This window comes from Streptomyces sp. NPDC002018 (assembly GCF_042890865.1).
Taxonomy (GTDB): Bacteria; Actinomycetota; Actinomycetes; order Streptomycetales; family Streptomycetaceae; genus Streptomyces.
The window spans coordinates 1-57,671 of the sequence record NZ_JBIASO010000028.1 but is presented as its reverse complement, the minus strand read 5'-3'; the positions used below and the strand labels follow the sequence as shown (position 1 = coordinate 57,671).

Here is a 57,671-nt window from a genome sequence, read left to right as displayed (position 1 = left end):
GGCGCCGCCGCCCGACGGCGCGGAGGACGGCGTGGCCTGGGCCTCGCTGCTCCTCGCCAGGGCGCGGCTCGCCGCCGCGGACGAACGCTGGGCCGAGGCGCTGGAACTGTCCATGGAGAGCGGCCGGCTGCTGCTGCGCCGACGCTGGAGCAATCCCGCGCTGCTGTGCTGGCGGCCGCAGGCCGCCGAGGCCTGCCAGGCACTCGGCGACCGCGCGGAAGCGGCCCGGCTGAGCCGGACGGAGCTGGCCCTCGCCCGCCGCTGGGGCACGGCGAGCGCGCTGGGGCTGGCCGAACTGTGGACCGGGCCGATGACGGGCGCGGGCGGCAGACCGGTGGTCAGGGCCCGCGCCGCGACCCGCCTCCTGCGGGACTCGCCCGCCCGGCTGGCCCACGCGTGGGGGCTCGTCCGGCTCGCCGCCGCCGAGCTGGAGGAGGGCGACCGGCGGGCCGCCGCGCGTACCGCCGCCGAACTGTCCGCCTTCGTCACCGCCTATCCGTCGAGCCGGATCGCCGTGTGCCTGCGCCGGTTCGCCGAGCGGCTGGAACGGCCCGCCGGCCCGTCGCCGCCCGCGCCGCCCGCGTCACCGGCGCCGCCCCGCGAGTGGGCGACGCTGTCGACGGCCGAACAGCGCACCGCGACCTTCGCCGGGCGCGGACACGGCAACCGGGAGATCGCGGAACTGCTGTCGGTGAGCAGGCGCACGGTGGAACTGCGGCTGAGCAACACCTATCGCAAGCTGCGCATCACCGGCCGCGAGGAACTGTGCGAGCTGGTAAGGACCATGGAAGGACGGCCGACGGATGCTTCGTGAGCGGGAGACCGAACTGGCGTGTGTGAGCGCGGCTCTGAGAGCCGCCGAAGAAGGCACGTCGTCCTCGATACTCCTGTCAGGACCCCTCGGTATCGGACGGTCCGCCCTGCTGCGCCGGATGCCCGCCCTGTGCGCGGGCGAGGACGTACGCGTCCTGCGCGCCAACGCCGCTCCGATGGAACAGGACTTCGCGTCGGGTGTGGTGCGCCAGCTCTTCGACAGCCTGGTGGCCGGCGCCCCGGAGGAGGACCGTACGCGCCGGTCCCGGGGCACCGACCGCCTCACCGCGCCCGGCACCGCGGACAGCCGGGCCGCCGACGTGCCGGACGAGGTCCCGCCCGGTCCCTGGCCGCTGCCCGCCGGACTCGACCCGAACGCCCGGCTGCTGATCCTCGTCGACGACCTCCAGTGGGCGGACGTTCCCTCGCTGCGCTGGCTCGCCGGGCTCGCCCGACAGCCGCTCGGACCGCGTGTCGTACTCGTCTGCGCGCTCAGGGACGGCGAACCGAGGGCCCGGCACCCGCTGGTGCGCCAGATCGCCCACGCCGCCGTACGCGTGCTCAGGCCCGCCCCGCTCTCGCTCGACGCCACCCGGGCCCTGATCCGTGAGCGGGGCGACGGTCCGGGGCACGAGGAGTACGCGCGCGCCTGCCACGAAGTCTCCGGCGGCAACCCGCTGTTCCTGATGTCGGTCCTGCTGGGCACCGCGGCGCGCGGCTTCCCGCCGACCGCGGACCACCTCGGACAGGTGCGCGCCCTGCGCCCCGCCGAACTGCGCGAACGCCTCGCGAGCCATCTGCGCACCCAGGCACCCGACGTACGCGACCTGGCCACGGCGATCGCGGCCTTCGGCGACCCCGCCGACCCCGCGCTCGTCGCCCAACTGGCCGGACTCGACGAGACCGGGTTCGGCGCCGCGCGCCGCGCGCTGAACGAGACGGGACTGCTGACCGGCGCCCGGGAGCCGTGCTTCACCCACCGGGTCGTCCAGGACGCGATCGAATCGTCGATGACCCCGGCGGAGCGCGAACGTGCGCACGCCGACGCGGCTGATCTGCTGTACCGCAGTGGCCGCCCGGCCGAACAGGTCGCCTCGCGTCTGATGGCCGTCACCGGCCCCGGCCGCTCCTGGTCCGTGCCGGTGCTGCGGTCCGCGGCCGACACGGCACTGCGCCGGGGCGCGCCCCGGACCGCCGCCCGCTATCTGCGCCGCGCGCTGCTCACCCACCGCGCCCAGGACACGGGCCGGGCGCGGCTGCTGGTCGATCTGGCCACCGCCGAGCGGGGGTTCGACCCGGAGGCGTGCGCGCGCCATGTCGTCCAGGCGACACCGCTGCTGGCCACCGCCAGGGACCGGGCCGCGGCGGCGCTGCGTATCCCGCCGGTCCTGCTCGGCCCGGTGCCCCCCGCGACGGCCGGTCTGCTGCGCGCCGCCGCGGCCGAACTCGGCGCGCCCGCCACCCTGGACGAACCGGCGCGCGAGCTGGCGCTCCGGCTCGAAGCACGGCTGCGGCACGCCGGCCACGAGAGCCCGGGGGAGCTGGCCTCGGCGGACGAACGCCTGCGTGAGCTGGGGGAGGACCCCCCGCTCGGCTCGGCCGCGGAACGCGAACTGGTGGCGGTCCTGCTCTGCGCGGGCACGCTCACCGGCCGGCTCACCGCGGCCTGGGCCGCCAGGACGGCCAACCGCGTCCTGGAGCGCGAACCGGCCACCTCCGCGGGCGCCCGCACCGCGCTGCCGCTGGTCGTGATCACCCTGTTCGCCGCGGAGTCGTTCCGGGGCGTCAGTTCCTGGCTGTCGACCGAGCAGCAGACCCGGCGGCAGAACACGACCGGCGCCGACGGCGTACTCCTCTTCGCGGAACGGGCGTTGGTGCTCGTCATGCAGGGCAGGCCCACCCAGGCGCGCGAGTACGTCGAACGCGCCATGGCGGTGGCCGACGCGGAGTGGCGCGAGACCGCCGTTCTCGTTCTCTGCGCGGTCGCGACCGAACTGCGCGACCCGGCGCTCGGCGAGCGGATCCTGACGCGGGCGCACGGCGGCCGGCCCACGGGCCTGGCCATGACGGCGTCCCTGAGGATCCTCCAGGCATCGGTGGACGCCCAGCGCGGCCACCGCGCCAGGGCTCTGGAGAACCTGCTGGCCTGCGGCCGGCGGCTGGAGGCGTCCGGCTGGCAGAACTCGGCGCTCTTCCCGTGGCGGCCCCAGGCGATCGGCCTCCACCACCGGCTCGGTGACTCACGTGCCGCGCTGGCACTGGCCGAGGAGGAGCACGTCTGGGCCACGGCATGGGGAGCGCCGACGGGGCTCGGCCGTGCCCTGCGGCTCAAGGGCTGGCTCCTCGGCGGTCAGGGTGTGCCGCTGCTGCGCGAGGCCGTCGGCGTCCTGCGCGGCTCCACGCACAGCCTCGAACTCGCCAGGACACTCCTGCTGCTGGGCCGTCGGCTCGGTGGCGGGCCGGAGGCGGAGGCCGCCCTGCGCGAGGCGGGCGTGACCGCCGCGGCCTGTGGCGCCCCCTGGCTGGTCGAACAGGCGGAGCACGGGCTCGGTACGCCCGCTCCCCCGCCGCGGACCGCCGTGCTCACCCGCAGCGAACGCCGCGTTGTCGCCCTTGTCGGCCGTGGCCTCACCAATCAGGAAATTGCGGGTGAACTCGGTGTGAGTTCCCGGGCCGTTGAGAAACACCTTACGAATTCCTATCGGAAACTCGGTATCTCGGGCCGGCGTGAGCTGGCGGATGCTCTTCCCGCGTAGCATGCGAACACATATGTGTTAACGGCATGCTACGGACGGTGTGACCCGTGCGGCGGCTGCGTTCCATGGTTCGGTCACGGCCGGCCGGACAAACCTCAGGAGAACCTCAAAGGAGGCTCAATTGCGGGAGGGTCGCCCGGTCGGCCCCGTCCGGCATGCCGGGATTTACCCATCCCGTCTCATGGCCCTTGCGGACCGAACCTCCGCCGGGTACGACCACAGCTTTAGCCCGATGAACAGGGGACCTTGTTGACGCACGAGCGCGGAGTTACCTAGTCTCAATTCGGTAAATGGATAACCGGTCAATCAGCACAGGTAAGACCGGATATCACAGCTGTTTGACGCCTGGCGTCGTTGTCAATTCCCAGAGAACCGGGGGGACCCGAAAGGATGGCGGTCTCGTGGCGATTGCCGCGCTCGTAGACTCGGCGCAGCTCAACCCCAGCGAACTCGTACCCGACCACCAAGACCGCGGAGGTGCGGAGCAGTTCGACCGGGCGGGGCTCTGTATGGCCTCGCTCGACCCGGCCCTGACCGTCCAGCAGGCGAACCAGGAGTTCTTCCTCCGCTTCGGCGACTCCTCGGCCGATGTCTGCGGACGCAGCTTCCGTGAACTGGTGCACCCCAGTGTCCAGCAGCCGCTGATGCGTCAGTTCTCCCGGCTGATCGAAGGCAAACGGCAGCGGTTCGCCTCGCATGTGGTGGCCCTCGGGCCGGAGGACTCCGCGTTCGCGGGCACCCTGACTGCCGCGGCCGTCAGCGGGGACACCCCCGACGTGGCCGCGATCCTGGTGCTCATGCGCTCGTCGGAGACCACCGCCGACGCGGGCGTGCTGACCAACCGGAAGAAGATCCTGACCGAGATCGACGCGCGCATCCTCGAAGGCATAGCGGCGGGTCTGTCGACCATTCCGCTGGCCTCACGGCTCTATCTGAGCCGGCAGGGCGTGGAATACCACGTGACCGGTCTGCTGAGGAAGCTCAGGGTGCCCAACCGGGCCGCCCTGGTCTCCCGCGCCTACTCGATGGGTGTTCTCAACGTCGGCACCTGGCCGCCGAAGGTGGTCGAGGACTTCATCAAGTGACGCCACCGGGCCGCCAGGAGCGGCCCGGTGGTGCCGGTTCCGGGTCCCGCACGGCCCTTACCGCCCGCACAGAACCGTGGAGCCCCGTGGAGGGGCTCCGTGGCCCTGTGCGGGCTCTCGCGTTTTCTGCGCACACGGTACGGACGACCGCATGGTACGGACAAGGCGGCGCGGACCTTTCCCCGGGTATGTCCGCCTCCGTCGTTCCGGTGCCTGTTTGATCGAGCGAGGAGCCCATCGCAATTGCGTTCCGACGACCTGTTTTCCCGGCCGATGATTCGAACAAATTGACCGCCGCGTGGTTTTGCTCACCCGGAGATGTGGTTTTGCTGCCCGATTCGGATGGGGATTTCCGACAGGGCTTGACGGTCGGCCCCCGGGTGCTGCAAGCCGCGATCCGGTGCGCCATGCGCGTAGACGTGGTTTTCCCGGGGGAGTCACGACCGGTCTTTCCCGCACATCGCCCGCTATTCCCGGGAGTGACAGCCGAATCCGGACCGACGGCGACCGGAGCACCGTCGGCCCGCGCGTCGCCGCTCAGCCCTGGACGGCCTGATAAAGGCCACGGCCGGCACGGTGGGCCCGTGAGGAACCGACAAGGCGGTCGAGCGTGCTGCGTACGGCGTTGATGCTGCCGGGCGACTCGTCGCGCCCCAGCGCCTGCGCCACGTCACGGGCCCGCACAGGAGTGTCCCCGGCGTTGGCCAGCACCGTGAGGATCTGCTCCGTCAGACCACCGGCGGGCTGGTCCGCGGCTTCCTCGGCGGCGGCCGGGACCGCCTTCTTCGCGGTGCGCCGCTTCCGCTCCTTGGGGGCGTCCGCCGGTGCCTTCCGGCTCGTACGGGCCCGGGGAACCTTGGTGGGCGCGGGCTCCGATGCCGCCCCGGCCTCCGCGTCGGACTCCGTGCCGCCCTTCGCGCCCGCCGTCCCCTCGGCGGTCTCGTCAGCCGTCTCCTCGCCCGTCGTCGCCTCCGCCGCCGCGTCGGCGGAGCCTTCGGCCGATTCCCCGGCCGAGGTGCCGTGTTCCGTCCCCGGCTCGGTGCCGGCCTCCGGCGACACCGTCGGCGCCGGTACATGGGGAGCGGTCGACAGCGCCTGGAGGGCCGTCAGTGCGGTACGTACCGAGTCCAACCGCTCGGTGACCGTCGTCAGCTCGTTCTGGAGCGTCTGCTGTTGTGCTTCCAGCCGCGGTAGTTCGCTCAGGAGGAGCGCCGTGGTGGCCTCGATGCTGCCCGGTGTGCCGGCTACGGATGTCATGGTGTCGCCCTTTCGTTCCGGGTCACCATCCGACCCCCTCGGTGACCGCTGTACAGCAGACTAGAGTGTGTTGCGTTGGGGCGGCCAACAGACGGCGCGCCGTCGTTGTCGTCGTGCCACTGTCGTGTGCGGACATCCTCGCGTAACGGAACAGCAGTCCGGGTGACAAACAGCGCTGTTACGGTGGGGGTGCGCGGTCACCGCTGCCCGCCGGTCCCTCGTCTTTTTCCGCCCTGACCGGTCGGTCCCTCAGGAGTCCAGTGCGCGTCCCGTTGTCCTCCGTCGGTTCTCCGCGTGCCCGGCGCGCCGTTCCCGCCTGGCTCTCCCACCCGTTGGGCTGGCACTCCGCACCCGTCCCCCGCGCCGCGATGGTCCGTGGTGCTCTGGGCGCGGGGCCGCTGCTCGCCCTGGGCGTGAGCGCGGGACACCCCGGCCCGGCCGTCCTCGCCGGACTGGGTGCGATGCTCGCCGGTGTCAACGACCGGCCCGGTACCCGCCGTACCGGCGTTGTGCACATCGGACTGCCCGCGGTCGCGGGCGCGCTGGGGCTGCTGGGCGGCGGTCTGCTCGCGGCCACCGGGAGCCGCTGGGCCGCCGTGCCCGCGCTCCTCGTCGTGGGCTGGCTCTCCGGCGCGCTGAGCGTGGGCGGTCCCGTATGGTCGGCCGCCGCCATGCAGTCACTCGTCACCGCGGCGGTCGGCGCGGGAATGCCCCTGCCGGGACCGGCCTGGCTCAAGGCCTGCTGCTTCCTGGGCGGCGCGGGCTGGCTCCTGCTGCTCCGGCTGCTGCTGCGCACCCCACGGCCGGGCCGGCGGCACGGGACCCGGTGGGACGGTGAACTGGAGGCCGTCGCCGAGGTGTTCGACGCGCTCGCCGACGCGCTGGGCGCCCTCGGCGGCCCGGACGCCGAGCCCGCGCGCCGCGCGCTGACCGCGGCCCAGCACCGGGCCGACGAGGCGCTCCGCCTGATGCGGCTGCTCTCCTGGCCGGCGCGGCGCACCGGGGGCCGGGGCTCCGGAGGTGGCTCCGGGCAGGGCGCCGCCGCCCAGGCGTACCGGATCACGGAGCGCTTCGGCGCGGCGACCGCCCTCTGCGAGGCGGGGATCGCCCTGCTGTGGGAGGGCAGGCCGCTGCCCCGCCAGGTGTCCGAGGGGCCGCGCCGGCTGGCGGTGGCGGTACGCGAAGGATCCGCGCCCGGCGCCCTGCCGAGCCCGGCCGCCGACTCGGTCCAACGCGGCGCGTTCGACCGCGCGTTGCTCGCCGCCGCGGTGACCTTCGACCGTACGTCACCGGGCCGGGGGCGGGGCCGCGAACAGGGCTGGGGCCAGGACCGGGAGGCGGAGGACACGCAGGTCGGCACACCGGCCCCCGGGCGGACACCTCTGTCGCGCCGTGAGCGGGCCCACAGGGCGCGTCGCGCGCCGGGCCGCCGGCCGGTACGGCCGTGGCACGGACGTGTGTTCGCGCCCGCCCGGCGTGAGTACGGGCTGCGCGTGGCGCTGTGTGTCGCGGCGAGCGCCGCGGTCGCGCTCACCCTCCACCAGGAGCACTGGTACTGGCTCCCCGCCACCGCCGCGTTCCTGGTGAAGCCCGACCTGGGCCCGCTGTTCTCGCGGGTGGTGAACCGCGTCGCGGGCACCGCCACGGGAGTCGTGGTGTTCACCCTGGCCACGGCGGTGCTCGGCGGCAGTTGGTGGCCGGTCGGTGTGGTCGTGGCGGGCGGCGCGCTGGTCCCGGTGGCCACACGCCACTTCGGCTTCCAGACCGCGGTGGTGACCCTGCTGGTGCTGTCGTTCGTCCACACCGCGGGGGACACCGAGGCGACGGCGGCCCGGCTGCTGGACACCGCCCTGGCCTGCGCCATCGTGCTGCTCGTCGGCCACCTTCCCCCGCTGACGGACCCCCGGGTGCGGGTCGGCCACCGCTTCGCCGTGGCGCTGCGCCGCACGGAACGCTATCTGCGCCACATACTCGACGCGCCGGGTGCGCCCGGCGCCGTACCGCGCGGGGCGGACACCGTGGGGATCGCGCTGCGGCACGCCGCCTACCGGGCGCTCGCCGAGGCACGGGCCACCGCGGAGACGGCCGTCGCGGAGCTGCCGGGGCCGCACCGCGCCCACCGGTACGACTGGCTCGCCGCGCTGGCACGCGCCGAGCGGATCGTCGATGCCGCGACGGTGTGCGCCGTACGCGTCGAACACGGCGTGCCCCGGCCGCCGGCCGCCGAGATACGGAAGGTGACCGAGGCGCTGGCCGCGATGGCCGACTCCCTGGAGAGCGGCCGGGACACACGCCCGCCCGCGCTGCCCCCGGCCCCGCGCGACTGCCGCTCACTGGGAGATGTCATGCACCACCTGCACGGCATCCGGCTTCTGACCACCGCGGCCTGACGGCCGGCACCCCGCAACCGGCCTGGAACGAACCCGACAGGAATGAACCCGACAGGAATGGAATGGGCCCGACAGGAATGGACCCGGACGCGGTGGCGTGCCTACCGCCGGCGCAGTCCGTCGGCCAGGACCCGCAGATAGCGCTCCGCCGCCTCGTCGGGCGCGCTCCCCGCGATCCTGGCCGCGTAGCCGATCCCGCACAGCAGACTGCGTATGTCGGCGGCGTCGACACCGTCCCGCACCGCCCCCGCCGACCGCGCGCGGCGCAGCAGTCCGTCGGTGAGCGCGTCCAGCTCGGCCTTGAGCGCGGCCGTGTCCGGCTGCTCGTCGGCGGCCGCCGCGAGCACCTCGCGCACCCCGTTGTGTTCGACCTCCAGCCGTACCTGCGCGTACAGCAGCCGCTCCAGGGCCGTCCACGGGTCGGGCTCGGCCACGGCGGCGCGCGCGATGTCCAGCAGCTCGTGGAACGGTTCGAGCGCCAGCGTCTCCAACAGGGACCGGCTGCTCGCGAAGTGGCGGTAGACCGTACCGACGCCGACACCCGCTCTCCGGGCCAGTTCATTGAGCTGGAGCGGCAGTTCACCACGCTCCAGCAGTGCCCGCGCCTCGACCAGCAGTCGCGCTCTGATACGCAGCGAATCCGCCCTGCGCGGCGGTGGTGTCACGGTCCTTGCCACGCCTCCATTCTACCGAATCGGATCAGCCATCCCAAAGGATGACCCATCCGCTGACCGGCTGTCCCGACCGACGCGGGCACAGAATGCCGGGTCGGGCAGGGTGGGGCCTCCCTAGCGTGGGTGACCGGAAGGGAAGGAGGCCCGGGGATGCTCAAGGGGCTCAACGAGGCCATGGAGTACATCGAGCGGAACCTCGACCAGCGGATCGAGATGTCCGAACTCGCGCGGATCGCCGTCACGTCGGAGTACCACTTCCGTCGGATGTTCTCCGCGCTGGCGGGCATCCCCCTGTCCGAGTACATCCGCCGCAGGCGGCTCACCGTCGCCGGCGCCGAGGTGCTCGGCAGGGAGCACACGCTGCTCGACATCGCGGTGCGGTACGGGTACGGCTCGGGCGAGTCGTTCGCCCGCGCGTTCCGTGCCGTGCACGGCGTCGGCCCCGGCGAGGCGAGACGGACCGGCGCCACGCTGAGTTCCCAGCCCCGGATGTCCTTCCGTCTCATCGTCGAAGGGAGCAGCAGCATGCGGTATCGGGTCGTGGAGAAGCCGGCGTTCCGGGTGGTCGGCAGGAAGGCCCGGGTCCCCCTGGTCCACGAGGGCATGAACCCGGCGATCGCCGCGTTCGTGCGGAGCATCGGGAAGGAGACACTCCGGCGGCTGGAGGAGTTGTCGGACCAGGAGCCGCGCGGGATCGTCGCGGTCAGCGACAAGATCGACGACAGCCGGGCGGAGGGCACCGAACTCGACTACTACCACGGGGTGGTGACGCAGGCGGAGACTCCGCAGGACATGGAGAGCCTCACCGTCCCCGAGGGGACCTGGGCGGTGTTCGAGAGTGCGGGCGAGTTCCCGCGGGCGCTCCAGTATCTGTGGCGGGACGTGTACACGCAGTGGTTCCCGTCCAATCCGTACCGGAGTGTGCCGGGCCCCGAGATCCTGAGCGTACGGCTGTCGCAGGACGCGAGCACGGCCGAGGCGGAGCTGTGGATTCCGGTGGAGCCGGACTCACGCTGAGGGGCTGGTACCTCACGCTGAGGGACCGGTACCCCTCACGGTGAGGGACCGGTACCCCTCACGGTGAGGGGCTGTTGAGGGGGTACGGGGGCGAGGCGCCGCGGGTGCGGGCCAGGGCTGTGCGGGTCCGGACGCGCGGCGGCGTCGACCCCGGGCTTCACGGTCCCGGCCCGGGGTCGGGCTTCACGCTCTGGACGATTCCGGCGCGGGCGGCTTCGAGCTGAGCGGCGAAGGCTATGCCGAGGAACAGCGCGACACCCGTCAGATTGGCCCACAGCAGCAACGCGACAAAAGCCGTCAGGGGTCCGTACAAGGCGCCGAAGGAGCCGCTCTTGGCGACATAGAGAGCGAGCAGCCAGGTGGCCACGACCCACAGCACCAGATGGACCGCCGAGCCGAACGCGAGCCAGGTGTAGCCCGGTTGGTCCCGGCGAGGAGCCCAGCGGAAGATCACCGCCGAGGCGATCCAGGCGAGGGCGACCCCCACCGGCAGTTGCAGCACATCCCACCAGCCGTTGGTGGCACGGGACCAGCCGAAGGCCTCCACCACCGACTCTCCCACGGCCTCGCCCGCGACGAGCACCAGAAATCCCAGGACCATGGGCATACCGGCCGCCAGGGCGAGCAGCAGGGACCGGCCGTACTTCCTGAGGAACGGCCGGTCGCGCTCGATGCCGTAGATGCGGTTGGCGCCCCGTTCGACCTGCGCCATCGCCGAGGCCAGATTGAGAACGGCGAACGCCAGGCCCAGCCACATGGCGACGGCGCTCCAGACGCCGGAACCGGCACTGCGGCGCGTCCCGGACAGGGCGTCCCGGACGAGGTCCGCGCTGGCGCCGGGCACGATCCGGCCGAGGGTCAGCTCGATGATCCGGCCCAGGCTCTCCGTGTGCACGGTGGTGGCCACGCCGACCAGGGCGATGGTGAACGGCACCATGCCCAGCACCACTTGGAACCCGAGGGAGCGTGCGCTGGTGAAGCCGTCGGCGTAGCGGAACCGGGAGAACGCGTCCATGAGCAGGCGGCGGCCTCCGTACCGTCGCAGCGCGGCCAGCGCCTCGTCCCCGGAGAGTTCGTCCCCGATCATGTCCCTGGTCTGCGGGACGTGCACAGCGGTCCCCATGAGGTCGCGTCTCCTCGCGTCGTTCGCCCGGCGACAGCGTGACCGCCGCCGGGAACACGGTCCGCCTTACCTTCTCCCCGGGTACGCGGGATTCAGCCGTCCGGAACCCGGCCGACGGCCCCGGGCGGAACGCGTCAGCCGGAGGTCGCCGCGTCGAACAGTGCCAGGGCGGCCGCGCGCGCGTCGCTCACGGGCCGCGGGTCGTCGAGGGAGGTGGCCAGTGCCCTGGAGCCCTCGAACAGCACCGCGAGCTGGCGTCCCAGGGTCTCCGGGTCGGTGGCACCGGCCTCGCGCACGGTGTCGGTCAGCCGCCGGGTGAAGATCTCCTTGTGCCGGATCACCGCCTCGCGGACGGCCGGCAGCGTGTGCGCCGTCTCGACGGCGGCGTTGTGGAAGGGGCAGCCGCGCAGCGTTATGCCGCCCGGAGGGTCGGCGAAGACGCCCAGCAGCCGTTCACGAGGGGGGAGATCGGAGCGGGTCAGGACCAGCTCGCCCGGCGGCGCGGCCTCCTCCTCGAAGCGCCGCAGATACTCCTCCACCAAGGCGTCCTTGCTCGGGAAGTGCTGGTAGAAGGTCCGCTTGGAGACATGGGCGACCTCGGTGAGGCGCTGCATGCCGGTGGTGTTGATGCCCTCCTCGTAGAAGAGCTCGACCGCCGCCCGCAGGATGCGCTCCCGGGCGCCCCGGCCGCCGAGCGGCTGCTTGGTGACCTGGTCCGACGTGGTGTCCATACCTCGAAGCATACCGATCGTTTTACTTGGAACCGGGGGCGGTGTACGGTCGGCCCTCGGTATACCGATCGTTTTACTTCTCTGTTCCCCGTGGGAGGACGCCATGCAGTACACGACCTTCGGCCGCACCACCGGCCTTCGGGTGTCCGAGGTGGCACTCGGTACGGGCACCTTCGGTACCCGCGCGGCCGCCGGTACCGAGCCGGCCGAGGCACGCCGTATCCTCGATCGCTTCGAGGACGCCGGCGGTACCTTCATCGACACCGCGGAGAGCTACCAGGCCGGCCAGTCCGAGGAGATCCTCGGCGAGCTGCTGACCGGCCGGCGTTCACGGTTCACGCTGGCCACGAAGTTCGCCTACGGCGCCGGCCGCGAAGCGGGCGTCATGGCCACCGGCAACAGCCGCAAGAACATGGTGCGGGGTGTGGAGGACAGCCTCCGGCGGCTGCGGACCGACTACATCGATCTGCTGTGGGTGCACTTCCCCGACACGGTCACCCCCGTGGAGGAGATCGTTCGCGGACTGGACGACCTGACGCGGCAGGGCAAGATCCATTACGCGGGGCTGTCCAACTTCCCGGCCTGGCGCACCGCCCGCGCCGTCACCCTCGCCGAGCTGCGCGGGGCGGCCCCCCTCATCGGGGTTCAGTTCGAGTACAGCCTGGTGGAGCGCACCGCGGACCGCGAGATCCTGCCCATGGCCGAGGCCCTCGGACTCGGCGGGGCCCTGTGGTCACCGCTGGGCGGCGGGCTGCTCACCGGCAAGTACCGCACCAGCAGCGAGGGCCGGCTGACCGACTGGAAGCGGATCGTCCACACCGAGGACAGCCGGCAGAAGACCGCCGTCGTGGATGCCGTCCTGGCCGTCGCGGAGGAGACCGGCGCCCGCCCCGCACAGGTCGCCGTGGCCTGGGCGCGCGAGCGCGCGGCACGCTCCGTGACACCGCTCGTTCCCGTGATCGGACCGCGCACCCTGCCCCAGCTGGAGGACTACCTCGGCGCTCTCGAAGTCCGGCTGGACGCCGGACAGTACCGGCGCCTCGACGAGGTCAGCCGCGTTCCCCTGGGCCAGCCCCACGACGTGATCGCCTCCGAGCGCTCCGGGCTGCTCGGAGGCGATGCCGCGCGCTTCCGCGCGCCGGTCGTGCCCGTCGCCTGATCACTCGTCCTCGGAGCCCTCGTCCTCCTCGCCCTCGAAGGCGTCCCCGATCTCGTCGATCACCTCTGCGGCGACCATGCCGCCCACCACGCCGACCGCGGCTCCCGCGGCGGCACCGGCGATCACCGCTCCGGTCCCCGGACCGGAGCGGTGGTGCGCGCCATGGTGTCCGTCGTGAGAGGACTCATGGTGCGGGTACGGGGCGGGCGGGTACGGGGCGGAGTGCTCGCCGCGGCTGCCCACGAGTTGCTTGATCCAGCCGTCGACCTCGCTGTTCCAGTCCAGGGAGGACACGTCCTCGTGCGCGACCGTGAAACGGTTGAGCGTGTCGTGGCCGCCGGAGAAGAGGCCGGCGCGCCTGTCCGCCTCGATGACGACCTCCATCCCTTCGGACGTGGCCAGGAACGTCACCTCGATCTCGTTCAGCGCGTGCGCGTACTGGGCGGGCGGGGCCAGCTCCAGTTCCTGGTAGAAGGGGAGCCGCTGGCCGGTGCCGCCGATGCGCCCCAGCTCCAGATCGGCCGACCTGAAGCCCCAGCCGAGCTGTCCGAGCGCTTCCAGGACCGCCTCCTGAACGGGCAGCGGGGAGACGGCCAGCGGGTCGAGATCGCCCTTGTCCCGCGCCCCCGCCACCGCCAGCTCGGTCCGTACCCCCAGCACCACCCCGAGGGACTGGCCGTGGAGTTCGGTCAGCGGTGTCTCCCACGGGACCGTGACCGAGAACGGCACGGTGAGCTCCGCGCCCTCGGTCAGCCGGAAACCGCCGCCGACCGTGATCCGGTCGAAGACGACCGCGCCCTCGCTCTCCTCGTCCTGTCCCTCGGACTCGACCCCGGCCACCAGATCGAGAGTGATCCGCTCGATCTCCACGTCCGACTGACCGCCGCGCAGACTCACCTGACCGGACAGTGTGCCGCCCGGTACGACGGACGGGGCCGCCAGCACGGTGTCGACCGAGGGGCCGCCGACCCCCAAGGATCCGAGCAGCTTCTTGAACACCATCGGGCGTTCACTCCTTCATCTGGTGCGTACATGAGGCGTCGGTCCGCCCCGGGACGGACGGGCCGGGGGGCGGGACGTCATCAGAACTACCGCGGACGGCCGGGCGGTTCCCCATTTCCAGCCATGTACGGGCTCGTACGGGCGCCGCGCGCGGCCCGCCCGTATCCGTGTCCGCGGGCCCTCACGGCCAGTTCAGCGCGGCCCCAGCCGGCGGTCGAGCGAGCGGCTCACATACGGACACAGCTCACGGGTGGTGGCCAGAAACGATGTCAGTACCGGCGACCGGTCCTCCGCGCGGAACGACATCACCAGGTCGGGCAGCGCCACCCGGGGACTCACCTCGCAGAACCGGACACCGGGCCGCGCGGCCACCCGCATGCACGCCGGGCCGAGCCCCACCCCGATCCCGCACGCGGCCAGCCCGATGATGGTGTGCACATCCCTCGCCTCCGTCGCCCGTCCCAGCGCCGGCGCGTCGTCGCCGAGCAGCGCCCGCAGCCCCGCGTGGACGGCCGGTTCCTCGGCGGGCGGCGAGAGGATCAGATGGCGCTCCCCGAGCTGTTCCGCCCGTACGCTCGGCTGTCCCGCGTAGGGATCGGCGGAGCCGACGACGGCGAGAAGCCGGTCCCGGCCCACGGTGACCGAGACGAGCCCCTCCGAACCGGCACCCCGGGGCGCGCCCCGCCCGATGGCCACGTCCAGCTCGCCCGCGATCAGGGCCGCGGCGCTCCGGGCCGTCGACATCTCGTGCAGCCCCAGCCGTACACCCGGACGGTCGTGGGCGAACCTGCCCAGCACCGACGGCAGGAGCTCCAGCAGCGCCGAACCGACGAATCCGAGCCGCAGCCGGCCCGTCTCACCCCGTGCGGCCCGCCCCGCGTCCGCCGCCGCGGCCGCCATCTCGGCCAGTGCCCGGCGCGCCCTGGCCAGGAACGCCTCGCCCGCCGCCGTCGGAAACACCCCGCCGGCCGTACGGTCGAACAGCCGTGCGCCGAGCTCCCGTTCCAGCGCGGCGATCTGTTTGGACAGCGGTGGCTGCGCGATACCGACGGCCGCCGCGGCCCGGCCGAAGTGCTGATGCTCGGCCAGGGCGAGCGCGTAGCGCATATGTCGTGCTTCCACCCCCCGACCCTATGCGCGTGTGGACGTGCCTCCGCGCGTGCCCGCCGCGCCCACGGCGATACCCCACGGCTATCGCGGACGGCGTTGCGAGATATGCCGGTGGATGGCCCGCCGTCGCTCGGGTCGACTGGCTCCATGATCCTCAAGACCTATGCCCGGGTGTTCACCCACTCCATCGACGCCACACTGACCACGCTGCGCGCACTGGTCGGCCGTCAGGAAGACCTCCGGGTCGCCTTCGGTGACCTGGAGATCGCCGCCATCGGCGACTTCTGTGTCGTCGCCGGTACCGACGAGGCGCTCGCCCGCTACCTCGGTACGGTCGGACCGCTGATCGTGGACGATCTCGAAGCGGCCCGGACAACGGTCCTGCGGTCGGGTGCCGAGATCACGGTTCCCCACTTCGAGAGCGCGACGGGCACGGGCTTCTACGCGCGGCACCCGGACGGGGTGGAGTTCGAGTACGTCCAGTGGTACCCGGAGACCGCACGGAAGGTGTTCGGAACGCCCCGGGACACCGGACTGCGGACGCCGCGCGGTCAGCAGGTGCCGGGGCGGGCGTGAACCGTGATCCGGGCCTGGGTCACCGTACGGCTCCCGCACTCCTCGAAGTGGGCCCGCAGGGTCTCACGCTTGACGGCTTCCCCCTCGGCCGTCTCCAGCGGCTGGCCCGCCAGATCATGGACGGCGATGATCCGCCGGGCGCCCAGGACGGCCGCCCGGATCCGCTCCGGAGTCAACTCCGTGCCGTGCAGGGTGTCCGAAGCGACGGGGGAGCGCTCCAGCGCGAGATCCGACAGCCCCCGGAACGCCTCGGGGCGCGCGAGCGTCCATACCCGCCGGCGTGCGGGCATGAAGAGCACTCCGTCACCCGGCCGCGCCGCCTCCCGTACCGCCCGCGCCACCGCGTCGGCGTCGTTCTGACGGCTCTGCGGAGTCCGCAGATACACGCCCACCGGGAACAGCGCGGCCAGTGCCACCCCCGCCGCCGTCAGGGACACCGCCCCGCGCAGCGCGCGGGAGCGGTGGGCATCGCGCCGGATCCGGTCGAGCGCCGCACCGATCAGCAGGGCGAGCCCGATGGTGTACGAGAGGACATAGCGGTCGACGTAGAGCGGCCGCAGCGGGGTGAGCACGAGGAGCAGTACGGTCGGGAGGATCAGCAGCGGGAGCGCGAGCGTCCGCAACGCGACCGGCCCCCGCGTACCCGGCGGAGTACGGCCCAGCGTCCGGGCGCACAGCAGACCGAGCAGCGCCGCCACCACGAAGCGCGTCGTCTGCCAGGGGTCGGGAAAACCGATCCAGTTCACCTGGTCAGACTGGGTGGTACTGAAGACGGCGAGCGGAAGCAGCCCCGCGGTCACGCATCCGGCGGTGACGCACCACGCCCGGGTCACCGCGCGCGGCAGCCCGGAGCGGAACACCGTCGCACCGTGGGCGAGCAGGGTCACGACCGCCAGCTCATGGAGCAGACAGGCGGTCAGCAGGACCGCGCCGTAGGCGGCCCAGCGCGGTCCGCCCCCTCGGCTGATCGCGGTCAGCAGCAGACAGGTGGCCCAGGTGATCAGCGCGCACACCAGCGCGTACGAACGCCCCTCCTGCGCGTACCGCTGCACCGCCGGGATCAGCGGGAAGACCAGCCCGGCCAGCATCCCGGCGCGTGGCCCGGCGAGTGTCCGCCCGAGGAGCGCGACCCCCGCCGAGGCCGCGGCCACCGCCAGCACGGACGGCAGCCGCAGAGCCGCCTCGCCGCCGTCCCACAGGACGAACATCCCGTGCATCAGCAGGTAGTAGAGCCCGTGCACGGCGTCGGCGTGACCCAGCGTGTGCCAGATCCGGGTGACGCTCCGGTGCGCCACCTCGTAGGTGACCGCCTCGTCCGCCCACAGCGTGCCCTGCCGGTCGATCCCCCACAGCCCGAGCACCAGCGCCAGGGTGAACGGGGCGAGGACGAGGGCGACGGTGTGACGGGACGCCTCGCGTCGCGCCGGCGCCCCGAGCGCGGCCTCCGGGCCCGGACCGAAGGAGGGGGAGGTGTGCTGTGCGGAGGAGATGACGGGCTCCGTTCACCGGTTCAGATCTGTCCAGTCGTGGCCCGCCGGGCCCTGTGGCGCCGTGCCGCGTGGAGAGGCACGGATCGTGGGGAGCCACAGATCGACCATGCGTGGCGCGCGGGATGTCCGCGAGCAGGAGGCGGCCAATGGGCCGCATCGGGGGGTGCCCACGGTCCGGCGTCCCCGGCGTCCCCGGCGTCCCCGGCGTCCCCGGCGGCCGCGGCGGCCGCGGCGTCCCCGGCCGATCCGACCGCGGCTGGAATCCCTCCTCCGTCCGCGAGAGCTTCAAGGATCTGCCCCAGGGCAGACCCGAGGCCCAGGCCGCGTACGAGAACGGCTGCAACGGCGGGCTCGACGGCTCCGGCCGGCGGGTCGCCAACCCCGCCGGGATCGACCTCGCCGACGGCACCTTCGCCAACGTCGGGCTCAGGGACAACGGATGGGTGAGCGTCACCTATCTCTGGACCGGCCCCCAGACAGGCAAGTCCTTCCCCACCTGGGGCACCGACGTACGGATCAGGCACCAGGCCACCACGGCGTCCCCCGAGGTGGCGCGGGCCAGCGGTGGACCCTGAGCCGTCACTCCGCGGAGGTCCGCAGAGCGCTGGACTTCGTATGCGCCGACGGCGGCTCGACCGCGGGCACACCGGTCCTGGCCTCCGCCGCCGGGACGGCGACCCGGAGGTCACAGCCCGGCGGCGCCGGCAACCACATCGTGATCGACCACGACGGCGGCTGGCAGACCTACTCCTTCCATCTGGCCTCGTACTCGGTGCCGAGCGGCGCGGTGGTCGCCCAGGGGCAGCAGATCGGCGTCACCGGCAGCACCGGCAACTCCTCGGGCCCGCACATCCACTACGAGCAGTTGCTGAACGGTACGGGCCAGAACATCGTCATCAACGGGGCGGGGCTGCCCTACCCCTCCCAGTACAACCAGACGTATCTGACCAGTGACAACGGCTGCGGGGGCGGCGGCGGCAACTTCCGCACCTGGGGTTCCGACATCCGGGTCAGGGCCGACGCCTATGTGACCTCGCGACGGGTTCCGTGACGGGGAAGGCAGGGCCCTGCGGGGGAGGCCCTACGACTACGAGGGGAAGCCGCTGCTCTGCCAGGTCTCTCCCTCGGCGGTGACGGCCAGCGCCTCGTAGCCGCTCTGCGACTCGATCCACGACCGCGCCGGATTCCCCATCGCGAAGGCGGCGGTGGCCAGGACGTCCGCCCGTGCGAGAGACGGGCCGGCCACGGTGACGGACAGCAGCTCGGAGGCCGGCAGACCGGTGCGGGGGTCGATGATGTGCCCGCTGCGCTCGGCCGATCCGGAGGTCGCCACGCCCAGGTCATGGCCATGGACGACGGCGATGAGCTGGTCGCGGTAGACGGGATGGGCGATACCCACCCGCCAGGGCACGTCCGGCGAGGCCTCGCCCCTGAGCTGGAGATCGCCCCCGGCGTCGATATAGGTGTTGTGCGCTCCGGCCGCGTACAGAGTCCGCGAGACATGCTCCACCGACCACCCCATCACCAGGCCGGAAGGATCCAGCCGGCCACGGGGAGTGGCGGTGAAGAACCCCTTGGTGTCCCGGCTCGCCTCCTCGCAGAGCGCGAGGACCTCCGCCACCACGGCCGGGCACTCCTCCACGGTCGTCTCGCCGCGCGAGAGCCGGTTGACGGCACTGTCCTCGCGGAACGTGGAGAAGAGGGCGTCCACCTCGTGCAGCCAGGCGACGCTCTGCGTGACCGCCCGGCCCACCTCATGGGTCACCGGGTCACGGACGTCGAACGAGAACACGTTCCCCATGACATGCTCGAAGTGACGCAGCCCGGGATGCGGACTGCGCTCGCTCTGCTGGTCCTGTTCGGTGATCACCACATGCTTCCTCTACCGGGGGCGGACCGCCTTGCGCAGGCCCGACCCTCACCGTCGCAGGACGCCCTCTGAGAAGCCTCTGAAGACAGCGGCCGGACGGGGGGAACGGAACCCTCCGGAGACGGAGACGGAGACGGAGACGGAGACGGAGACGGAGACGAGACGACGACGGAGACGACGACGGACGGGCAGGAGCAATCGCCGACACGCCGACGGGGGCCCGCCGATCTGCCGCCGACACGCCGGGGACGCGCAGACGCGGAGGCGTCCTGCCCGGCTCGGCGAGCACGGCGAGAGAAGCTGGATCCACCATGGACAAACACGCCAGTCATGCCGATCACATCGCCTCTCCCGTCCTGAGCAGGCCCGACGGCGCCCCGGTGCGCGTCCTCGTCGTCGACGACGAGCCCGACCTGACCGAAGTCCTGTCCGGAGCGCTCCGCTACGAGCACTGGGAGGTCCGCAGCGCCGGCGACGGCGACTCCGCGGTCCGTATCGCGCGTACGTTCCGGCCCGACGCCGTCGTGCTCGACTGGATGCTGCCCGACATGGACGGCCTCCAGGTCCTGCGCGGGCTGCGGGCCGCGCTGCCGGACGTCTGCGTGCTGTTCCTCACCGCCCGCGACACCGTGGAGGACCGGATCGCGGGCATCACCGCGGGCGGGGACGACTATGTCACCAAGCCGTTCAGCCTGGAGGAGGTGCTCGCCCGGCTGCGCGGACTGCTCCGCAGAGCCGGGATGGCCCGGGAGCCCGGCGGTGACCGGCTGGTGGTGGGCGAGCTGGTGATGGACGAGGAGGCGCGCGAGGTCACCAGGGCGGGAGTGGTGGTGGAGCTGTCCCGTACCGAGTTCGAACTGCTGCGTTTCCTGATGCGCAACGCCCGCCGGGTCCTGTCCAAGGAGCAGATCCTCGACCGGGTCTGGTCGTACGACTTCGGCGGGCAGGCGCATGTCGTCGAGCTGTACATCAGCTATCTGCGCAAGAAGATCGACGCGGGCCGGACACCCCTGATCCACACGGTGCGCGGGGTCGGTTACGTACTGAAGCCGGACGCGTGAGCCGCGTGAGCGGCCCCGGCCGCGGGGGACAGGACCGCGGGGGACAGGACCGCGGGGGAGGGGCGCGAGGTGCCCTGCGGCGGCTGCCCGTGCCACGCACCCTGAGGGCGCGGCTGACCGCCGGACTCCTGCTGCTGCTGTCCCTCGCCTGTCTCGCGGTGGGGGTGATCACCGTGCTGGCGATCGAGGGCTTTCTGATGACCAAACTCGACCACCAGCTCGCGGCGGCCGACGGACGGTTCGCGGCCAGTCTGGAGCACACGGAGGGCCCGGCCCCCGGGTATCCCGACACCCGGGGGCAGGCGGAGGGCACCTTCGGCGCCCGGCTGCTGTTCGGTGTCGCCGTCCAGGCGTCGATGGTGCGCGGTGACACCTACGTTCCCGTGTCGCTCACCCGTGCGGACAGGGATGCCCTGGCCGCCGTACCTCCGGACGGGATGGGGCACACCGTCCAGCTCTCCGCCCTCGGGTCCTTCCGGGTGGTCGCCGAGGAGGGCGGCGACGGCGACACGCTCCTCACCGGACTCCCGCTCAGACGGGTCACGGACATCGTGCACCAGTTGGAAGTGGTGGAAGTCGCCGTGTTCGGAGCCGCGATCGTGGTCACCGGAGTGCTCGGCGCGCTCTGGGTACGGCTGTCCCTGCGCCCGCTCAGCCGGGTCGCCGCGACCGCCACCGAGGTGACCCGGCTGCCGCTGGCCAGTGGCGAGGTCGCCATGCCGCGACCGGTGCCCGACACCGACACACGGACCGAGATCGGCCAGGTCGGCGCCGCGCTCAACCGGATGCTCGGCCATGTCGGCGACGCGCTCACCCGCCGCCACGCCAGCGAGGAGCGGCTGCGCCGGTTCGCCGCCGACGCCAGCCATGAACTGCGCACCCCGGTCGCCACCGTGCGCGCCCACGCGGAACTGGCCCTGCGCCACACCGAACCCGTACCCGGCGACGTACGGCACGCCCTGGAGCGCATCCAGTACGAGAGCGAACGGATGAGCGGCCTGGTCGAGGACCTCCTGCTGCTGGCCCGTCTGGACGCGGGCCGCCCGCTGGCCCGTGACACCGTGGACCTCACCCGGCTCGCGCTCGACGCCATGGGCGACGCGCGCGCCGCCGCGCCGGAACACCGCTGGCTGCTGGATCTGCCCCGCGAACCGGTGACCGTCACCGGCGACGAGCACCGTCTCTACCAGGTCGTCGCCAACCTCCTGGCCAACGCGCGCACCCACACCCCGCCCGCCACGACCGTGACCCTGCGTATCGCCGGCGGTGAGGAGTTCGCCGAACTGACCGTCACCGACACCGGCCCCGGCATTCCCGAGGGGCTCCAGCCGGAGATCTTCCAGCGCTTCACCCGCGCCGACCGGTCCCGTTCGAGGGCCGCGGGAGAGGGGACCACCGGAGGGACAGGGCTGGGTCTGGCGATCGTCACCGCGGTGGTCGCCGCCCATGGCGGCACGGTGGAGATGACCAGCCGCCCGGGGCACACCGCCTTCGTGGTACGCCTGCCGTCCGCCAGGACCGGTTGACCGGCGCGGGCCGTGCCCCGGGCGGGTGTCATACGTCAGACGGTGCCGTCGGCGTGACCGCCGCCGACCGTGCGCGGCACACAGCCGCCCGCGGCGTACAGCCTCGCGTGGAGCAGGCCTTGTGCCGAGACGGCCTCGCGTGGAGACGGCCTCGCGTGGAGACGGGCTTGTGCGGAGACGGCCTCGCGTGGAGGCCTCCCGCCGCCGACGGGTAAGGTTCACGGCGTGCCGGCCGAGCGACGGCCTCCGTTGGCCCTGTGCGAACCGCCTCGCGGCGGCCTCCTCCCCAGCACCGGGACACCCCGGACGCCTTCGGCCTCGTAGTGACCAACGCCCCCGTGGACACGGCGCCCCGCGCGCACCGTGCCGACGGAGGCCGACGCGAAGGCGGTTCCCGCGTGAGGCTGACCATTCTCGGCGGTGGCGGTTTCCGGGTGCCGCTCGTGTACCGGGCGCTCCTCACCGACCGGGCCGAGGGCCGGATCACCCGGGTCACCCTCCACGATCTCGACCCCGCCCGGCTCACCGCCGTCGCCCGTGTGCTGGCCGAGCAGGCCGAGAGCGTCCCCGGCGCGCCGGCGGTCACCGCCACCACCGACCTCGACGAGGCCCTGCGCGGCGCCGACTTCGTCTTCTCCGCGATCCGCGTCGGCGGTTCCGAAGGACGCGCGGCCGACGAACGGGTCGCCCTGGACCTGGGCGTCCTGGGCCAGGAGACGGTCGGCGCGGGCGGTATCGCGTACGGCCTGCGCACCGTGCCCGTCGCCGTCGACATCGCGCGCCGCGTCGCCCGGCTCGCGCCCGACGCCTGGGTCATCAACTTCACCAATCCCGCCGGGCTGGTCACCGAGGCCATGTCCCGTCATCTCGGCGACCGGGTCATCGGGATCTGCGACTCACCCGTGGGGCTGGGCCGGCGGGTCGCCCGCGTCCTGGGCGCCGACCCGGACGAGGCGGGGATCGACTACGTCGGCCTGAACCATCTCGGCTGGCTGCGCGGTCTGCGGGTCGCCGGACGGGACGAACTCCCCCGGCTGCTCGCGGACACCGAGGCGCTGGGCTCCTTCGAGGAGGGCAGGCTCTTCGGCCCCGAGTGGCTCCGGTCCCTGGGCGCGATCCCCAACGAGTATCTGCACTACTACTACTTCAACCGCGAGACGGTACGGGCCTACCAGGAGGCCGAGCAGACCCGCGGCGCGTTCCTCCGTGACCAACAGGCCCGTTTCTACGACGAGATGGCCCGCCCCGGCGCGCCCGCCCTCGCGACCTGGGACCGTACCCGCGCCGAACGCGAGGCCACCTACATGGCGGAGAACCGCGAGGCGGCGGGCGTCGGTGAACGGGACGCCGACGACCTGGAGTCCGGCGGCTACGAGAAGGTCGCCCTCGCCCTGATGCGTGCCATCGCCCGCGACGAACGCACCACTCTCATCCTCAATGTCCGCAACCGCACCACGCTGCGGGCGCTCGACGAGGACGCCGTCATCGAGGTGCCCTGTCTCGTGGACGCGAACGGCGCCCATCCGCTCTCCGTCGCGCCGCTGCCGGACCACGCGACCGGACTGGTCTGCGCCGTCAAGGCCGTGGAACGCGAGGTCCTCGCCGCCGCGGCGAGCGGCTCGCGCGCCACCGCCGTCAAGGCGTTCGCCCTGCATCCGCTGGTGGACTCGGTGACGGTGGCCCGCCACCTCGTCGACGGCTACACCGCGGCACACCCCGGCCTCGCGTATCTGAACCGTCCCTAGGCCCTGTGCGGCGGAGGCCGGTGCCGGCGGAAGCGGGCTGAGCGCCGGAAGCGGCCTGAGTGCGGGAAGCCACGGCGGGGCGCCGGGCGGGGGGCCGTCGGCGGCGGGCGACTGGCGGGGGCGCTCCGGCCGGTGCGACGCTCCGGTGGGCGCGGACGGGCCGTGGCCGTTTGCCCCGCGTCGGTACCCGCCGCACGCTGGACCTATGGCTTCCCCCGCTGCCGCCGCCTCACCCCCCTCGCTCCCCGGGACACTGAGTGGCTGGGCCGTCGAGACGCCCGGCCCGGTCGCCACCGGGCCGCTGGTCCGGATCCGCCGCCGTACCCCGGTGCCCGGCCCCGGGGACCTGCTGCTGCGCGTGGAGGCCTGCGGTGTCTGCCGTACGGATCTGCATCTCGCCGAGGGGGATCTGCCGCCCCACCGCCCCTCGACCGTCCCCGGCCACGAGATCGTCGGCCGGGTGGTCGCCACCGGCGAAGGGGTGAGTCTGTTCCGCACCGGCGACCGTGTCGGCGGAGCCTGGCTGCGGGGCACCTGCGGGACCTGCCGCTACTGCCTGGCGGGCCGGGAGAACCTCTGCCCGTGGTCCGTCTACACCGGATGGGACACGGACGGCGGCTTCGCCGATCTGACCCTGGTGCCCGAGGCCTTCGCCTACCGGCTGCCCGAAGACCAGGACCCCGTCCTGCTCGCGCCCCTCCTCTGCGCCGGGATCATCGGCTACCGCTCGCTGCGCCGCAGCGCGCTGCCCGAGGGCGGACGGCTGGGACTCTACGGTTTCGGCGCCTCCGCCCATCTCGCCGCCCAGGTGGCCCTCGCGGAGGGTGCCACCGTCCATGTGCTGACCCGGTCCGCGCGGGCACGCGAACTCGCCCTGGAACTCGGCGCCGCCTCGGCGGGCGACGCCTACGACCGTCCGCCCGAGCCCCTGGACTCCGCGATCCTGTTCGCGCCGGTGGGGGATCTCGTACCGGTGGCGATGGAGGCGCTGGACCGTTCCGGCACGCTCGCCGTCGCCGGGATCCATCTCTCCGACATCCCCGTCCTGAACTACGAACGCCATCTCTTCCAGGAGCGGAATCTGCGCAGCGTCACCTCCAACACCCGTGACGACGGCCGGGAGTTCCTGGCACTCGCCGAACGGATCGGTATCCGGGTCACCACCAGCCCGTACCCGATGAGCCGGGCCGACCGGGCACTCGCGGATCTGGCGGGTGACCGGGTGCGGGGGGCGGCCGTGCTCGTACCCGACTGACACCCCCGTGCCCCGCCCCCATGGTCCTTGTGCGGCTGGTCCTCGCGCGGCGGTCCTTACCTGCGTCCTCACCTGGTGCCCCTACGGGCCGGGTGGGCCGGGTGGGCCGGGTCCGGGCCCCGCGTGGCCGGGCAGATCGAGCCAGCGGGCCGTACCGGGAGCGACCGTGTGCGCGCGTCCGCCGAGCATCACCCGTACCGGCTCCCCGTCCTCCCCCGGTACGAAGACCCGGACCCGCTCCGCCCGGATCCGCAGATCCACCTCCCAGTGGTTCCGGTAGCGGATTCCCACCCGGAACTTCGAGAGCTGCGGCAGCGGCGCCGGATCCAGCCAGACCGCGTTCTCACGGGTCTCCAGACCGGTCAGACCGCGCTGGACGAAGTCGAGGGTGCCCGCCATCGCGCCGAGATGGATCCCCTCCGCCGTGGTGCCGCCCTGGACGTCCGCCACATCCCCGATCAGCGCCTCCTTGGCGTAGGTCCACGCCTCCTCCCGGTGGATCCGGGCCAGCACCCACCCGTGGACCAGCGCGCTCAGGGTGGAACCGTGGCTGGTGCGGCGCTCGTAGTAGTCGACGGTGGTGCGCCAGGAGTCGTCGTCCAGCCGGTGCCCGAGCCGCCGGAAGAGACCGGCGAGCTCCCCGGGGGAGAAGAGGTACCCCAGCATCAGCACATCGGCCTGCTTGGACGCCCGGTAGCGGTTGACGGTATCGCCCTCGGCCTCCAGGATCCGGTCCAGCCGCCGGATGTCGCCGTACCGCTCCCGGTATCCCGCCCAGTCCAGCTCGGCGAGGTCCCCGTACCCCTCGAACTGGCTGACGATCCCCTGGTGGAAGGGCACATGAAGGGTGCGCGAGAGATCCTCCCAGCGGTCCGGCTCGTCACGGTCGAGGCCGAGCCGTTCGAAGAGCCGCCGGCGGCACGGCGCGGGCAGCGCCCCGCAGAGTTCGCGCGCCCGGGTCAGCACCCAGGCCGCGGTGACATTCGTATAGGCGTTGTCGTCCAGCCCCGGCGCGCTCGCCCCCGGATAGCCGTCGTGGTACTCGTCGGGGCCCATCACCCCACGGATGCGGTACCGGGCGAGGGAGGGGTCCCACACCGCGCGGCTCGCCCAGAACCGGGCGATCTGGAGCAGTGTCTCCGCGCCCTTGGTGTGCAGGAACTCCACATCGCCGCTGGCCTGGCAGTACTGCCACACGTTGTACGCCACGGCGGAGCCCACATGGTGCTGCAACCGCGAGTGGTCGGCGATCCAGCGCCCGGAGAGCGGGTTGAGATGCAGTTCCTGGCTCTCCTCGCGGCCGTCGCTCCCGCTCTGCCACGGATACATCGCCCCCGTGTGGCCCGCCTCCCGCGCCGCCCGGCAGGCGGCGGGCAGCCGGCGGTGACGGTAGCCGAGCAGGGCCCGGGAGACCTCGGGGAAGTGCAGATTCAGAAACGGCAGGACGAACAGCTCGTCCCAGAAGACATGCCCCCGGTACGCCTCGCCGTGCAGCCCCCTGGCGGGCACCCCCGCGTCCAGTTCGGCCGTGTGCGGGGAGAGGGTCTGGAGGACATGGAAGAGATGCAGCCGCAGGATCCGGCCCGCCTCACCGGGCACGTCCAGCGCCGCACGCCGCCAGATGTCCGCCCAGGCACGCCGGTGCGAGGCCAGCAGCGGGGCGAAGGCGGGCGCCCGCCGGGCCTCCCCGACGGCGGCGGAGAGCGGATCGCTGATCGCCGGGTCGCGGGAGGTGTACAGCGCGACCGTCTTGTCGACGGTGACGCTCTCCCCGTCCGCCACGGGAAGCACCAGCGTGTGGGAGGCCCGCCGTTCGGTCAGCCGCGCGGTGGCCGTGCCGCTCCCGCCGGAGGCGGCCCGGGTGCGCGCGGCGAGCGCGATCCCGATGTCGGAACTGACGGTACGGCAGCGCAGCCACAGGGTGTCACCGTGCTCGGCGCCGGTCCGCACCCCCGTGAGATGCCGGTTCGCCAGATCGCGGTACCGCTCCACCCCGGCGTTGCGCACCTCGCCGTCGAGCCCCGACTCCACCTCCACCCGCCCCGCCCACCCCTCGGCGGTGAACGAGGTGCGCTGCGCGGCCAGATGCGGCTCTCCCATGTGCACCAGCCGGCACTGCTCCACCGTCAGCCGCCGCCCCGCGTCGTCCTCGTACACCGAGCGGATGACGAGGGTGCCCCGCCGCAGGTCCAGGGTCCGCCGGTGCCCGGTCAGTTCGGCCCGGTCCGGGGACAGCCACGGTCCCGGCTCCGCGCCCTCGGGACACATGCGGTACCGCAGGGGCAGCCAGTCGGGGAGATTGACCAGATCCTCGTTCTCGATCCGGCGTCCCGCCACGGTCGAGACCAGCCGGTTGTAGCAGCCCGCCACATAGGTACCGGGGTAGTGCACCGGTCCCGAGGAGGTCTCGGACACCGCGCCCCGGGTGGCGAGATAGCCGTTGCCCAGGGTGCACAGGGCCTCGCGCAGCCGCTCCGACTCCGGGTCGTACCCCTCGTACGTCCAGCTCCAGGCGCCCACGGTCAGTCCTCTCCGACGGCCGGGGGAGCGCCCGGTACCGGCGGGTCCTGAGCGGCGGGTCTCCCGCTCACAGACGTGTCGTGGGATAGATCTCGCTGTCCACGGGCACCGGCTGCCAGGTCCAGTCGGTCACCTCGGGCAGGTCGACCCCGTGCTCACGGATCCAGGAGTGATGCCTGAGCCGGGCGTCCTCCATCGCCTGCCGCGCGTGGGTGGCGCGCACGGCGAGTCCCGGTACGCGGTCGATGACATCCATGACCAGCCGGTAGCGGTCGAGGTTATTGCGGACCACCATGTCGAACGGCGTCGTGGTGGTGCCGGACTCCTCGTAACCGCGGACATGCAGATGCCCATGGCCCGTATGGCGGTAGGCGAGACGGTGGATCAGCCAGGGATAGCCGTGGTACGCGAAGATCACCGGCTTGTCCCGGGTGAACAGCGCGTCGTACTGGCTGTCGGACAGCCCGTGCGGATGCTGCGACTCCGGCAGCAGCCGGGCCAGATCGACCACATTGACGACGCGGACCGCGAGCCGGGGGAGATGGCGGCGGATCAGCAGGGCGGCGGCCAGCACCTCCTGGGTCGGCACATCGCCCGCGCAGGCCAGCACCACGTCCGGTTCCTCGCCCTCGCGCTCCGTACCCGCCCACTCCCACACACCCGCGCCGCGCGCGCAGTGGGCCCGCGCCTCGTCCAGGGTGAGCCAGTCGTAGCACGGCTGCTTCCCCGCGACCACGACATTGACGTAGTCACGGCTGCGCAGCACATGGTCGGCGACCGAGAGCAGCGTGTTGGTGTCCGGCGGCAGATAGACCCGTACGACCTCGGGCGCCTTGTTCAGCACATGGTCGATGAAGCCGGGGTCCTGGTGGGAGAAGCCGTTGTGGTCCTGGCGCCAGACATGCGAGGTGAGCAGATAGTTCAGGGAGGCGACCGGGCGTCGCCACGGCAGGGTGCGGGACACCTTCAGCCACTTGATGTGCTGGTTGACCATCGAGTCGACGATGTGCACGAAGGCCTCGTAGCACGAGAAGAGACCGTGCCGGCCCGTGAGGAGATAGCCCTCCAGCCATCCCTGGCAGGTGTGCTCCGAGAGGATCTCCATGACACGGCCGTGCCGGTCGAGATGCTCGTCGACGCTCAGCGTCGCGGCCTGCCAGGCCTTCCCCGAGGCCTTGTAGATGGCTTGGAGGCGGTTGGACGCCGTCTCGTCGGGGCCGACGACCCGGAAGTCGCGGCGTTCGCTCGTGGCCTCCATGAGCGCCTCCAGCAGATCGCCCAGCACCCGGGTCGGTTCGTGCAGGGTGACACCGGGCCGGTCGACGCGTACGGCGAACGGCTCCAGGGCCGGTACGGGAAGCTCACGCAGGAGGAGACCGCCGTTGGCGTACGGCGTGGCGCCGAGCCGCCGCGTGCCCTCGGGAACGCAGGCGAGCACCTGCGCCCGTGGCCGGCCGTGGTCGTCGAAGAGCTCCTCGGGCCGGTAGGAGCGCAGCCATGCCTCCAGTTGCCGCAGATGCTCGGGGTTCTCGCGGACGGCGGGCAGCGGCACCTGATGGGCGCGCCAGGTCCCCTCGACCGGCAGTCCGTCCACGATGGCGGGACCGGTCCAGCCCTTGGGCGTACGGAGCACGATCACCGGCCAGCGGGGCCGTTCGGTGGCGCCTTCCTCCCGGGCGGTGCGCTGGATCAGCGCGATACGGTCCAGCGCGGTGTCCATGGCCTCGGCCATGGCGCGGTGGACGGTGTCCGGGTCGTCACCGCCGACATGCAGCGGCTCGTGGCCGTAGCCGCGCAGCAGTTCGTCCAGCTCCGGTCCGGGGATCCGGGCGAGCAGGGCCGGATTGGCGATCTTGTAACCGTTGAGATGGAGGATCGGCAGCACCGCGCCGTCGCGCACCGGGTCGAGGAACTTGTTCGAGTGCCAGGACGCCGCCAGCGGGCCGGTCTCCGCCTCCCCGTCACCGATCACACACGCGACCAGCAGATCCGGATGGTCGAGCGCGGCGCCGTAGGCGTGGGAGAGCGAGTAGCCGAGCTCACCGCCCTCGTGGATCGAGCCGGGCGTCTCGGGCGCGACATGGCTGGGCACTCCGCCGGGGAAGGAGAACTGGCGGAAGAGCCGGGCCATGCCGTCCCGGTCCCTGCTGACGTCCGGGTAGACCTCGGAGTAGCTGCCCTCCAGCCAGGAGTTGGCCAGCACGGCGGGGCCGCCGTGTCCGGGGCCCCAGACACAGACGGTGTCCTGCCCCCGCGCCCTGATGACACGGTTGAGATGGGTGTGCACCAGATTCAGCCCGGGGGAGGTACCCCAGTGGCCCAGCAGCCGGGGCTTGATGTGCTCCGGGCGCAGCGGCTCGGTGAGCAGCGGATTGCCCATGAGGTAGATCTGACCGACCGCCAGGTAGTTGGCGGCTCGCCAATGGGCCACCAGAGCGGCCAGTTCCTCGTCGGTGACGGGGGCCGTGACCATCGTGCCTGCCGACGTGCTCGCCTCGCGCATGGCTCTCCTCCGCGGCTCGTGGGTGTCGTGGTCAGCCTTGTCGCGGGCGAGAGGTGCCCGTTGGATCCTGCCGCCAAACGACCCCCGGCCGGGCCCTCCGGGGCCGTTCGGGCCACGGCCCCTACCCGAACGGGTGAAGGCAGGAGGCCGTCGGTGACGCGCGGGGACGCGGCCGGACCGGCGCGCCGGGACCGTGTCCGAAGTGAGAAGTGAGGTGACGGCCGTACGGGGCGCGGCGGGTGACGGCACGGGTCCCGCTGTGCCCCGTACAACTTTCCGACGGTCCGGGGGGTCGTGATGACCGTAGCCAACCGCTACGACCGGACGACCATGGGAGACGTCATGACCCGACGCCTGACCCGTCGCACGATCACACCGTTCCTCGCCGTCGCCGCCCTTGTCCTCGCCGCGGCGGGACCCGCCCGAGCCGGGGGCTCGGACGCGCTCTGGATCGCGGCTCCCTACGAGATGGCGCTGCTCGGCCCGGACGCCGACGGCAACGCGCCCACCAGGACCCTGAACATCGAGATGTCGCACGACAACACGGACATGGTCGTACCGGCCGGCACGCTCACCGTCGATGTCACCGAACTGGCCGGCCTCGCCGAGATCACCTGGCCCGCCAACTGCACCGAGCGTGTCGACGGAACGGGCGAGGACCGTTCCGTCACCGGCGACTGCTCCTTCCCCGGACTGTCGGCAAACTCCTCCGTGCACGCCGCGGAGATCGGGTTCACGGCGAAGCCCGGCGCCGTCGCGGGGACGGTCGCGACGATCAGATCCACGGCCGTGGCAGGCGATCTGACGGCGTATCCGGCCGAGACGACCGTGACCGTGGCCGACGGACCCGATCTGGGGCTGACACAGGCGCCCGACCGGAACGGTGTGAAGCCGGGGACCGGCGTCGTCATCCCCGTCACACTGGCCAACCACGGCAACCGCACCGCCGACCGCACCCTGCTGAGCCTGTTCGCCTCGCACGGCCTGGACTTCGTCTCCCGGTACGGGAACTGCGAATACCTTGACGAGAACGCGGCGACCAGCCCCGCCGGCACCTGGGCCCTGTGCGTACTGGACGAGCCCGTCGCCCCCGGCCGGACCTTCTCCCTCGACGCGGGCGCGCTGCGCACGGACAGGACCGTGCTCTACGACCGCTTCGACTACGCCGTGGAGCCGTACTCCGACGAGGCACTGGAGCAGGCGCGAGCCGGCCGCCCGTTCGTGCGGGGCAGCGGGGCCGAACTCGATCTGCGCCCGGCGGCCGCCGCACCCCGCGCGGCCGCCGCGGACAGCGATGTCGACACCTCCGACAACTACCGTTCCGTGCTCGTCAACGCCACCAACACGGCGGACCTGAAGCTGATCGGCAGCGAGGTCCGGGGAGCGGCGGGCAGGACCGTCACGGCTTCGGTCACGGTGCGGAACCGGGGTCCCGCGTGGGTGGCCTCCCTCGGCGCGGGGGCGCCGGTGGCGACCGTGGACATCACCGTGCCGCGCGGGACGACCGTCACCGGCACGCCGGAGGACTGCCGCGCGCTCGACGCCGCGGGAGAAGGGCGGGAGGAGCGGCTCGGCGCGCCCCGTTACCGCTGCGCGACGCCTGTCTTCCTGCACGAGCGGGCGAGCCACACCTTCTCGTTCTCCCTCCGTATCGACCGTGTCGTGCCGGGCGCCCGGGGGAAGGCGGTCACCCTCAACGACATGCCGGATCTGAGCATCGGCGACTTCGACCCGAACCTGGACAACAACCGGGCCGCCGTCGTCGTGAACGGCTGACCGGACGGGCCGCCGCACCGGGGCGCGGCGGCCCGTCCGCACCGGTGGGTGAGCACTGTTGTCGGCAGGCGCGGTTCGGCGGTCCGTCCTAGGTTGGAGGGGCAAGGACCGCACTACCGAGGAGCCGTGATGGGCGACGACAGCGCCATGGACAAGGCAAAGGGCAAGGCCAAGGAAGCGGCGGGGAAGGTCACAGGCAACCGCCGTATGGAGACCGAGGGAAAGACCGACCAGGCGAAGGGCAAGGCGAAGGACGCCATGAAGGACACGAAGGACCGGGTCAAGGGTGTGAAGGACTCCCTCGACGACTGATCCGTGCCCGTGCCCGTACCTCTGCCTGAATCCACCATATCGGCCATATTCATATGACCATTCCGGGAGTAACCTGGACATAGGGGGATTGTGATTCTCGGGCCTTGTGCAGGCCCGTCACGTCTAGGGGTTTGTCATGGCCGACACCGATTTCTACTCACGCGACCGGCCGGAACACCCCGAGCTTCCGGAGGACCGCCCCCGTGGACGCTCGGAGGATTTCGTGCCGGAGCACCACCGGATGCGGACCACCACGATCCTCCTCATCTCCTTCGTCGTCCTGGTGCTCGTGGGGATCCTGCTGTTCCCCTGAACAGCGCGGAGGCCGGTGTCGGCGCCGGGGCGGACCCCCGGCGCCGGCACCCGGTCATGCTCTCGTGACTGGAACGACCGCGCACGACCCCCGATGGCGGCCGTCAGCAGTGGATCTCGATGCTCTTCCACCCGAATGACGCGTTGCGCTCCGAGTCGCCCCGGAACGTGTAGTGCCCGTGCCCGCGGGGACAGTCGCGGTCGTTGTACATCGTGGCGTCCTGTCCGCGGTGGTCGAAGTAGTAGGAGCCACGCTTGCCCTCGTTGAGATTGCTGCAACCGCAGGCCACGATGTGCTGCGGCTGCCCCTTCTGGTTCGACAGCGGGTAGCCGTACCAGTCGCTCGCCAACGCGGCTCCGGAGGTCAGTGCCAGCACGGCGGACGTCACGGCCGAGGTGACGGCGAGACGCAGGGTGTGACGATTACGCATGACAGCTCCTCTGGTTGACCGAAAGCAGGTGATTACTTTGCGCTTTCATGTGAACACGAGGTGTTACGAATGCGCGAATGGAACCCCGCAGTCGAGGTAACGAGGCCGGCGTGCCGATGAGCCCGCCCCGGCATCGCGTCGCACTCGGGCCCGGAGTCGCCGGTGCTGTGTGCCGGCGCTCCCTCGGAAGCGCTGACGCCCGTACCGACCTGCCAGGGCCCTTACCGAGCGTGACCGGGTGGCGGTTCGTTCGGGGTGGGCGGCTGTGACGTAGCGCATGGCGGTCTGCTCGGTGATGCCGAACAGGCCCATCAGCTTGGCGGGTCGGCGCTTTCGGCCGCTTCGTCGAGGATGCGGTCTTGTCGCGGGCCGCCCAGTGTCAGCCCGCGGGGGAGGGCCCCGGCCAGTCCCCCGTGGGCGTAGCCGGACGCCCGGTCCAAGGCGTCTTCCATCCGCCCCTTGGCTCGGCCGCGAGGTTCACGTCGATCCGGGCGAGGCCGTACACGGCGCGCTCAGCCCGTGCAGCCGGGAGGGGGCCTTCGAGCCGTGTTCATCGCGGCGTGGGGCGATTCGCGGTGTGGCGGCGGAGGGCTTCGGTGAGAACAGGGGTGATCTCGATGAGCTGTTCCTGCTGTTCGGGGCTGAGGTCGTTGAAGGCTCTGCTGATGTCGGTCCGGTATTCGTCCCAGGCCAGTTTCTGGAGAGCGGTTCCGCCTCGCGTGAGGGAGACCACGGTGCTGCGGCCGTCGGCGGGGTTGGGCCGACGCTCGACGAGGCCGTCCTCGTCGAGGGCATCGACGAGGGCGGTGATACGCCGCTGCGTGACGCCGAGCGCTTGGGCGAGCTGGGTCATGGTCTGCGCCCCGTCGGTGTGCAGCGCATTCAGGAGCCGCATGCGGACATAACTGACCGAACCGGCCGGGGTGCAGGCGTTGATCCAAGCCCCCCAAGCGGGGCCGAGTTCGGTGAAGAGCGCGACGAGTTCCTCGGATCTCGATGGGCTGGTCTGTCGGGGCATGTCGGGACCCTATCTTGCGAGTCCGCGGAGGGGCGGCGCTGCCTGGCCGCCGACGCGGCCAGGCAGCAGGGCGGTTCAGGATCCGCCCGTGACCTTGATGTTCGTCCCCGTGATCCACTGGGCGCGGGGGGAGAGCAGAAATGTGACGGCCTCGGCGATGTCGCCGGGTTCGCCGGCACGCCCGAGAGGGACACCGGCGACCAGGGCTTCGCGGGTGGCGCCGATTCCTTCGGCGATGGTCCGAAGGATGGCGGAGCCTCCGGGAGTGTCGACCGGGCCAGGGGTGACCAGGTTGACGCGGATCCCCTCCTTGGCAAGGTCTTGGGCGATGCCCTTGGTGTAGGTGTCCAAGGCGGCTTTCGCCGCGACGTAGTGCAGGAGCGGGCCGGACGGCGTCTCGGTGCCGTTGGTGGAGATATTCACGATCGCCGGGTTCTCGGCCTTGCGCAGCGCCGGAAGGGCCGCGTTGATCAGGCGGACCGCGGACAGGAAGTGGATGTCCAGGGAGTCCTGCCACTCCTCGTCCGGAATCGACTCGGAGCCTTCGAGGTGCACGCGGGCCGCCCCGGCGTTGTGCACCAGCAGATCGAGGCCGCCGAGTGTGTGTTCTGCCTCGGCGACCAGGTTCGTGATCGCGTCGGCCGAACGTAGGTCCGCCGGGATGAAGGTCGAGCCTTCCGGCGTCGTAGCCGCGCGGGAACGAGCGGTGGTCACCACGTGGGCGCCTTCATCGAGCAGCTGCTGGGCGATGGCAGCGCCGATGCCGCGGGATCCCCCTGTGACCAGCGCGCGGCGGCCGGCGAACTCGCCCGGGATGGGCTTGCTAGGTGTGTACATGCACCCAGTGATACCACCAGATGCTGTACGGCGCCAATAAAAACTTACCCCCGCCTGTAGTTCCGCAGGCCCCCCACGCCCCGCCTGCCCACACGCGGCATACTCGACATATATGAGCGTAACTGCCACGTCTGGCGGGTGAGATCGCCTTCCGCTTGCATCTCCTCCAGGGAGATGTACTGTGGCGCAGGTAGTTACTGAACCCCGCTATTAGTTGGTGTGGAGGTGGCGGCCGACAGTCCGCCTGGACGCGTCCGGGCCGAGCGGCCCTGAGATCGCCCGGTCGGACACGGCGCGGCCGAAGCCCCCCTCCTCCCGCCCGAGCGGGATTCGACCGCTGTCCGGCGGCACCTTTCGCGCCGCCGTCTGCCTGGCACCAGGCCGGACCTGCGGGCGCAGGCGAAGCGGTACCACCCGTCCCCCTCTTCGGAAAGACGTGAAATGAGCAAGATCCTTGTGACAGGCGCCAGCGGTGTGCTCGGGAAGAAGACCCTCCAGCACTTGCTGGACCGGCGCCCGGCCGGCGACCTGGTCGGACTCGTGCGCGATCCGGCCAAGGCCCAGGACCTGGCCGAGCCGGGCGTCGAGCTGCGTACGGGCGACTACATGGATCCGGAGTCGCTGCGAAAGGCGTTCGTGGGCATCGACAAGTTGATGCTGGTCCCCACGCACGCCTTCACCGACCGTAGGACTGCCCACGCGAACGTGATCGATGCCGCGGTCGGCGCCGGTGTCCAGCACGTGGTCTATGCCCCCATCATCCGCGATGAGGGCTCGACGCTCTCGATGAGGGAGATTACCGCCGAGGACGAGTTCACGCGGGCGAAGCTGGCCGCGTCGGGGCTGGCCTACACCCTGGCCGGGCACCCGCCGTTCCTCGACGTCATCACCCCCTACATGGGAGCCGACCCGTACGAGAACGGAGTACGGGTCCCTGCCGGGGACGGGCGGTTCGCCGCCGCTTCCCGCGACGACCTGGCAGCGGCGCAGGCCGCCGTCCTCACCGAGGAGGGACACGAGGGGAAGACGTACCGCCTGACCGGCGGGCCGTCCGTCTCCTTCGCCGAGATCGCGGAGATCCTCTCCGCCATCCACGGCTCCGGTGTCCCCTACGTTCCCGTCTCCGACGAGGAGTACCTCGACGCGATGCGCACGGTGGGGTTCCCCGACTTCGCCGTCGAGTTCGTGCTCACGTGGGTGCAGGGGATGAATGCCGGCGAGTGGGAGGCCAGGGGAAAGGACCTGGAGACGCTCATCGGCCACAGCCCCACGACCACGGCCGAGTTCCTGCGCGCCGAATACGCCACCCGCTGACCGTGCTCTCGGTCAAAAGACACTCAGAAAAAGACACTGAGAAAGGTGCGTCCATGAGAATCGGATTTCTCGGAGCAGGCGTCGTCGCCCAGACCATCGCCCGGCACGTACTGCCCCTGGGACAGCAGGTCCTGTTCAGCAACACCAAGGGACCGGACTCCCTTACGCCGCTGGTCGAGGAACTCGGCTCCGGCGCCTCGGCCGGAACCCCTCAGCAGGCCGCCGAGCAGGACATCGTCGTCCTCGCGGTCAACTGGCCCAATGTGCAGAACGCCCTGTTCTCCGTTCCCGACTGGTCGGGTCGCCTCCTGGTCGACGCGACCAATCGGGTCGCCGGCTATGACCCGCTCACCCTCGGCGACCTCTCAGGACGCACCTCCAGCGAGATCGTCGCCGACCTCGCCCCCGGTGCCCGCGTCGTCAAAGCCTTCAACTCCGTTCCCATGTCCTGGATCTCCGACTTCTCCTCCGCCAAGCCGCACACAGTCCTGTTCGTCTCAGGCGACGACAGCGAGGCGAAGAAGCCAGTCACCGAACTGATCGAGCAAGCCGGCCTGGTAAGCGTCGACCTCGGTTCGCTGGCAACCGGCGGACGCTTGCAGCAGCTCGGTGGCCCCCTCGCCGGGATCAACCTCACCTTCGGCGGAAGGTTCACCACATGAAGGCCCTGGTGTACGAGACGGCGCACGACCTCGCCGACTTCGCCCTTGAACGGGCCGAGGTACCCGAGCCGACGCTGCGCGACCAGGACGTCCTGGTCGAGGTCCGTGCCATCGGCGTCAACCCCGGCGAAGCCCTCATCCGCAGGATGCGCAGTGCCGAGCCCGGCGGCCGGGTCCTCCTCGGCTGGGAGTTCGCCGGGGTGGTCATCGCGGTGGGAGAGCACGTACAGCGCTTTACGGTAGGCGAGCGCGTCTTCGGCACCGGCGACACCACACGTGACGGCGGCTGGGCGGAGCGGCTCGCCGTCGACCACCGGATCCTCGCCAAGATCCCGCAGCAGCTCTCCTTCGTCGACGCCGCGAGTCTGCCCATCGGCGCTCTGACCGCGTCCGAAGCGCTCTTCAGAGACCAGGACGCTCTGCCGGCCGGAATCACCCGGGTCCTCGTGCTCGGGGGTGCCGGCGCCGTCGGCTCACTCGCCACCCAGCTCTTGAAGACCAGGACACCCGCGCTCGTCATCAGCACCGCATCGCGAGAAGCCTCCCGGCAGTGGTGCTCGCAGATGGGCGCCGACCTGGTGCTCGACCACACGGGCGATGTCCCCGCACAACTGAACGCGGCCGGCATTCCGCACGTGGACATGGTGCTCTCCACCGCCGCGAGCGCCGACCACCTCCGCTGGATCCCAGACATCCTGCGCCCGTTCGGACACCTGTCCGTCGTGGACGGCGTCCCTTCGCTGGACGTAGGCGCTCTCGCGGCGAAGTCCTTGTCCCTGCACACGGAAATGGTCTTCAGCCGGATCGTCCACGGGGCCGATCCCGAAGCCCAGGGCCAGACCCTCGAAAGCGTCGCCGAGCACGTCACCGCCGGACGCCTGCGCCCCATCACCACGCGCCGACTCGACGGGCTCACGGTCGAGACGATGCGCACCGCCCACGCACTCGTCGAAAGCGGACGAACCATCGGCAAGATCGTCATCGCTGCCTGACCCGCTACGGGGCCCAGGCAGTACGTCGCAGCTCTACGTCGAGTGCGAGGAAGGCCGACTTCAGGATCTCTGCGGCGACCTGCGACGACCTGCGGCGGCGGACTGCGAACGTCCCCCGGGCACGCTGCCGGCGCTACTTCCAGAACCCGGCACGTGGACCGGGACTGACGCACCGCCCACTTCAGTTCGCTGGTGCCGTAATTCGCAAAGGTGAGGGGTGAGGAGTGCTGAGGGGCGCCGCCGCCGGCAGCTGTGCCGCCGGCACCGCGCCGTCATGGCTGAGCCGCGTTCGTGGGGCGCGCTATTCCCCGGCCCCGGTGTGCAACCAGGGCACGCGCCCGGTCGTCCCTTGTACAAGGGGGAAGACCATGGGAACTGTGCGCATCCTGTTGCCGCCACTGCGGCTTCTCACCCGGATCGCCTTCCGGGCGGGCGGGCCGCTGCTCGGCGTCGCTCTGCTGCGGAGCCTCGCGCCCGGATGGGTGCTGCTACGGGCGGACCCTCTGGAGCGGCGCTTCGCATGGGGTGAGGAAGCCGTGGCCGTGTACCGCACCCTCATGACGCGTGCGCACCCCCACCACGCGCACCGGGACGGCCTGGCCCGAGCCCTCTCCCTCCACGCCCATGTGCTGCTCCTGACCGGCCGTCACGAGGACGCCCTCGCCGCGGCGGACGAGGCCCTGGCGGTCCCCCGGGCCCGTGCCTCCTCGACGCAGACCGCCTACACCTTCCTCGTCCGCGCCCTGGCCCTGGCGGAGACGGGCCGGCTGGACGAGTCGCTCAGGGTGGCCCGGGAGTGTGTGGCGGCATACCGGAACGCCGGCAGGCCCGCGCGCGGGGACAGGTCGCTGGGGAGTCTCCTCGGCGCCCTGCGTACCCACGCGTGGGTACTCGCCCGCTTCCCCCGTCATGAGGAGTCGGTCGAGATCTACCTGGAGTGCCGGGCGCTGCTGCGGAGCATGTCCCTGTGGAAGTTGCTCGGCGTCCAGTCGGTGCAGGCCCGCGTGATGATCGAGCTGACCGGCGGACTCCGCGCCCTCGGCCGCTACGACGAGGCCGTCGCGGCCGGCACCGACGCCCGCGAGTGGACCGACGGGCTCCCCCCGCGGCTCTACCCCGAGATCCTGGCCCTGCGCGCACGGCTCCTGACCGATCTGGCCTGGTGCCACGGCGCCACCGGCGATCTTCCCCGGGCACGCGACACCGCCGAGCAGGCCGTCGCCGTGTCCCGGGCCCTGACCGGGCGTCACCCGGCCGACGGCGAGCACCGCCTCGTCCTGGCGCTGCACTGCCTGGCACACCAGCTCGGCGAACTGGACATCCCCGCGGGAGAGCGGCTGACCCTCCGCGAACTGGCCGACCTCTGCACCCGGCTCGCCCGCACCCGCCCCGAGGCCTATGTCCCCCTGCTCGCCGAGGCGCTGGACGACCTGGCCTTCTCCCACCGGCGCCAAGGCGCCCACCGCAAGGCCGTCGAGGCCGCCAGGGGGAGCGTCGACGCCTACCGGCGCGCCACCGAGACCGACCCCCGGACCTACGAACCCGAACTGGCCCGCACCCTCGCCAACCTCAGCGTCCGGCAACGCGCCACGGGCGGCTACGAGGCCGCCGTGTCCCACGGCCGCGAGGCCCTGGCGATCACGCGGCGACTGGCCGACGCGGACCGGGACACGTACCAGCCCCTGGTCGCCGACCGGCTCCGTATCCTCGCCCGAGCGCTGCGCCGCGCGCGGAACGAGCCGGAGGCGCTGAGCTGCTACGAGGAGGCCGAGACCGTCCTGCGGGAACTGATGGAACACGCCGAGCCGGGGATCCACGAAGCCGCGCTCTCCGCCACCCTCTCCGCCCTCGCCGCCACCCTCCGCACATCGGCCGAGGCCCACCTCGCAGCGGGCCGCGCCGACGAGGCGGTCAGCGCCCTGCGCCGCCTGCTCGCCCTCACCCGCCGCGCCGACCAGTCCGATGTCCACGCCTCCTGCCTCGCCGCCTTCGACCGAGCCCGCGAGCAGTCACCCGACGAGGTCAGACAGGCATGGCGGCGCGCGACCACCGACCCGTACCCGTCGTTCGTCTACCGGGCTCCCTAGGGCCTGTCCGGACGCCGGGGATCGAAGCCCGGTCCTCCCGCCGGTCCTCCCACCGGCCGCACAGGCGGACGCTGGTGAACGGTATGAGCGCCTGACTGCTCACGCGGCATCAGCGCGACGGGGGCGGATCAGTTGTCCGACTGCGGCTGAACCGCCCGGGTGAGAGTTTCGACATCGCTCTCACCGAGTTCGAGCTCGGCGGCGCGGAGGTTGTCCTCCAGATGCGCGACCGTCGAGGTGCCGGGGATCGGCAGCATCACAGGAGACCGCTTGAGCAGCCATGCCAGGGCGAGCTGCGTGGGCGAGGCCTGGTGCTGCTCGGCCAGGGCGGCGAGCGGGCCGTCGCCGCGGGCCAGGGCGCCGGTGGCGAGCGGGAACCATGGAATGAAGCCGATGCCGTTACGGGTCGCGTGGTCGAGCAGGGGCTCGGCCGAGCGGTCGGCGAGGTTGAACAGGTTCTGGACCGAGACGATGGGGGCGATCTTCGAGACGGCCTCGACTTCGGCGACGGACACCTCGCTGAGCCCGATATGGCGGATCTTGCCCTGTTCCTGAAGGAGTTTCAGCCCGCCGATCTGCTCCTCCAGCGGCACCCGCGGGTCGATGCGGTGCAGCTGGAACAGGTCGATCCGCTCCACGCCGAGGTTCCGCAGGCTCATCTCGGCCTGTTGGCGCAGATACTCGGGGCGGCCCACCGCCAGCCACTCGTCGGGCCCCTGTCGGGTCAGCCCCGCCTTGGTCGCGATCACGACGCCCTCGGGGTAGGGATGCAGCGCCTTCTTGATCAGGGGCTCGGCCACGGCCGGGCCGTAGGAGTCGGCGGTGTCGATGAAGTTGACACCCAGCTCGACGGCGCGACGCAGCACCCGGACGGCTTCGTCCGGATCCCTCGGATCACCCCATACGCCGGGCCCGGTCAACTGCATCGTGCCGAATCCCAGCCGGTTGACCGTGAGATCCCCGCCCAAGGTGAACGTGCCCGCCGCATGGACCGGGCGTGAAGACGTGGCCATGTCGGATCCTCCCGTAACGGAACGTGTACCAGTCGGCGGAGACGACCGCGGCGGCGAGAGCTTTCGCCGGCCGCGTCGGTCCCGTCCGGTCGTCGCTCCCCGGAACCGACTATGCCAGGAGGAAAGCGATACAGCAGGACGGACCATCCCGGCCCCACGCCGATTCCTGGCCCCGTCCTGTCGCCGTCCCGTGGCCGCCTCCGGCGGTCGTCGGCCGTGGCGCGGGGGCCTGTCGGCCGTGGCGCGGGTGGCGTCGTACCGGCTGTGACAGGGTGGCTGCTCAGTCCCGGTCCCGCCGGTCCACCGTAGGAGCGTCCGATGACGACAGCACCGCCCCGCCGCCCTTCACGACGATCGCCTGGCGGCTGAGCCACCTGGCTGAACTGCTGACCCTGCGTGCCGACCACACGGTCGGGAGCCACTCGCTGACCCGGGAGGACTGTCGCAGCGGCCCGGACGCCGAGGGAGCGGTCGCCGCCCTCGACGCAGGGGCCGCGGCGTGGCGCGAAGCCCTGCTCAGCGCCGACGACGCCGCCCTCGACACGGTGGGTTACAGCGCCTACCCCTACGGAAGCGACCCCGACGACCCGTTCATCGACATCGTCTGGTGGGTCAACCAGGAACTGCTGCATCACGGGGCCGAGATCGCCCTGATCCGTGATCTGTACCGGGCGCGCCAGGGCTGACCGCGGTACGTGCCGACCTGTACGCGCCGGCCCGCGTCAGGGCGGTTCAGCCCCGGGCGAGTTCGGCCAAGGCGTCGAGACGGGTGGGCGCCCAGCCGAGCTCACGGCGGGCACGGGCGCCGGTGAACCGCTGGTCGAGGGCGAACGCCTCGGCGATCGGGCCCATCCGCCGTACGGCCTCCTCCAGGGGCAACGAGTCGATCCTGTCCGGGCATCCGGCGGCGTGGCTGAGGGCCCGGGTGACATCCGCCAGCGGAGGGTTCTGGCCGCTGACCCCGGCGTAGACCGAACCGGCCGGTGCGGCCAGGGCCAGGACGTACAGCTCGGCGATGTCGTCGACGTGGACCAGCGCCCAGTGGTTGCTGCCGTCCCCGATACAGGGCACCGCCCCCGCGGCACGCCCCGGTTCGACGAAGAACGACTGCGGCAGCCCGCCCGCGTGCCCGTAGACCACTCCCGGCATCACCACCACCGGGTGCCCGCCGGCGGTGGCCCTGGCGAGCACGCGCTTCTCGTTCTCCAGGCGCCACGCGGTGATGCGCGGCGGGCTCAGCGGGGCGTCCTCGTCGGCGATCCCGTCGGTGTCGCCGTACACCCACACCCCGCCGGTGTGCACGTAGGGGCGGCTCCCCGCGCCGTCCTGGAGTGCCTCCGCCGCCGCGCGGTCAATGTCCGCGGTGCTCTCGGTGGCGTCCGCCCCGAGATGGATCACCCCGTCGGCCCGGCGGGCGGCCTCCCGCAGGGCGTCGGTGTCCGTGAGTGCCCCGGTGACGGGGGTGGCGCCCAGCTCCGACACGGTGCGCGCGGCGCGCTCGCTGCGTGCCAGCGCCGTCACCTCGACGCCGTTCCTGATCAGCGCCCGGATGGTGGGGCGGCCGATGTAGCCGGAGCCGCCTGTGATGAAGACCTGCATCGTCCTCACGGTCCTTTCGGATGGCGGCGGGAGATCCGCCGCTCCTCCAACCCTGGCGCCGTGCGGTGGCCGGCGTCCAAGACCTCTTCCGTCGCCAGTGATGCCATCGGAGCATCAGCGCAGGTCAGAGGAGGCGCGCAGGTCGGCTCAGTGCTGGGCGGTGGCGATGTCGGCGAACTCCGGCACCAGCGGGGAGCGGCGATCGGCACTCCAGGCGAGGCAGACCTCGTTGGGGCCGATGTCGTCGATAGGCACATGGGCGACATCGGTATGGGTGTAGTAGACGGCGGTCGACAGCGGAAGGACGAGGACGCCCCCGGTCGTCGCGACGTGTTCCAGCTTCTCCTCGACGGTGCGGAACGCGGTCCGCGGCCCGGCTCCCTCGCCGCGGGCCCGGTCGGGGAGGTCACGCCACTCGGGGACGGCGTCGGGGTCCTGGAGCAGGCGTTCGGCGGCCAGGTCGGCGATACCGATGGACTGCTTGCCCGCCAGGCGGTGGTCGGAGGGCAGGACGGCGACGCGGGGTTCCCGGAAGACGGGGCGCAGCGTCAGACCGCGGTGGTCGACCGGCAGCCGTACGAAGCTGACATCGACAAGGCCCTCGTGCACCGCCTGGACCTGGTTGTCCCACGACGTACGTATCACCTGTACGTCCAGCTCGGGATGGCTGGCGGTGAAAGCCCGTACGGCTCCGGTCACGGTGATCCCGGGCATGAACCCGACCGTGAACGTCGATGCCTCGTGCGCGGCCTGCTGGACGCGGCGGCTGAGCGCCTGCGCGGCGGTGAGCAGGGGCCGGGCGTCCTCCAGGAGCTGGCGGCCGGCGGCTGTCAGCTCGGAGGACTGTCTGTTCCTGGTGAGCAGTCGCGCGCGCAGTTCCCCCTCCAGGGCGCGGATCTGCCGGGAAAGCACCGGCTGTGTGATGTGCAGCCGCTCGGCGGCCCGGCCGAAGTGCATCTCCTCGGCCACGGCCACGAAGTAGCGCAGCTTGCGCAGGTCGACATCCACGGCATCTCCCACGGTACGAACACCCTGCCTTCAGGCTAACTGTCCCGTTGTCCCTGGCGGGCGCGACGACAGCTCCTCACGACGCGATAGGGTTACCGGCCAATTCCACGGAAGGACGCGGCATGGGCGCCGGGCGATGGGGAAGATCGCCTGTCGGGGCGTCGGGGCGCGTTCTCGGAGCGTGGCTCCGGGACCGTCCCGTCCGGCTTCGAACGGACCGACGCCGGACGGACTCCGCCGGGGGTGTGGTTTTTGCGTGGTGAGGACGGCGTAGGGGCGGAAGGGCGTGAGCGGGTGCCGCTGAGCGCGGTGGATCCTGATTCGATCGGCGGCTACCAGCTTCTGGACCGGCTCGGGTCCGGTGGCATGGGGGTGGTCTATCTGGCGCGCTCCGCGTCCGGCAGACAGGTGGCGGTCAAGGTCGTGCACGCGCAGTTCGCCCAGAACGAGGAGTTCAGGACCCGCTTCCGGCAGGAGGTGGCGGCGGTCAGACGGGTCAGCGGCGCGTTCACCGCGTCGGTGGTGGACGCGGACCCCGATGCCGGGCTGCCATGGATGGCCACGCTCTACGTGCCCGCTCCCACACTGTCGGACCGGGTGGACGAACGAGGGCCGCTGCCGGCGGTGGAGGTACTGCGGCTGGCCCGGGGACTGGTGGAGGCCCTGGGCGACATTCACCGGGTGGACGTGGTGCACCGTGATCTCAAACCGGCGAACGTGCTGATGGCGCAGGACGGGCCCCGGGTCATCGACTTCGGCATCTCGCGGGCGGTCGACCGCGAGTCGCTCACCTTCACCGGGCACATCATGGGCACACCGCCGTTCATGTCGCCGGAGGCGCTCAGCCGTCCGCGGGAGGTGACCGCGGCCTCGGACATCTTCTCGCTCGGCGCGCTGCTGGTGTACGCGGCCACCGGCCACGGTCCCTTCGACGCCGAGAGCCCCTATCTGACGATGTACCGGGTGGTGCACGAGGAGCCCACCCTCGACCGCGTGGCCCCGTCGCTGCGCGAGGTCGTCGAACGGTGCCTGGACAAGGATCCGTCGGGCCGGCCGGGTCTGGAGGAACTCGCCCGGATGCTGGGCGAGCTGTCCGAGGATGACCTGTGGGCCGACGGTGAGGTCCCGGGTCCCGCGGCCGGGCCGGCTTCGGGTTCCGAGTGGTTACGGCCGCTGCGCGGCAGGGCCTCGGTCGCCCTGGTGGCCGCGGTCAGCGTGGTCGGTCTCGGGGCGGGCGCGCTGATGCTCGCCGACACCACGGACACCGGGAGGACCGCGGCCGATCGTCCGCCGGCCGCACCCACGACGGGCGCCGACGGGCCCTCCCCGGTGCGGGAGGCCGCGCTGCCCAAGGGCTGGCGTCCCTGGGAACTGGCCCTGTCCGATGCGAAGGGTGAGCCCGATGCCTTCACGGACTGCCGCGCGTACGAACTCGCCGTCTACTGCAACGGGGGCGCTTTCCACGCGGCGCGGATCGACGCCGCGTCCGGGCATGTCGACTGGCGTGTCCCGTCGACGGGCCCGGGGGAGTCCACCGGTATCGAGGCGCGGGCAGGGCGCGTTCTGCTGCGCGGGCCCGCCTCCTGGGACGGGTCCCAGAGGGAGGACCTCATCGTCCTGGACGCGGAGACCGGGAAGAACCTCTGGACGAGACGGGCGGTCTTCACCGGAAGGGTGGCGTTCTTCGGCCGCGCGGTGTTCTCCAGCGACGGCATGGAGGACGGTTCGCTCGTCGGACGCGACGCCGCCACCGGCGTCGAGCTGTGGTCGACGCCCTGGCCCGACGGCGGGCTGATCTGCTACCCCCTGGTGTTCGACGACGCGCCGTACGCCGCGTGCTCCGCCACTCCGCAGGAGGGGACCACATTCCTCCGCCTGGACCCGAGGAACGGAACCCCGAAGAAGATCATCCATGTGAAGGGGAACACCACGGCGATCGGGACCGACGGCAGCGATCTGCTCATACTGGTCTCCACCGCCCGGGACGCACCGGCCGAACGGTTCCGTTCCCTGCTGCGCGTCGACGTCCGGACGGGCAGCCGACGGACGGTGAAGCTGCCCGAACAGCCGGTCGGCGCCACGGCGTTGGCCGGAGACCGCCTCTTCTTCGTCCAGGGCACCGGCCGCGTCACGGCGGTCGACACCACCAGTGGCCGGCAGTTGTGGAGTGCGGACACGGCCGTGGACCTGCTGGGACCGCCGACCGCCTCCGAGCGGGAGGGCGCGGTCTATCTGTCGAGCTACAGCGGGCGGTTGGTCGCCCTGGATCTGGGGACGGGCCGCAAGCGGTGGCAGACCTCCGCCATAGGCACCAGTGCCTTCGGCTCGTCGGAGAGAACGGCCCCGATGCGGGCCGGCGGCGCACTCGTCACCAGGGCGAACGGGAGCCTTCGCTCCATCGATCCGCTCCACCCGAACGCCGAACGGCAGCCCGCCGGGGCCGGCTCCTCGCCCCCGGCCGGTCCCGCCGCGGACCGACCACCAAGGAGCCGCTGATCCCACAGCCCACGCCGGCCGGGGGCACCCGGACCCGCCACGCTGCGCGGAGCGCAGCCCAGACCGTGACGGAGCGTGGGCATCACCGAGGATCTCCATGGCCCGGTGGACGGCGTGCGAGGAAGACGAACTCCCGGCCCGGACGGTCGGGAGCACCGCGTACGTCCTCCACCCCACCTCCGCACCCGCTCGCCGCCCGGCTTGCCCCGGGCCGCATCGAGGGACGCCTCGGCGGGATCGACACCCACGACCTCGATCCCACGATCAGCCGGCAGGAGCGCGAACACGCCTGTCCCACAGCCGATGTCCAGGACCCGACGCGCTCCGAACTCATCCACCATGCGGACGTACGCGTCCAGATCGCTGCGATCAGGATCGAGCGGGCCATAGATCGCGGCGAGTCGTGGATGCCGGAAACCCTTGTCGGCCACGCGGCCGAAGCTACGCGGCGCCGACTCTCGCCGACTCTCAGCGGCTACCCGGTTTCGCTGACTCGGTCACGGAGGTGACCGTAGAACCGCGGTGGCGTGCTCCGGCCGCAAACCCTCCCCGGACAGGCCCCTGTGTTCGGCCGGACATCACTCCATCAGGTGATTGAGCTGGGAAGACGGTCCCAACCCGCTTGCGGTACGAGATTCTCGCATTCGATGCGACAGACCGGTCCCGGACATTACCGAAAGCCGCTTTTCGGTTCTTCGGTTTGCACGGTGTGGCCGCCGATATCAGCCGGCACATAAGCCCGGGGTCGGCGGGCGGCTGTGGGGCATGACGTCCGGCCCGTTGCGGTAGCGAGTGGAGGAGACCAAGGCAATGCGTCTTTTGTGGAAGAACGCTGTGACATCCGGCTTTCTCGCGCTGGTGGTGATGGCATCAGGCGCTGGAGCAACGCACGCGGAGCCCGCGACGGACAACGCTTCCGTGGGCCGTACGCACCCAGCCACGCCCGTGACAACTCCGGTTGGCGACAGGACATTCGTCTCGACCACGGTCACGGGCGCGTCGGAAACGACCCTGCGGGTGATTCTGGACGAGCGTTCCCATGGCGCTCCGCTGAAGCTGAGCCGCGCGGAGCGCGAGCGGATCGCCGCGATTGTCGGCGCACCGGTGAGGGGCCGGGAGGCAGCGCAGACCGCCGGGCCCGGCGCCCGGCAGCCGGCGGGACCAGCGGGGAGGAAGAAGGGACCCGCGACCCTGCGCTGCGACAAGAACCCGAGCTGGAGCGACGGGAACGGCACACTGCACGCTCGCTTCAACTGCAAGTACGGCACCATCAACTGGGGTTACAAGATCTCCACGCGGGTGAAGTCCTTCATTACCGGAAACGTCAACGAGAGGGGCGTCTCGTGGTGGAGCAACGGTAAGAGGAAACCGAAGAACGCGGGGCACGTGGTCGGAAAGAGCTACCATTTCCATGGCACTCTCAAGCCCGTCAAGCACGCCGATCGTGTGCAGTTCCAGGACTATATGACCTTCCGGGTCAACATCGGCGGGAGGACCGGCACCGGCTCCATCACCTGGGCGTCGGACGTCAAGGCGAAGAAGTAACGAAGTGGCGCGATGAAACTGACCACCACCTCGGCCCTGAACTGGGCGGAAGACATTCTGCGGCAGCTCGGTGATCCCGTCGGCCACACGCTGGACGTGAGGGTGTCAGACGCCGATCGTGAGCCCGACGTACCCGCTGGCGACACCGCGTTCAGTTCCCGACTGGAAATCCACGGCGACGAAGGGCCCGTCGAGCCGCCCTCCGCTCGTCATCCCGGCTCGGTCGTCGTCGTACTCGCGTTCGACGACGGTTCCTCCACCACCGTGCTTCTGGAGGAGTCCATGACCGATGCCCAAGCCGTGGCTCTGCTGGCTGAGCAGTTGCAGGACAGTGTGCTGGAGCAGACCGGCGGCGCCCCGGTGCCGCCCTGTCCGGGCCACAACCATCCGGCCGTGGCCAAGGTGGTGGACGGCGTGGCCTCCTGGACCTGCCCACAGGACGGCAGCACACGCCCCATCCTTTCCGGTGCCGCCCGATAGATGGGGCGACGGGCAGCAGCGTGCTTCTGGGCGGGACGTGACCAGTTCGACCCGGTCATGTCCCGCCCGGTCATCTTTTCGGCACGCGTCGGCGAGCGGGTGGGACGGCGGCGTGAGACGGCGGCGTGAGACGGCGGCGTGAGACGGCGGAGCCCGGCGCACCCCCCTTCTGACCTGGTCTTCGGTCTCGATCTTGTCGGGGTTGTCGGAGTGTTGTCGGCGTTGTGTCCCGGAGCGGTAACCGGCTGAGGAGGGCGCGGCGGCGGCCTCGTACCCCCTGCTGACGGCTCCGGACACGCCGGAACGTCCTCTACGGGAGAACGACATGATGAAGAAGCACCTCAGGATGACCGCCGCCATCGCCGTGGTCGCGGGAGTGACGTTCCTGACCGCGTGCGACGGTGACGACACCGGCCCCGCGGGTGCGGCCGGCCCCTCGGCCGAGGTGTCGGCCTCCCACGGCCACTCCGACGAGCCGTCGGTCGACGCGGTCGGCACGTACGACCCCGTCAACCGCGGCGACGCGGTCTTCTTCTCCTCCGTGCTCAACGGCGCCAACGAGGTTCCGGCGGCCGGCGGTCCCGCGGTCGGGGACAAGGACGGACACGCCCTGGCCCTGATGCGCATCCAGGGCGACGAAGTCTCCTTCGCCTTCACCTGGAAGGGCATCGGCACGCCCACCGCCGGACACATCCACCAGGGCGGGGCCGGCACCAACGGCGATGTCAAGATCCCCTTCTTCACGAAGAAGCTTCCGGACGGCAAGAACTCCGTCTACGGCACGGTCAAGGTGAGCGACGCCGAACTGCTCAAGAGCCTCAAGGCCGACCCCGGTGCGTTCTACTTCAACCTGCACACCGCCGAGTTCCCCGGGGGCGCCGTGAGGGCGCAGGTGCACAGTCTGCCGCTGCCGGTGAACCTCATCGACGCACTCAAGGGCAACTCCGTGCACTCCGTCGTCACCGGCTCGCAGATCTACGCCTGCACCGAGCAGCCGGGCGGGGACTGGAAGTTCACCCAGGACAACGTGGAGGCCACCCTCGACGGCAACATCGCCCACACCTTCCAGAAGTCGGGTCCGACCGGCCCGCCCCAGTGGATTGCCCCCGACCAGTCCGGCGTCACCGGCAAGGTCCTCCACAAGATTCCGAACGGAGAGGGGAACATTCCCGAGCTGGTGCTGAAGGCCAACCAGATCGGCACGTCCGGCGGTGAATTCTCCTCGACGCGCTTCGTACTGCGGCTGAACACCGTCGGCGGCGTGGCTCCGGCCGGAACATGCGATCCGGCGAAGCAGCCCAAGGCATCGGTCCCCTACAAGGCCGACTACCTCTTCCTGAGCGGCAAGTAGCCGACACACCTGGCGGTGGGGGACAGCTCGACCGACCGTCGGCCGAGGTCAGTTGCCCCTCCGGCACCCCTGCCGGAGGGGCACGGCGCATGGTGTGCCGCGCACGCTGTTCGTCGGGGGCACCCGTACCCCTGTCGGACGGGCTCTCCGCCGGCCCGACAGCGGGAGTCAGCGACGTGGCGTCATGAGGTATGGGCGAGACTCTGGGTTTCGCCGGTGCGGGAGGCGCGCTGGACGGCGTCGATGAGCCGGTGCCGGGTGACGGCGTGCTCGAAGTCGGGGACGGTGTGCGTCCCGTCGCGCAGGTCCCGGGCCAGATCGACGTAGAGCTGTGCCACATTGCGCGCCGTACCGGTCAGCGGGTGCGGCAGGTCCGCGGTGTACGCCGCGGGCACCTCGATCTTCCGGACCGCGGTCGCGTCGCCTCGGGCGCCTTCCAGCGTGAGGTCCGCCACCTGCATATTGCCCCAGGGCGCCGACAGGACGAGGTCGCCTTCGGTTCCGTTGATCTCCCAGCGGTAGTTGAGGCCCCGGGAGGCGCCGCCACGGTAGAAGGCGGAGAGCGCCGCGCCACCGGCCAGCGTGCCGATGACAGCGACCTGGTCCGCCGAGGTCACCGGAAGCACACTGCCGTCCTCGTCGACGCGCACCTGCTTGCGGGCGGTGACCAGGTTGGCGCCCACACCGGTCAACTCACCGAGGGTATGGAAGACCGGGTCAAGGGCGTGCAGGGTGGCGGAGGCCAGCGGCGTGGCGCCATTCGCGTCGTCGAATCGGTACGCGTTGCGATGGGTGTCGACCTCGCCGCCCCAGACATGGCCGGAACCGATCAGTGTCGTTCCGAGGACCGTACCGACATAGCCGTCCTCGATCAGATCGCGCGCGTGCCGGACCTCGGGGGCGTACCGTCCCTGAAGCCCGACGACGGTCCGGACCCCGGCCTCCCGGGCACGCTGGGCCAGGTCGGCGGCCTCGGCCAGATCGGTGCCCAGCGGCCATTCGCTGTAGACCATCTTGCCCGCGTCGAGAGCGTCGGAGATCAGCTTGTGATGCTGGGGCACCTTCACGGACACCACCACGAGGTCGACGCCGGGATGGGCGAGGAGGTCCTGGTGACGGTCGAAGGCGGCCTCCACACCGAATTTCTCGGCCGCGGCATCCGCGCTCTCACGCCGTGTGGTGCTGATCGCACTCAGTTCGTACTCCGGCAGCGCGGCGATCGCGGGAACGTGACTGAGGGAGGCCCATCCCTGGGCGCTTCCTCCGATGATTCCTACGCCGATCTTCTTCATGTCTCTGTCCTCCAGGTGCTGACGGGCTAGGGTATGTGGAACGTATGTTAAAGATCAAAGGAAGATCTGCTGACCAAGGAAGGCGGTCATATGCGGCAGAACGTAACCCATACTGGAATCATCAGTAAAGATAACGCGTATCCGTGGGCGGTCGACTGCCAGTCCCGCTGCGAGCCGTTCGGTGACGACGAGACCCCCACGCTGGCGGTCGTCGAGGCCACACCGGCCACCCGCGCGAGCCTGCGCTGTTGCCCCCATCACCTCTGGTGGATGTCCCCGGGGCGTGATCTGCGGGTTCTCAGCAAGCGCCCGACAACTCACTCGAAGCGACTGAAGACACGACGGCTGTGGGTGTGGGATCGGAGGCAGATCCATCCATGGCGGCAGTGTGAACCCTTTCCCGGGTGTCGCGCCCGGCGATTGCCGGCGGTGGTGGATCACTGGCTACGAAGTTGAGGGACATGCCCCAGTCCCGCTCGCCGGCCTCCCGGGAGGGCATTCTGGAAGTTGACCGAGGGTTGAAATGAGCTATATCCGGGTGCGGGTGCCAGAGTTCCCGGTGATCGGAATTCCGTTCACCAGATGCAGGCCGTGAAGGCGAGGCGTTCGCGGTCGTCCGTGGCCTGGTTGGCGTGGGGACCTGGCCGGTGTTTCCGCTGGTCCGCTACGCCGACCACGCAGGGGACGTGCTCCAGTCAGGGACGGTAGCGCCCGATGGATCGGCTCCACAACGGCAGGATCGTGCAAGCAATCAGGAGCATTCTTCTAACGCCTCTTGCGTCCCGAATGGTTCGATTCAAGAGTCATTCCGCACCGCTGAGCACGGGAGAACATCCATGGCACTCGACTCGTACGTCAGCCTCGGCCGCTCGGGCCTCAAAGTGAGTCCCTTCTGCCTCGGCGCGATGAATTTCGGCGAGGACGGAGGAATGGGTTGCAGCGTCGAGGAGTCCGAGAAGATCCTCCAGACCTACCTCGACCGGGGCGGGAACTTCATCGACACCGCCAACTTCTACACCAACGGTCACTCGGAAGCGATCCTCGGCGACTTCTTCGCCGCTCGCCCCGGGCTGCGCGACCGCCTCGTGCTGGCCACCAAGTTCTTCGGCAACCTGCATCTCGGCGACCCCAACGGCGGCGGCGCCGGACGCAAGGCCATCACCGGGCAGGTGGAGGAGTCCCTGCGTCGCCTGCGCACCGACTCCATCGATCTGTACTGGCTGCACAACTACGACTGGTCCACACCGGTCGAAGAGACCCTGCGTACGCTGGACGATCTCGTCACCGCGGGGAAGATCCGCTACGTCGGTTTCTCGGACACCCCGGCATGGTTCACCTCCAAGGCCCACACCATGGCCCTCCTGCGCGGCTGGACTCCCATCACCGCGCTGCAGATGGAGTACTCCCTTCTGGAGCGCACCATCGAGGGCGAACTGATCCCGCTAGCCCAGGACGCCGGCATGGGTGTCCTGCCGTGGAGCCCGCTCAAGAGCGGCTACCTGTCGGGAAAGTACACGCGGGATCAGACCACTCCGGCCGATGCCAAGCGTGCCGCGGTACTGGGTGCACCCAGCCAGGCACAGTTCAAGGTGATCGACGCGCTGGCGGCCGTCGCCGACGAGATCGGCTCGACGTCCGCGGCCGTGGCCCTGTCCTGGGTGCGGAACCGCCCCGGTGTGAGCTCCACCCTTATCGGTCCCCGCACACTGGAGCACCTGGAGTCCAACCTCGCCGGCCTCGACGTCGAACTCACCGCGCGGCAGACCGCCACGCTGGACGAGGTGTCAGCGCCGACGTTGAACTTTCCCCACGACCTGAACCGCCAAGTCGGCGCCATGCTGAAGTACTCCGGCGCCACGGTCGACGGCGAGAAGAGCCACGTATACCCGCCCCTGCTGCAGAGCACCGATCGGTACTGACACAACGCCGCTTCCCGCGAAGCGGCGGATTGCACCACCTCGCCCCCGCGTTCGAGCCGTAGCGGCGCACCGCCCACGGGGTTTGCCGCTGTGCTCGCTGCTGGACGAGCTGGTTGACATCTGTGCCGCGCCTGACCCATCAGCGCCGTGGGCGGGAGAAGTGGCGAGGCTGTCCGGGGCCCGCGAGGAGGGCTCCACTGATCAGCCCGCGCAGTGTGCCCGCCCAGGTCACCGCCCAGATCAGGACGAGAAGGGTGAACAGGCCCGCTGCGAGCCATCGGAACGCGTCCAGACCGGTGTGGCGGCCCAGCCCTTCCGCGGCCGTCACGCATGTGCCGATCGGGAAGGTGAAGGCCCACCAGGTCATCGAGAAGCGCATGCCGTGCCGGAACGCCCGTGCCACCAGGAGGATGGAAAGGGTCAGCCACAGCAGGGCGAAGCCCGTGACGGGCACCCCGTAGACGACGGCGAAGGCGCGCAGCGCGCGTGCCGAGGAATCGTCGACCGCCGTGGGCGCCACGTCCGCGAGCTGGCCGACCGCTGTGGTCGACTGTCCCAGCGGGCCCAGCACGATGAAGAGCAACGGTGTCAGCGCGACGGGGAGCAGCCCGTGCAGCATGAGTCGGCCGAAGATCAGCGGCAGCAGTGTGAGTGTGGCGAGCAGGCTCAGACCGAACATGGCGTAGCAGCCCAGCAGCAGAGCCTCCCGGGCCTGGCCGGCCGGCAGGTGCGGCACAAGGGCGGGGCCCACAGCCGAGGCGACCATGAGCGGGATGACCGTCAGGATCCAGGCCGGTGACGCGTCGGCAGGTTCCAGCCGGTGCTGGACGAGCATCAGGTAGAGGATCATCGCGGTGACCGCGAGCCCGATCGCCGTTCCCGCGGCGAACAGCACCGCGTCCACGGCGACGGCGGCCGGCTCCCCGAGCACGTCGCGTCCCACCACGAGCGTCGCGCCGCCGACCGACAGCAATGCCATGGGGAAGCATCCGTAGAAGGGGGCGACGGCCGGATCGAGGAGATGGTCGCGCGCCTGGTCGCGATGGCGCGCCCAGTGCCCCGCACGAGCGGTCAGGACGGCGGCGAGCATCAGCACCGACAGGGCCCACACCACCGTGCAGCCCGTCCGCAGTCCCGGGATCCGCTGGGGAAGGGAAGCCCCCGCGCTCGCGACGATCGCCGTCCCCATCACTGCCGCGTACCAGTTCGGGCCCAGATGCCGGACGGTGAACGGCGGGGCCACGTCGGGGGACGGTCGGGTCACATCGGCGCGCGCGGCGACCTGGGCGTAACGAGCGTTGAAGCGCGTGAGGGTAGCCATAATCCCATACTGAATGTTGTATACAATCTAGGCCAGCCCCTCAGTGCCGATTCGGCCAGTGCGATCGCGGAAGGATGTCGTATCTGCGGTTGTTCGGGCACCAGTACCCCAGCGCGGTTCCATCGGGACGGTGTCCGTCCTATGGCTGGATCAGGACCCGTCAGCGGTACGGGGAACGGGTGCGACGCCGAGCCCTTTTCCGGCGACTGACGAGAGGGGGCGGCCTCCGGAGGTGGGGCCGCCCCGGCGTCAGGTGGGGCTGCCCCGGCGTCCGGTCAGGCGGTGGCGAGGAGTTCGAGCGTGTCGATCACGCGGTTCGAGAAGCCCCACTCGTTGTCGTACCAGGCGACCACCTTGACATGGCGGCCGTCGACGCGAGTGAGGGCCGAGTCGAAGATCGACGAGGCCGGATTGCCCGTGATGTCGGACGACACGAGCGGGTCGTCCGAATACTCGAGGACGCCGGCGAGCGGCCCCTCCGCGGCGGCACGGTACGCCGCCAGCACGTCGTCGCGCGTCACGTCACGGGCGACGGTTGTGTTGAGTTCGACGATCGAGCCCACCGGCACCGGCACACGGATCGAGTCCCCCGACAGCTTGCCGTCGAGGTTCGGCAGTACGAGGCCGATCGCCTTGGCGGCGCCCGTCGTGGTCGGCACGATGTTGACTGCGGCGGCGCGGGCGCGCCGGGCGTCGCGGTGCGGACCGTCCTGCAGATTCTGCTCCTGCGTGTAGGCGTGCACCGTCGTCATGAAGCCGTGCTCGATGCCGGCCAGTTCGTCGAGCACCACGGCCAGCGGCGCGAGCGCGTTGGTCGTGCACGAGGCGTTCGAGATGATCGTGTGCACGGCCGGGTCGTACGCGTCGGTGTTGACCCCGAACGCGAGCGTGACATCGGCGCCGTCCGACGGCGCACTGACGAGCACCTTCCTCGCGCCCGCGTCGAGGTGGGCGCGGGCGGCCGTGGCCGCCGTGTAGCGGCCGGTCGCCTCGAGCACGATCTCGACGCCGAGCGCGGCCCACGGCAGCTTCGCCGGTTCGCGCTCGGCGAGCACCGTGATGCGACGGCCGTCTACGACGAGGACGTCCCCGTCGACGGTCACCGGGCGACCGAGCCGGCCGGCCGTCGTGTCGTAGGCGAGCAGCCGCGCCAGGGTCGCGGGCTCCGTGAGGTCGTTGACGGCGACGACCTCGAGGTCGCTGTCGCGTTCGAGCAGCGCGCGCAGCACATTGCGTCCGATGCGGCCGAATCCGTTGATGGCGATGCGAGTCATGAGTGGTGTCCCTTCCGTTTCTCCACCAGGTTCGCGCGTGGCATCCGGCCGTGGCAGCGGCGTGAGTGCCATGGTTCGAAAGGATCACGCCACGGGGCGGGCTACTGGCGTTACTCGCCCTGGGCGAAGGTGCGGCGGTACTCGCTCGGTGTGGTGCCGAGGATGCGCTGGAAGTGCAGCCGCAGATTCGTACCGGTTCCGAGACCGACGTCGGCGGCGATCTGCTCGACGCTCCGCTCGGAACGTTCGAGCAGCTCACGGGCCACGTCGATGCGGGCGCGCATGACCCACTGCATCGGTGTGTACCCGGTGTCGTCGACGAAGCGCCGTGAGAAGGTGCGCGGCGACACCGCCGCGTGCCGGGCGAGCACCTCAAGGGTGAGGGGCTCGCCGAGCCGGTGCAGCGCCCACTCGCGGGTGGCGGCGAACCGCTCACCGAGCGGTTCGGGCACGCTGCGCGGCACGTACTGCGCCTGACCGCCGCTGCGGTAGGGGGCCGCGACCAGACGCCTGGCCGCGTGGTTCGACGCGGCCACCCCGAGGTCGCCGCGCAGAATGTGCAGGCACAGGTCGATGCCCGAGGCGGCGCCGGCCGAGGTCAGCACGCTGCCCTCGTCGACGAAGAGAACGTTCTCGTCGACCTGAACGCGTGGATGCTTCGCCGCGAGCGCCCTTGTGTAATGCCAGTGCGTGGTGGCGCGCTTGCCGTCGAGCAGGCCCGTGGCGGCGAGTGCGAAGGCGCCCGTCGAGATGGCGGCGAGCCGCGCGCCCCGATCGTGGGCGGCGATCAGCGCGTCAACGACGGCCTGTGGCGGGTCGTCGCGGTCCGGGAACCGGTAGCCGGGGATGAAGACGATGTCGGCCCACGCGAGCGTGTCGAGGCCGTGGGCGACGTGGTACGACAGACCGTCACCGCCGGTCACGAGACCGGGCACCGCGCCGCACACCCGTACCTCGTACGGCATGCTCGCGCGGGTCGTGAACACCTGCGCGGGAATGCCGACATCGAGCGGCTTCGCACCCTCGAGCACAAGGACGGCGACACGATGCAGGCGGGAGGCTGACACGGGGAACAGGATATGCGGGGGTGGCGGGGGTGCGGTTCTGCTACGCCGACTGCTCAACCACCGAAGGGGCGAGTGCCCGCATGTTCCCGTGGCGGCGGGCGAGCCGTGGCGGTCGGCGTCGGCGTCGGCGTCGGCGTCGGCATCGGAATCGGTGTCGGGATTGGTGTCGGTGTCGGTGTAGGGCGCGAGAGCAGGCACGAAGGCGGTTGCGTTCTGCTACCAGGGGCGGGTGATGGTGCTGGTGTCGAGGGTGACGGAGCCGTCGCGGGCGAGGGTTTGGCCGCTGACGCTGGCGCCGGCATTGAGGGTGATCGAGGTGAGTGCGAGGATCCTGCCGCTCAGGGCGGTGTCGGAGCCGAGGGTCGCGGAGGTTCCGATCAGCCAGAGGATGTTGCGGGCGGTGGCGCCGTTGGTCAGGAGCACGGTTCCGGCGGTTGCCGTGGTGAGGGTTGTGGGGATCTGGAAGGTCCAGGTGGCGTTGCGGTTGCCCTGGGCGTCGAGGGTGAGGGTGCCGGTGAGGCCGATGGGGGATGTGGCGTTGTAGACGCCGGGGGTCAGGGTCTGGCCGCCCAGGTCTCCGGAGATGGCAGCGTCGGGGGGCAGGGCGGCGGCCTGGTCGTATGTGGCGACGAGGTCGGCCTGGGCCTCGAGGGCCTCGGTGTCGGCGGCGTGAATGGCGCCGTTGACCTGGCCGGGCGGGAATCCGCCGACGGACGCTCCGGGGCTCACTCCGAGGTCGCCGGTGACGATGGTGGGTCCGGTGTTGGTGACTGATTGTCCGGCCAGTACCGCGAAGAGCCCGAGGTAGGTGTAGGCATCGGCGGCGGTGGTGGTGCCGCCGAGGGTGGTGACGGAGAGGTCGGTCGTGCCGAGTTCGCCGGCGGGTACGAGGGCGTCGATCTCGGTGTCGGACGCGATCCGGTAGGAGGTGACGGGGGTGCCGCCGAAGGTGACGTCGGTGGTGTAGGAGAGGGCGGTTCCGGTGATCACGACGAGATTGCCGCCGTTGACCGGGCCCGAGTCGAGGGTGACGGCGGTGACGGAGGGCGGGTCGAGGTAGGTGTAGGTGGCTCCGCCGGCGGTTCCGCCCGGGGTGTGCACGGTGACCGCGACGGGACCCGCTGTGGCGGCTGCGGGGGCGGTCACGGTGAGCTGGCCGTCGGAGTCGGCGGTGAACGCGGCGGTCTGGGCCCCGAAGCGGACTTCGTTGGTGGTGGAGAGGCCGCGGCCGGTGAGAGTAACGGTGTTGCCGCCGGCGAGGGGGCCCGCGGGGGGCGGGGTGAGGCGGAAGGAGGGCGGCGGCAGGTAGTAGAAGGAGCCGACGGTCGCTGTCCCCCCGGGAGTGGTGACCGAGACCGGGACCGGGCCGTTGCCGGAGGGGGTGACGGTAGCGGTGGTGGTGTCGCTGAGAACGGTGAAGCTGGTGGCCCGGCGGGGTCCGTAGCGTACGTCGGTGGTCCCGGTGAAGTGGGTGCCGGTGAGGGTGACGTCGTCGCCCCCGCCGGTCGATCCCTGGTTCGGTTGGACCGGCATGGGGGCGCTCCCTGAGTCCATCGGGTCGACGGGGAGAGCCAGTTCGGCGCGGCCCTTGCGTCGACCACCACGGCTGATTAGTTGCACGCAGTAGCCCATCGGGCTTGTGGCTGTGGCAATGAGCTGGGTCAGGTTTCACCCGAATGGATGAGGCGAGGCCCGTTGGCTGTGGCGGTGGCCCAGCCGGAAGAGAGGGAAGAAAAGGCGGAAGCCAGGGCTGTTGCCAAACCGAGGCCGGAAGCCGAACCCACGTCGGCCTGTCGGGCTGCCTGTCTGTGTTGGTGTGTTGGTGTGTTGTTAGGTGGTGGGTGGGGTGGTGGGTGGTTGGTTGATGTGGGTGGTGAGGGCGTGGGCGAGGGCGGTGAGGGT

At 71.3% G+C, this 57,671-nt stretch carries 45 protein-coding genes and 3 pseudogenes (1 of these 48 running past the window's edge); 26 read left to right on the top strand and 22 right to left on the bottom strand.

The annotated features are described in order from the left end of the window. From ACFYYH_RS31610 to ACFYYH_RS31600, 3 genes are all read left to right on the top strand, one after another. A protein-coding gene (locus ACFYYH_RS31610) for an AAA family ATPase (protein WP_388558372.1) crosses the window boundary here: on the top strand, positions 1-814 show its end. Its footprint begins 2,252 nt before the window's first position; 814 of the gene's 3,066 nt are visible here — the last part of the coding sequence; its start codon lies off the left edge, out of view; the stop codon is at positions 812-814. Next, complete coding sequence (locus ACFYYH_RS31605; RefSeq protein ID WP_388558369.1) at positions 804-3,569, top strand: ATP-binding protein; 2,766 nt, start codon at positions 804-806, stop codon at positions 3,567-3,569. The genes ACFYYH_RS31610 and ACFYYH_RS31605 overlap by 11 nt, the downstream gene beginning before the upstream one ends. A 401-nt stretch (positions 3,570-3,970) precedes the next feature. Then, positions 3,971-4,654 carry a LuxR C-terminal-related transcriptional regulator gene (locus tag ACFYYH_RS31600; protein WP_388558366.1) on the top strand — a complete coding sequence of 228 codons (684 nt, stop codon included), beginning with the start codon at positions 3,971-3,973 and terminating at the stop codon, positions 4,652-4,654. A gap of 537 nt (positions 4,655-5,191) precedes the next feature. Here ACFYYH_RS31600 and ACFYYH_RS31595 read toward each other — a convergent pair. Beyond that, positions 5,192-5,911, bottom strand: coding sequence for a hypothetical protein (locus tag ACFYYH_RS31595; RefSeq protein ID WP_388558363.1), 720 nt, complete (start codon positions 5,909-5,911; stop codon positions 5,192-5,194). A gap of 260 nt (positions 5,912-6,171) precedes the next feature. Here ACFYYH_RS31595 and ACFYYH_RS31590 point away from each other — a divergent pair, with 260 nt between their 5' ends. Next, on the top strand, positions 6,172-8,301 hold the full coding sequence (locus ACFYYH_RS31590; RefSeq protein WP_388558360.1) for an FUSC family protein: 2,130 nt from the start codon (positions 6,172-6,174) through the stop codon (positions 8,299-8,301). Positions 8,302-8,402: 101 nt separating this feature from the next. Here ACFYYH_RS31590 and ACFYYH_RS31585 read toward each other — a convergent pair whose 3' ends face one another. Next, positions 8,403-8,978, bottom strand: a complete 576-nt coding sequence (locus tag ACFYYH_RS31585) for a TetR/AcrR family transcriptional regulator (protein WP_388558358.1) — start codon at positions 8,976-8,978, stop codon at positions 8,403-8,405. Positions 8,979-9,125: 147 nt separating this feature from the next. On the opposite strand from ACFYYH_RS31585, the gene ACFYYH_RS31580 reads away from it, so the two are divergent. Then, the gene (locus ACFYYH_RS31580; RefSeq protein WP_388558355.1) at positions 9,126-9,992 is read left to right on the top strand and encodes an effector binding domain-containing protein; all 867 of its coding nucleotides are present in this window, start codon (positions 9,126-9,128) and stop codon (positions 9,990-9,992) included. Between the two features lie 157 nt (positions 9,993-10,149). Here the strand turns inward: ACFYYH_RS31580 and ACFYYH_RS31575 are convergent, their stop codons facing one another. Beyond that, on the bottom strand, positions 10,150-11,115 hold the full coding sequence (locus ACFYYH_RS31575; RefSeq protein WP_388558352.1) for a YihY/virulence factor BrkB family protein: 966 nt from the start codon (positions 11,113-11,115) through the stop codon (positions 10,150-10,152). Positions 11,116-11,249: 134 nt separating this feature from the next. Continuing rightward, the gene (locus ACFYYH_RS31570) at positions 11,250-11,846 is read right to left on the bottom strand and encodes a TetR/AcrR family transcriptional regulator (protein ID WP_388558349.1); all 597 of its coding nucleotides are present in this window, start codon (positions 11,844-11,846) and stop codon (positions 11,250-11,252) included. A 103-nt stretch (positions 11,847-11,949) separates the two neighbouring features. Here ACFYYH_RS31570 and ACFYYH_RS31565 point away from each other — a divergent pair, with 103 nt between their 5' ends. Then, positions 11,950-13,005, top strand: a complete 1,056-nt coding sequence (locus ACFYYH_RS31565) for an aldo/keto reductase (protein ID WP_388558346.1) — start codon at positions 11,950-11,952, stop codon at positions 13,003-13,005. Here the strand turns inward: ACFYYH_RS31565 and ACFYYH_RS31560 are convergent, their stop codons facing one another. Both ACFYYH_RS31560 and ACFYYH_RS31555 read right to left on the bottom strand, forming a co-directional pair. Beyond that, a complete protein-coding gene (locus tag ACFYYH_RS31560; protein WP_388558343.1) occupies positions 13,006-14,007 on the bottom strand; it encodes a sporulation protein in 1,002 nt (333 codons plus the stop codon). Between the two features lie 192 nt (positions 14,008-14,199). Continuing rightward, positions 14,200-15,129: a LysR family transcriptional regulator gene (locus ACFYYH_RS31555; protein ID WP_388558340.1), complete on the bottom strand. Its 930-nt coding sequence runs from the start codon at positions 15,127-15,129 to the stop codon at positions 14,200-14,202. 135 nt (positions 15,130-15,264) lie between these two features. Here ACFYYH_RS31555 and ACFYYH_RS31550 point away from each other — a divergent pair, with 135 nt between their 5' ends. Next, positions 15,265-15,693 carry a VOC family protein gene (locus ACFYYH_RS31550; protein WP_388558337.1) on the top strand — a complete coding sequence of 143 codons (429 nt, stop codon included), beginning with the start codon at positions 15,265-15,267 and terminating at the stop codon, positions 15,691-15,693. On the opposite strand, the gene ACFYYH_RS31545 is transcribed toward ACFYYH_RS31550, so the two are convergent. Further along, positions 15,669-17,054 (bottom strand): hypothetical protein, encoded by a 1,386-nt coding sequence (locus tag ACFYYH_RS31545; protein ID WP_388558335.1) that lies wholly within the window; start codon positions 17,052-17,054, stop codon positions 15,669-15,671. The genes ACFYYH_RS31550 and ACFYYH_RS31545 overlap by 25 nt on opposite strands. A 377-nt stretch (positions 17,055-17,431) precedes the next feature. On the opposite strand from ACFYYH_RS31545, the pseudogene ACFYYH_RS31540 reads away from it, so the two are divergent. Together ACFYYH_RS31540 and ACFYYH_RS31535 are read left to right on the top strand one after the other, a co-directional pair. Then, positions 17,432-17,749 (top strand): annotated as a pseudogene (locus tag ACFYYH_RS31540) (hypothetical protein); the annotation flags it as partial. Further along, positions 17,740-18,207: pseudogene (locus tag ACFYYH_RS31535) on the top strand (M23 family metallopeptidase); the annotation flags it as partial. The pseudogenes ACFYYH_RS31540 and ACFYYH_RS31535, both read left to right, overlap by 10 nt. 63 nt (positions 18,208-18,270) lie before the next feature. Here the strand turns inward: ACFYYH_RS31535 and ACFYYH_RS31530 are convergent. Continuing rightward, positions 18,271-19,053: an FAD:protein FMN transferase gene (locus tag ACFYYH_RS31530; protein WP_388558332.1), complete on the bottom strand. Its 783-nt coding sequence runs from the start codon at positions 19,051-19,053 to the stop codon at positions 18,271-18,273. Between the two features lie 311 nt (positions 19,054-19,364). On the opposite strand from ACFYYH_RS31530, the gene ACFYYH_RS31525 reads away from it, so the two are divergent. From ACFYYH_RS31525 to ACFYYH_RS31510, 4 genes are all read left to right on the top strand, one after another. Then, a complete protein-coding gene (locus ACFYYH_RS31525) occupies positions 19,365-20,114 on the top strand; it encodes a response regulator transcription factor (RefSeq protein WP_388558329.1) in 750 nt (249 codons plus the stop codon). Between the two features lie 74 nt (positions 20,115-20,188). Further along, positions 20,189-21,640: a sensor histidine kinase gene (locus ACFYYH_RS31520; RefSeq protein WP_388558388.1), complete on the top strand. Its 1,452-nt coding sequence runs from the start codon at positions 20,189-20,191 to the stop codon at positions 21,638-21,640. 398 nt (positions 21,641-22,038) lie between these two features. Continuing rightward, a complete protein-coding gene (locus ACFYYH_RS31515; protein WP_388558326.1) occupies positions 22,039-23,385 on the top strand; it encodes a 6-phospho-beta-glucosidase in 1,347 nt (448 codons plus the stop codon). 205 nt (positions 23,386-23,590) lie between these two features. Next, complete coding sequence (locus tag ACFYYH_RS31510) at positions 23,591-24,640, top strand: zinc-binding alcohol dehydrogenase family protein (RefSeq protein WP_388558323.1); 1,050 nt, start codon at positions 23,591-23,593, stop codon at positions 24,638-24,640. An 81-nt stretch (positions 24,641-24,721) separates the two neighbouring features. On the opposite strand, the gene ACFYYH_RS31505 is transcribed toward ACFYYH_RS31510, so the two are convergent. Beyond that, a complete protein-coding gene (locus tag ACFYYH_RS31505; RefSeq protein ID WP_388558320.1) occupies positions 24,722-27,160 on the bottom strand; it encodes a glycoside hydrolase family 65 protein in 2,439 nt (812 codons plus the stop codon). Positions 27,161-27,227: 67 nt separating this feature from the next. Further along, positions 27,228-29,663, bottom strand: coding sequence for a phosphoketolase (locus tag ACFYYH_RS31500; protein ID WP_388558317.1), 2,436 nt, complete (start codon positions 29,661-29,663; stop codon positions 27,228-27,230). Positions 29,664-30,005: 342 nt separating this feature from the next. Between ACFYYH_RS31500 and ACFYYH_RS31495 the strand changes: the two genes are divergently transcribed. The 3 genes from ACFYYH_RS31495 to ACFYYH_RS31485 all read left to right on the top strand — a co-directional run bounded on the left by ACFYYH_RS31495 (position 30,006) and on the right by ACFYYH_RS31485 (position 32,064). Beyond that, the gene (locus ACFYYH_RS31495; RefSeq protein ID WP_388558314.1) at positions 30,006-31,439 is read left to right on the top strand and encodes a hypothetical protein; all 1,434 of its coding nucleotides are present in this window, start codon (positions 30,006-30,008) and stop codon (positions 31,437-31,439) included. Between the two features lie 129 nt (positions 31,440-31,568). Next, positions 31,569-31,751 carry a CsbD family protein gene (locus tag ACFYYH_RS31490; RefSeq protein ID WP_388558311.1) on the top strand — a complete coding sequence of 61 codons (183 nt, stop codon included), beginning with the start codon at positions 31,569-31,571 and terminating at the stop codon, positions 31,749-31,751. A 136-nt stretch (positions 31,752-31,887) separates the two neighbouring features. Continuing rightward, positions 31,888-32,064, top strand: coding sequence for a hypothetical protein (locus tag ACFYYH_RS31485; RefSeq protein ID WP_388558308.1), 177 nt, complete (start codon positions 31,888-31,890; stop codon positions 32,062-32,064). 103 nt (positions 32,065-32,167) lie between these two features. Here the strand turns inward: ACFYYH_RS31485 and ACFYYH_RS31480 are convergent, their stop codons facing one another. The 3 genes from ACFYYH_RS31480 to ACFYYH_RS31470 form a co-directional block, all read right to left on the bottom strand. Further along, positions 32,168-32,494 (bottom strand): MiAMP1 family antimicrobial peptide, encoded by a 327-nt coding sequence (locus ACFYYH_RS31480; RefSeq protein WP_388558305.1) that lies wholly within the window; start codon positions 32,492-32,494, stop codon positions 32,168-32,170. A gap of 550 nt (positions 32,495-33,044) precedes the next feature. Continuing rightward, positions 33,045-33,512: a MarR family winged helix-turn-helix transcriptional regulator gene (locus ACFYYH_RS31475; protein WP_388558302.1), complete on the bottom strand. Its 468-nt coding sequence runs from the start codon at positions 33,510-33,512 to the stop codon at positions 33,045-33,047. A 75-nt stretch (positions 33,513-33,587) separates the two neighbouring features. Next, positions 33,588-34,349, bottom strand: a complete 762-nt coding sequence (locus ACFYYH_RS31470) for an oxidoreductase (protein ID WP_388558299.1) — start codon at positions 34,347-34,349, stop codon at positions 33,588-33,590. Positions 34,350-34,790: 441 nt separating this feature from the next. Between ACFYYH_RS31470 and ACFYYH_RS31465 the strand changes: the two genes are divergently transcribed. The 4 genes from ACFYYH_RS31465 (at position 34,791) to ACFYYH_RS31450 (ending at position 39,404) form a co-directional block, all read left to right on the top strand. Continuing rightward, the gene (locus ACFYYH_RS31465; RefSeq protein ID WP_388558296.1) at positions 34,791-35,663 is read left to right on the top strand and encodes an NAD(P)H-binding protein; all 873 of its coding nucleotides are present in this window, start codon (positions 34,791-34,793) and stop codon (positions 35,661-35,663) included. A 53-nt stretch (positions 35,664-35,716) separates the two neighbouring features. Further along, a complete protein-coding gene (locus tag ACFYYH_RS31460; RefSeq protein ID WP_388558293.1) occupies positions 35,717-36,325 on the top strand; it encodes an NADPH-dependent F420 reductase in 609 nt (202 codons plus the stop codon). After that, complete coding sequence (locus ACFYYH_RS31455) at positions 36,322-37,317, top strand: zinc-binding dehydrogenase (RefSeq protein ID WP_388558290.1); 996 nt, start codon at positions 36,322-36,324, stop codon at positions 37,315-37,317. The genes ACFYYH_RS31460 and ACFYYH_RS31455 overlap by 4 nt, the downstream gene beginning before the upstream one ends. Before the next feature lie 368 nt (positions 37,318-37,685). Continuing rightward, positions 37,686-39,404, top strand: coding sequence for a tetratricopeptide repeat protein (locus ACFYYH_RS31450; protein ID WP_388558287.1), 1,719 nt, complete (start codon positions 37,686-37,688; stop codon positions 39,402-39,404). A gap of 128 nt (positions 39,405-39,532) precedes the next feature. On the opposite strand, the gene ACFYYH_RS31445 is transcribed toward ACFYYH_RS31450, so the two are convergent. After that, complete coding sequence (locus tag ACFYYH_RS31445) at positions 39,533-40,417, bottom strand: aldo/keto reductase (protein ID WP_388558284.1); 885 nt, start codon at positions 40,415-40,417, stop codon at positions 39,533-39,535. Between the two features lie 23 nt (positions 40,418-40,440). On the opposite strand from ACFYYH_RS31445, the gene ACFYYH_RS31440 reads away from it, so the two are divergent. Then, positions 40,441-41,103 carry a DinB family protein gene (locus ACFYYH_RS31440; RefSeq protein ID WP_388558281.1) on the top strand — a complete coding sequence of 221 codons (663 nt, stop codon included), beginning with the start codon at positions 40,441-40,443 and terminating at the stop codon, positions 41,101-41,103. Between the two features lie 46 nt (positions 41,104-41,149). Here ACFYYH_RS31440 and ACFYYH_RS31435 read toward each other — a convergent pair whose 3' ends face one another. Then, a complete protein-coding gene (locus ACFYYH_RS31435) occupies positions 41,150-42,016 on the bottom strand; it encodes an NAD-dependent epimerase/dehydratase family protein (protein ID WP_388558278.1) in 867 nt (288 codons plus the stop codon). A gap of 147 nt (positions 42,017-42,163) precedes the next feature. Then, on the bottom strand, positions 42,164-43,036 hold the full coding sequence (locus ACFYYH_RS31430; RefSeq protein WP_388558275.1) for a LysR family transcriptional regulator: 873 nt from the start codon (positions 43,034-43,036) through the stop codon (positions 42,164-42,166). A 297-nt stretch (positions 43,037-43,333) separates the two neighbouring features. Here ACFYYH_RS31430 and ACFYYH_RS31425 point away from each other — a divergent pair, with 297 nt between their 5' ends. Then, positions 43,334-45,520, top strand: a complete 2,187-nt coding sequence (locus ACFYYH_RS31425) for a protein kinase (protein WP_388558385.1) — start codon at positions 43,334-43,336, stop codon at positions 45,518-45,520. A 158-nt stretch (positions 45,521-45,678) separates the two neighbouring features. Here ACFYYH_RS31425 and ACFYYH_RS31420 read toward each other — a convergent pair. Continuing rightward, positions 45,679-45,951 (bottom strand): annotated as a pseudogene (locus ACFYYH_RS31420) (class I SAM-dependent methyltransferase); the annotation flags it as partial. Positions 45,952-46,465: 514 nt separating this feature from the next. On the opposite strand from ACFYYH_RS31420, the gene ACFYYH_RS31415 reads away from it, so the two are divergent. The 3 genes from ACFYYH_RS31415 to ACFYYH_RS31405 all read left to right on the top strand — a co-directional run bounded on the left by ACFYYH_RS31415 (position 46,466) and on the right by ACFYYH_RS31405 (position 48,896). Next, the gene (locus tag ACFYYH_RS31415; RefSeq protein ID WP_388558272.1) at positions 46,466-47,065 is read left to right on the top strand and encodes a hypothetical protein; all 600 of its coding nucleotides are present in this window, start codon (positions 46,466-46,468) and stop codon (positions 47,063-47,065) included. A gap of 12 nt (positions 47,066-47,077) precedes the next feature. Further along, the gene (locus ACFYYH_RS31410) at positions 47,078-47,545 is read left to right on the top strand and encodes a hypothetical protein (RefSeq protein ID WP_388558270.1); all 468 of its coding nucleotides are present in this window, start codon (positions 47,078-47,080) and stop codon (positions 47,543-47,545) included. Positions 47,546-47,870: 325 nt separating this feature from the next. Continuing rightward, the gene (locus tag ACFYYH_RS31405; protein WP_388558267.1) at positions 47,871-48,896 is read left to right on the top strand and encodes a CHRD domain-containing protein; all 1,026 of its coding nucleotides are present in this window, start codon (positions 47,871-47,873) and stop codon (positions 48,894-48,896) included. Positions 48,897-49,078: 182 nt separating this feature from the next. Here the strand turns inward: ACFYYH_RS31405 and ACFYYH_RS31400 are convergent, their stop codons facing one another. Next, the gene (locus tag ACFYYH_RS31400; protein WP_388558264.1) at positions 49,079-50,188 is read right to left on the bottom strand and encodes a Gfo/Idh/MocA family protein; all 1,110 of its coding nucleotides are present in this window, start codon (positions 50,186-50,188) and stop codon (positions 49,079-49,081) included. Between the two features lie 836 nt (positions 50,189-51,024). Here ACFYYH_RS31400 and ACFYYH_RS31395 point away from each other — a divergent pair. Continuing rightward, a complete protein-coding gene (locus ACFYYH_RS31395) occupies positions 51,025-52,107 on the top strand; it encodes an aldo/keto reductase (protein ID WP_388558261.1) in 1,083 nt (360 codons plus the stop codon). A gap of 139 nt (positions 52,108-52,246) precedes the next feature. Here ACFYYH_RS31395 and ACFYYH_RS31390 read toward each other — a convergent pair whose 3' ends face one another. From ACFYYH_RS31390 to ACFYYH_RS31375, 4 genes are all read right to left on the bottom strand, one after another. Next, positions 52,247-53,428: a TDT family transporter gene (locus ACFYYH_RS31390; RefSeq protein ID WP_388558258.1), complete on the bottom strand. Its 1,182-nt coding sequence runs from the start codon at positions 53,426-53,428 to the stop codon at positions 52,247-52,249. A gap of 275 nt (positions 53,429-53,703) precedes the next feature. Then, on the bottom strand, positions 53,704-54,702 hold the full coding sequence (gap, locus tag ACFYYH_RS31385; protein ID WP_388558382.1) for a type I glyceraldehyde-3-phosphate dehydrogenase: 999 nt from the start codon (positions 54,700-54,702) through the stop codon (positions 53,704-53,706). A 110-nt stretch (positions 54,703-54,812) separates the two neighbouring features. Continuing rightward, a complete protein-coding gene (locus ACFYYH_RS31380) occupies positions 54,813-55,769 on the bottom strand; it encodes a GlxA family transcriptional regulator (RefSeq protein ID WP_388558255.1) in 957 nt (318 codons plus the stop codon). A 216-nt stretch (positions 55,770-55,985) separates the two neighbouring features. Next, positions 55,986-57,302: an ice-binding family protein gene (locus ACFYYH_RS31375; protein WP_388558252.1), complete on the bottom strand. Its 1,317-nt coding sequence runs from the start codon at positions 57,300-57,302 to the stop codon at positions 55,986-55,988. Between the last annotated feature and the right edge of the window lie 369 nt (positions 57,303-57,671).

Excerpts from the sequence above, each read along its gene's own strand:
- gap (WP_388558382.1), bottom strand. The coding sequence starts at position 54,702 with ATGACTCGCATCGCCATCAACGGATTCGGCCGCATCGGACGCAATGTG.
- ACFYYH_RS31395 (WP_388558261.1), top strand. The coding sequence starts at position 51,025 with ATGGCACTCGACTCGTACGTCAGCCTCGGCCGCTCGGGCCTCAAAGTG.
- ACFYYH_RS31495 (WP_388558314.1), top strand. The coding sequence starts at position 30,006 with ATGACCCGACGCCTGACCCGTCGCACGATCACACCGTTCCTCGCCGTC.
- ACFYYH_RS31605 (WP_388558369.1), top strand. The coding sequence starts at position 804 with ATGCTTCGTGAGCGGGAGACCGAACTGGCGTGTGTGAGCGCGGCTCTG.
- ACFYYH_RS31435 (WP_388558278.1), bottom strand. The coding sequence starts at position 42,016 with ATGCAGGTCTTCATCACAGGCGGCTCCGGCTACATCGGCCGCCCCACC.
- ACFYYH_RS31580 (WP_388558355.1), top strand. The coding sequence starts at position 9,126 with ATGCTCAAGGGGCTCAACGAGGCCATGGAGTACATCGAGCGGAACCTC.
- ACFYYH_RS31570 (WP_388558349.1), bottom strand. The coding sequence starts at position 11,846 with ATGGACACCACGTCGGACCAGGTCACCAAGCAGCCGCTCGGCGGCCGG.
- ACFYYH_RS31480 (WP_388558305.1), bottom strand. The coding sequence starts at position 32,494 with ATGCGTAATCGTCACACCCTGCGTCTCGCCGTCACCTCGGCCGTGACG.
- ACFYYH_RS31445 (WP_388558284.1), bottom strand. The coding sequence starts at position 40,417 with ATGGCCACGTCTTCACGCCCGGTCCATGCGGCGGGCACGTTCACCTTG.
- ACFYYH_RS31455 (WP_388558290.1), top strand. The coding sequence starts at position 36,322 with ATGAAGGCCCTGGTGTACGAGACGGCGCACGACCTCGCCGACTTCGCC.
- ACFYYH_RS31400 (WP_388558264.1), bottom strand. The coding sequence starts at position 50,188 with ATGAAGAAGATCGGCGTAGGAATCATCGGAGGAAGCGCCCAGGGATGG.
- ACFYYH_RS31565 (WP_388558346.1), top strand. The coding sequence starts at position 11,950 with ATGCAGTACACGACCTTCGGCCGCACCACCGGCCTTCGGGTGTCCGAG.
- ACFYYH_RS31595 (WP_388558363.1), bottom strand. The coding sequence starts at position 5,911 with ATGACATCCGTAGCCGGCACACCGGGCAGCATCGAGGCCACCACGGCG.
- ACFYYH_RS31375 (WP_388558252.1), bottom strand. The coding sequence starts at position 57,302 with ATGCCGGTCCAACCGAACCAGGGATCGACCGGCGGGGGCGACGACGTC.
- ACFYYH_RS31525 (WP_388558329.1), top strand. The coding sequence starts at position 19,365 with ATGGACAAACACGCCAGTCATGCCGATCACATCGCCTCTCCCGTCCTG.
- ACFYYH_RS31485 (WP_388558308.1), top strand. The coding sequence starts at position 31,888 with ATGGCCGACACCGATTTCTACTCACGCGACCGGCCGGAACACCCCGAG.
- ACFYYH_RS31460 (WP_388558293.1), top strand. The coding sequence starts at position 35,717 with ATGAGAATCGGATTTCTCGGAGCAGGCGTCGTCGCCCAGACCATCGCC.
- ACFYYH_RS31410 (WP_388558270.1), top strand. The coding sequence starts at position 47,078 with ATGAAACTGACCACCACCTCGGCCCTGAACTGGGCGGAAGACATTCTG.
- ACFYYH_RS31475 (WP_388558302.1), bottom strand. The coding sequence starts at position 33,512 with ATGCCCCGACAGACCAGCCCATCGAGATCCGAGGAACTCGTCGCGCTC.
- ACFYYH_RS31465 (WP_388558296.1), top strand. The coding sequence starts at position 34,791 with ATGAGCAAGATCCTTGTGACAGGCGCCAGCGGTGTGCTCGGGAAGAAG.
- ACFYYH_RS31470 (WP_388558299.1), bottom strand. The coding sequence starts at position 34,349 with ATGTACACACCTAGCAAGCCCATCCCGGGCGAGTTCGCCGGCCGCCGC.
- ACFYYH_RS31510 (WP_388558323.1), top strand. The coding sequence starts at position 23,591 with ATGGCTTCCCCCGCTGCCGCCGCCTCACCCCCCTCGCTCCCCGGGACA.
- ACFYYH_RS31450 (WP_388558287.1), top strand. The coding sequence starts at position 37,686 with ATGGGAACTGTGCGCATCCTGTTGCCGCCACTGCGGCTTCTCACCCGG.
- ACFYYH_RS31405 (WP_388558267.1), top strand. The coding sequence starts at position 47,871 with ATGATGAAGAAGCACCTCAGGATGACCGCCGCCATCGCCGTGGTCGCG.
- ACFYYH_RS31575 (WP_388558352.1), bottom strand. The coding sequence starts at position 11,115 with ATGGGGACCGCTGTGCACGTCCCGCAGACCAGGGACATGATCGGGGAC.
- ACFYYH_RS31490 (WP_388558311.1), top strand. The coding sequence starts at position 31,569 with ATGGGCGACGACAGCGCCATGGACAAGGCAAAGGGCAAGGCCAAGGAA.
- ACFYYH_RS31550 (WP_388558337.1), top strand. The coding sequence starts at position 15,265 with ATGATCCTCAAGACCTATGCCCGGGTGTTCACCCACTCCATCGACGCC.
- ACFYYH_RS31500 (WP_388558317.1), bottom strand. The coding sequence starts at position 29,663 with ATGCGCGAGGCGAGCACGTCGGCAGGCACGATGGTCACGGCCCCCGTC.
- ACFYYH_RS31390 (WP_388558258.1), bottom strand. The coding sequence starts at position 53,428 with ATGGCTACCCTCACGCGCTTCAACGCTCGTTACGCCCAGGTCGCCGCG.
- ACFYYH_RS31560 (WP_388558343.1), bottom strand. The coding sequence starts at position 14,007 with ATGGTGTTCAAGAAGCTGCTCGGATCCTTGGGGGTCGGCGGCCCCTCG.